The 57,671-nt window shown below is 69.9% G+C and carries 43 protein-coding genes (2 of these 43 only partly in view); 16 read left to right on the top strand and 27 right to left on the bottom strand.

Features of this window, described 5'->3' with window-relative positions; all coding sequences use genetic code 11:
• Positions 1 to 748: the 3' portion of a DNA topoisomerase IB gene (locus ABNQ39_RS18510; RefSeq protein WP_376962485.1), read on the top strand. 401 nt of this gene lie to the left of the window's left edge; the window shows 748 of its 1,149 coding nt (coding positions 402–1,149); its start codon lies off the left edge, out of view; the stop codon is at positions 746 to 748.
• Between the two features lie 55 nt (positions 749 to 803).
• Here the strand turns inward: ABNQ39_RS18510 and ABNQ39_RS18505 are convergent, their stop codons facing one another.
• On the bottom strand, positions 804 to 2,801 hold the full coding sequence (locus ABNQ39_RS18505; RefSeq protein WP_376962483.1) for a PP2C family protein-serine/threonine phosphatase: 1,998 nt from the start codon (positions 2,799 to 2,801) through the stop codon (positions 804 to 806).
• A 270-nt stretch (positions 2,802 to 3,071) separates the two neighbouring features.
• On the opposite strand from ABNQ39_RS18505, the gene ABNQ39_RS18500 reads away from it, so the two are divergent.
• A complete protein-coding gene (locus ABNQ39_RS18500; protein WP_376962481.1) occupies positions 3,072 to 3,446 on the top strand; it encodes a hypothetical protein in 375 nt (124 codons plus the stop codon).
• Between the two features lie 26 nt (positions 3,447 to 3,472).
• Here the strand turns inward: ABNQ39_RS18500 and ABNQ39_RS18495 are convergent, their stop codons facing one another.
• From ABNQ39_RS18495 to wrbA, 3 genes are all read right to left on the bottom strand, one after another.
• Positions 3,473 to 3,850 carry a hypothetical protein gene (locus tag ABNQ39_RS18495; protein WP_376962479.1) on the bottom strand — a complete coding sequence of 126 codons (378 nt, stop codon included), beginning with the start codon at positions 3,848 to 3,850 and terminating at the stop codon, positions 3,473 to 3,475.
• Positions 3,851 to 3,917: 67 nt separating this feature from the next.
• The gene (locus ABNQ39_RS18490; protein WP_376962477.1) at positions 3,918 to 4,877 is read right to left on the bottom strand and encodes a glutathione S-transferase family protein; all 960 of its coding nucleotides are present in this window, start codon (positions 4,875 to 4,877) and stop codon (positions 3,918 to 3,920) included.
• A gap of 33 nt (positions 4,878 to 4,910) precedes the next feature.
• Positions 4,911 to 5,513, bottom strand: coding sequence for an NAD(P)H:quinone oxidoreductase (wrbA, locus tag ABNQ39_RS18485; RefSeq protein WP_109095677.1), 603 nt, complete (start codon positions 5,511 to 5,513; stop codon positions 4,911 to 4,913).
• Positions 5,514 to 5,671: 158 nt separating this feature from the next.
• Between wrbA and ABNQ39_RS18480 the strand changes: the two genes are divergently transcribed.
• Positions 5,672 to 6,616 carry a LysR family transcriptional regulator gene (locus tag ABNQ39_RS18480; RefSeq protein WP_376962475.1) on the top strand — a complete coding sequence of 315 codons (945 nt, stop codon included), beginning with the start codon at positions 5,672 to 5,674 and terminating at the stop codon, positions 6,614 to 6,616.
• Between the two features lie 28 nt (positions 6,617 to 6,644).
• On the opposite strand, the gene ABNQ39_RS18475 is transcribed toward ABNQ39_RS18480, so the two are convergent.
• The 4 genes from ABNQ39_RS18475 to ABNQ39_RS18460 form a co-directional block, all read right to left on the bottom strand.
• Positions 6,645 to 7,037 (bottom strand): hypothetical protein, encoded by a 393-nt coding sequence (locus tag ABNQ39_RS18475; RefSeq protein ID WP_376962473.1) that lies wholly within the window; start codon positions 7,035 to 7,037, stop codon positions 6,645 to 6,647.
• Positions 7,038 to 7,185: 148 nt separating this feature from the next.
• Positions 7,186 to 8,028 (bottom strand): DUF4384 domain-containing protein, encoded by an 843-nt coding sequence (locus tag ABNQ39_RS18470; protein ID WP_376962472.1) that lies wholly within the window; start codon positions 8,026 to 8,028, stop codon positions 7,186 to 7,188.
• 39 nt (positions 8,029 to 8,067) lie between these two features.
• Entirely contained in the window at positions 8,068 to 11,439 is a 3,372-nt protein-coding gene (locus ABNQ39_RS18465; RefSeq protein ID WP_376962471.1) for a caspase family protein, read from the bottom strand.
• A gap of 112 nt (positions 11,440 to 11,551) precedes the next feature.
• Complete coding sequence (locus ABNQ39_RS18460; protein WP_376962469.1) at positions 11,552 to 12,367, bottom strand: YMGG-like glycine zipper-containing protein; 816 nt, start codon at positions 12,365 to 12,367, stop codon at positions 11,552 to 11,554.
• Between the two features lie 244 nt (positions 12,368 to 12,611).
• Between ABNQ39_RS18460 and ABNQ39_RS18455 the strand changes: the two genes are divergently transcribed.
• Positions 12,612 to 14,213, top strand: a complete 1,602-nt coding sequence (locus tag ABNQ39_RS18455; protein ID WP_376962467.1) for a caspase family protein — start codon at positions 12,612 to 12,614, stop codon at positions 14,211 to 14,213.
• Positions 14,214 to 14,261: 48 nt separating this feature from the next.
• Here ABNQ39_RS18455 and ABNQ39_RS18450 read toward each other — a convergent pair whose 3' ends face one another.
• From ABNQ39_RS18450 to clpB, 5 genes are all read right to left on the bottom strand, one after another.
• Entirely contained in the window at positions 14,262 to 14,705 is a 444-nt protein-coding gene (locus ABNQ39_RS18450; protein ID WP_376962465.1) for a GyrI-like domain-containing protein, read from the bottom strand.
• 24 nt (positions 14,706 to 14,729) lie between these two features.
• On the bottom strand, positions 14,730 to 15,536 hold the full coding sequence (locus ABNQ39_RS18445) for an aminotransferase class IV (RefSeq protein ID WP_376962464.1): 807 nt from the start codon (positions 15,534 to 15,536) through the stop codon (positions 14,730 to 14,732).
• Complete coding sequence (gene pabB / locus ABNQ39_RS18440) at positions 15,533 to 16,900, bottom strand: aminodeoxychorismate synthase component I (RefSeq protein ID WP_376962462.1); 1,368 nt, start codon at positions 16,898 to 16,900, stop codon at positions 15,533 to 15,535. Before pabB ends, ABNQ39_RS18445 begins: the two co-directional genes overlap by 4 nt.
• Positions 16,901 to 16,923: 23 nt before the next feature.
• Positions 16,924 to 17,718, bottom strand: coding sequence for an SDR family oxidoreductase (locus tag ABNQ39_RS18435; protein ID WP_376962460.1), 795 nt, complete (start codon positions 17,716 to 17,718; stop codon positions 16,924 to 16,926).
• Positions 17,719 to 17,843: 125 nt separating this feature from the next.
• On the bottom strand, positions 17,844 to 20,528 hold the full coding sequence (gene clpB, locus ABNQ39_RS18430; RefSeq protein ID WP_376962458.1) for an ATP-dependent chaperone ClpB: 2,685 nt from the start codon (positions 20,526 to 20,528) through the stop codon (positions 17,844 to 17,846).
• 324 nt (positions 20,529 to 20,852) lie between these two features.
• On the opposite strand from clpB, the gene ABNQ39_RS18425 reads away from it, so the two are divergent.
• The 5 genes from ABNQ39_RS18425 (at position 20,853) to ABNQ39_RS18405 (ending at position 26,393) form a co-directional block, all read left to right on the top strand.
• Entirely contained in the window at positions 20,853 to 21,122 is a 270-nt protein-coding gene (locus tag ABNQ39_RS18425; RefSeq protein WP_376962456.1) for a hypothetical protein, read from the top strand.
• Positions 21,123 to 21,131: 9 nt separating this feature from the next.
• Positions 21,132 to 21,755, top strand: a complete 624-nt coding sequence (locus tag ABNQ39_RS18420) for a hypothetical protein (protein WP_376962454.1) — start codon at positions 21,132 to 21,134, stop codon at positions 21,753 to 21,755.
• 137 nt (positions 21,756 to 21,892) lie between these two features.
• Complete coding sequence (locus ABNQ39_RS18415; RefSeq protein WP_376962452.1) at positions 21,893 to 22,807, top strand: LysR family transcriptional regulator; 915 nt, start codon at positions 21,893 to 21,895, stop codon at positions 22,805 to 22,807.
• Positions 22,808 to 22,908: 101 nt separating this feature from the next.
• Entirely contained in the window at positions 22,909 to 25,488 is a 2,580-nt protein-coding gene (locus ABNQ39_RS18410; protein ID WP_376962450.1) for a cation:proton antiporter, read from the top strand.
• A gap of 23 nt (positions 25,489 to 25,511) precedes the next feature.
• Positions 25,512 to 26,393, top strand: coding sequence for a DMT family transporter (locus tag ABNQ39_RS18405; RefSeq protein WP_376962448.1), 882 nt, complete (start codon positions 25,512 to 25,514; stop codon positions 26,391 to 26,393).
• Positions 26,394 to 26,421: 28 nt separating this feature from the next.
• On the opposite strand, the gene ABNQ39_RS18400 is transcribed toward ABNQ39_RS18405, so the two are convergent.
• Both ABNQ39_RS18400 and ABNQ39_RS18395 read right to left on the bottom strand, forming a co-directional pair.
• The gene (locus ABNQ39_RS18400) at positions 26,422 to 27,345 is read right to left on the bottom strand and encodes an MBL fold metallo-hydrolase (RefSeq protein ID WP_376962446.1); all 924 of its coding nucleotides are present in this window, start codon (positions 27,343 to 27,345) and stop codon (positions 26,422 to 26,424) included.
• A gap of 41 nt (positions 27,346 to 27,386) precedes the next feature.
• Complete coding sequence (locus ABNQ39_RS18395) at positions 27,387 to 28,043, bottom strand: DsbA family protein (protein WP_376962444.1); 657 nt, start codon at positions 28,041 to 28,043, stop codon at positions 27,387 to 27,389.
• A gap of 122 nt (positions 28,044 to 28,165) precedes the next feature.
• On the opposite strand from ABNQ39_RS18395, the gene ABNQ39_RS18390 reads away from it, so the two are divergent.
• From ABNQ39_RS18390 to ABNQ39_RS18380, 3 genes are all read left to right on the top strand, one after another.
• Complete coding sequence (locus tag ABNQ39_RS18390) at positions 28,166 to 29,086, top strand: LysR family transcriptional regulator (protein ID WP_376962442.1); 921 nt, start codon at positions 28,166 to 28,168, stop codon at positions 29,084 to 29,086.
• Positions 29,087 to 29,223: 137 nt separating this feature from the next.
• Positions 29,224 to 30,861: a GMC family oxidoreductase gene (locus ABNQ39_RS18385; protein ID WP_376962618.1), complete on the top strand. Its 1,638-nt coding sequence runs from the start codon at positions 29,224 to 29,226 to the stop codon at positions 30,859 to 30,861.
• 171 nt (positions 30,862 to 31,032) lie between these two features.
• Complete coding sequence (locus tag ABNQ39_RS18380) at positions 31,033 to 34,524, top strand: indolepyruvate ferredoxin oxidoreductase family protein (RefSeq protein ID WP_376962440.1); 3,492 nt, start codon at positions 31,033 to 31,035, stop codon at positions 34,522 to 34,524.
• Positions 34,525 to 34,644: 120 nt separating this feature from the next.
• Here ABNQ39_RS18380 and bcsN read toward each other — a convergent pair whose 3' ends face one another.
• From bcsN to ABNQ39_RS18350, 6 genes are all read right to left on the bottom strand, one after another.
• Positions 34,645 to 35,313 (bottom strand): cellulose biosynthesis protein BcsN, encoded by a 669-nt coding sequence (gene bcsN, locus ABNQ39_RS18375; protein WP_376962438.1) that lies wholly within the window; start codon positions 35,311 to 35,313, stop codon positions 34,645 to 34,647.
• A gap of 40 nt (positions 35,314 to 35,353) precedes the next feature.
• Positions 35,354 to 37,180: a hypothetical protein gene (locus ABNQ39_RS18370; protein ID WP_376962436.1), complete on the bottom strand. Its 1,827-nt coding sequence runs from the start codon at positions 37,178 to 37,180 to the stop codon at positions 35,354 to 35,356.
• Complete coding sequence (locus ABNQ39_RS18365; protein WP_376962434.1) at positions 37,177 to 38,235, bottom strand: glycosyl hydrolase family 8; 1,059 nt, start codon at positions 38,233 to 38,235, stop codon at positions 37,177 to 37,179. Before ABNQ39_RS18365 ends, ABNQ39_RS18370 begins: the two co-directional genes overlap by 4 nt.
• Positions 38,232 to 40,796 carry a cellulose biosynthesis cyclic di-GMP-binding regulatory protein BcsB gene (locus tag ABNQ39_RS18360; protein WP_376962432.1) on the bottom strand — a complete coding sequence of 855 codons (2,565 nt, stop codon included), beginning with the start codon at positions 40,794 to 40,796 and terminating at the stop codon, positions 38,232 to 38,234. Before ABNQ39_RS18360 ends, ABNQ39_RS18365 begins: the two co-directional genes overlap by 4 nt.
• Before the next feature lie 5 nt (positions 40,797 to 40,801).
• Positions 40,802 to 42,958 (bottom strand): UDP-forming cellulose synthase catalytic subunit, encoded by a 2,157-nt coding sequence (gene bcsA, locus ABNQ39_RS18355; RefSeq protein ID WP_376962430.1) that lies wholly within the window; start codon positions 42,956 to 42,958, stop codon positions 40,802 to 40,804.
• Between the two features lie 343 nt (positions 42,959 to 43,301).
• Positions 43,302 to 43,928 (bottom strand): flavodoxin family protein, encoded by a 627-nt coding sequence (locus ABNQ39_RS18350; RefSeq protein ID WP_376962428.1) that lies wholly within the window; start codon positions 43,926 to 43,928, stop codon positions 43,302 to 43,304.
• A gap of 179 nt (positions 43,929 to 44,107) precedes the next feature.
• Between ABNQ39_RS18350 and ABNQ39_RS18345 the strand changes: the two genes are divergently transcribed.
• From ABNQ39_RS18345 to ABNQ39_RS18335, 3 genes are read left to right on the top strand one after another with little or no spacing between them, the layout of a single operon-like run.
• On the top strand, positions 44,108 to 45,058 hold the full coding sequence (locus ABNQ39_RS18345; RefSeq protein ID WP_376962426.1) for an AEC family transporter: 951 nt from the start codon (positions 44,108 to 44,110) through the stop codon (positions 45,056 to 45,058).
• Positions 45,059 to 45,072: 14 nt separating this feature from the next.
• Entirely contained in the window at positions 45,073 to 45,582 is a 510-nt protein-coding gene (locus tag ABNQ39_RS18340) for an OsmC family protein (RefSeq protein WP_376962424.1), read from the top strand.
• Positions 45,572 to 46,273 (top strand): nitroreductase, encoded by a 702-nt coding sequence (locus ABNQ39_RS18335; protein WP_376962422.1) that lies wholly within the window; start codon positions 45,572 to 45,574, stop codon positions 46,271 to 46,273. Before ABNQ39_RS18340 ends, ABNQ39_RS18335 begins: the two co-directional genes overlap by 11 nt.
• A gap of 11 nt (positions 46,274 to 46,284) precedes the next feature.
• Here ABNQ39_RS18335 and ABNQ39_RS18330 read toward each other — a convergent pair whose 3' ends face one another.
• The 4 genes from ABNQ39_RS18330 to ABNQ39_RS18315 all read right to left on the bottom strand — a co-directional run bounded on the left by ABNQ39_RS18330 (position 46,285) and on the right by ABNQ39_RS18315 (position 53,845).
• Positions 46,285 to 46,683, bottom strand: coding sequence for a response regulator (locus tag ABNQ39_RS18330; protein WP_109049567.1), 399 nt, complete (start codon positions 46,681 to 46,683; stop codon positions 46,285 to 46,287).
• 37 nt (positions 46,684 to 46,720) lie between these two features.
• Entirely contained in the window at positions 46,721 to 48,043 is a 1,323-nt protein-coding gene (locus ABNQ39_RS18325) for a sensor histidine kinase (RefSeq protein ID WP_376962419.1), read from the bottom strand.
• 142 nt (positions 48,044 to 48,185) lie between these two features.
• Positions 48,186 to 50,825: a PAS domain S-box protein gene (locus tag ABNQ39_RS18320; protein ID WP_376962417.1), complete on the bottom strand. Its 2,640-nt coding sequence runs from the start codon at positions 50,823 to 50,825 to the stop codon at positions 48,186 to 48,188.
• Entirely contained in the window at positions 50,822 to 53,845 is a 3,024-nt protein-coding gene (locus ABNQ39_RS18315) for a chemotaxis protein CheB (RefSeq protein WP_376962415.1), read from the bottom strand. The genes ABNQ39_RS18320 and ABNQ39_RS18315 overlap by 4 nt, the downstream gene beginning before the upstream one ends.
• Before the next feature lie 367 nt (positions 53,846 to 54,212).
• On the opposite strand from ABNQ39_RS18315, the gene ABNQ39_RS18310 reads away from it, so the two are divergent.
• Entirely contained in the window at positions 54,213 to 56,258 is a 2,046-nt protein-coding gene (locus ABNQ39_RS18310; protein WP_376962413.1) for an NAD(+) synthase, read from the top strand.
• A 64-nt stretch (positions 56,259 to 56,322) separates the two neighbouring features.
• On the opposite strand, the gene ABNQ39_RS18305 is transcribed toward ABNQ39_RS18310, so the two are convergent.
• Complete coding sequence (locus ABNQ39_RS18305; protein ID WP_376962411.1) at positions 56,323 to 56,865, bottom strand: flagellar biosynthesis regulator FlaF; 543 nt, start codon at positions 56,863 to 56,865, stop codon at positions 56,323 to 56,325.
• Between the two features lie 88 nt (positions 56,866 to 56,953).
• Positions 56,954 to 57,671 carry the 3' portion of a glycosyltransferase family 9 protein gene (locus ABNQ39_RS18300; RefSeq protein ID WP_376962409.1) on the bottom strand. Its footprint extends 293 nt past the window's final position, so 718 of the gene's 1,011 nt are visible here — the last part of the coding sequence; the start codon falls outside the window, past its right edge; its stop codon occupies positions 56,954 to 56,956.

Genomic DNA, 57,671 nt, shown 5'->3' with positions numbered 1-57,671 from the left:
GCGCGAGCGGGTGAACGCCGATCTCGGCCGGCGCGGCCTGCCGCGGGAGAAGGTGCTGGCGGCGGTGGTGCGGCTGCTGGAAACCACGCTGATCCGCGTCGGCAACGAGGCCTATGCCCGCGAGAACCGCAGCTATGGCCTGACCACCCTGCGCGACGACCATGCCGAGATCGAAGGGACCGAGGTCCGCTTCTCCTTCAAGGGCAAGTCGGGCAAGGAGTGGAACGTCGCCTTGAAGGACCGCCGGTTGGCCCGCGTCGTCGCCGCCTGCCGCGATGTGGCCGGCGATGAGCTGTTCCAGTATCTCGACCGCGACGGCCAGCGCCACGCCGTGACCTCGGGCGACGTGAACGCCTATCTGCGCGAGGCGACCGGCGCCGACTTCACCGCCAAGGATTTCCGCACCTGGGCCGGCACCGTGCTGGCCGCCATGGCCTTGCGGGAATTCGAGAGCTTCGACAGCGCCAGCGCCGCCAAGCGCAACGTCACCCGCGCCATCGAACAGGTCGCCACCCGGCTGGGCAACACCCCCAGCGTCTGCCGCAAGAGCTACGTCCACCCCGAGGTTCTGGACGCCTATCTGGAGGGCGGCCTGCTGGCCTCGCTCAAGCAGGAGGTGGAGGCGGAACTGCGCGACGATCTGGCCGGCCTGAGCGGCGAGGAGGCCGCGGTGCTGGCCTTCCTGCGCGAAAGGCTGGAGCGCGAGACGGCGGCGCGGGCGCGGGAAGGCGCGCGGCGGAAGAAATAGAGGGCGGGGGTGGGAGCGTCGCCGGCCGACGCTCCCTCTCAGACTGCCCCGGTTTTCAGACCGCCTCGGCCGTCTCGGTCACCGGCAGCAGGCGGCGCATGACCAGACAGACCAGATCGCCGGCAAGAATCCCGTCGGCGCCGACATGCGCCTGCACGGTGCGCAGAACCATCTCGGTGCGGTCGCGGGCGGACATGCCGCGGCTGTGGGCGAGGGCCGCGGCAAGGCGGGCCTCGCCGAAGGGCTCGCGATGGCCGTCGACGGACTGGAGCACGCCGTCGGTGCACAGGAACAGCGTCTCGTCCTGGGTCAGCAACGCCGTCGCTTCGCTGTAGGGGGCGCCGCGGCGCACGCCCAGCGGCGGACCGCCGGCCTCGGACAGATACTGCACCGCGCCGTCGGTCGCGACGCGGGCGGCGCCGCGATGGCCGGCGGAGGCATGCACCAGCGTGCCGGTGACGCGGTCATAGACGGCGACGAAGGCGGTGGCGAAGCCGTTGAAGGGGCTTTCGCCACACAGGCGCTCGTTGGCATGGGTCAGGATGGCGGCCGGGCCGGTGCCGGACCGGGCCGCCTCGCGGATGGCGCCGCGCACCATCAGCATCAGGAAGGCGGCGGGCACGCCGCCGCCCGACACGCCGGCGGCGACCAGCAGGCTGTGCCGCTCGTCCAGCTCGACCACGTCGTAGAAGTCGCCGCTGACCGCGTGGCCGGGCACCAAGATGCCGTAGAACTGGCTGTCGCGGCCGACCGGAAGCTGGCGCGGCAGCAGGTTGGCCTGCACGTCGCGGGCGGCGCGCTGCTCCTCCTCGATCAGCTGTTCGGCGGCGGCCAGCTTCTCGCTCTTGGTCTCAAGCTCCGCGCCGCGCATGACCAGCTGGGCGTCGAGGGTCTCCTCGCGCGCGTTCGCCTCCATCGCCATGCGGCGGAAAACGCGCGACAGGCGGCCGAACTCGTCGTCACGGCCGGCGGCCTCGTTCAGGGTCAAGGGGTTGAAGCGCCCGGCCTCCATCGCCTTGACCGCCTCGCCCAGCCGCTCCACCGGGGCCATCTGGTCGCGGGCGAAGCGCATGCAGGCATAGACGCCCAGCGCCAGCACGAAGATGCCGACCAGCCCGCCGATCTTCAGCTGGCGGCTCAGCATCGCGCCCGGCTCGGTATAGGCCACCCGCACCGCGGCGACCGCCGGCACGCCGGCCCCGGAAGAGGACGCGGCGGCGGGGGGGGTGGGACCGGCATATTTGACCGGCGCCAGCGCCAGCAGGCTGTTGCCCGACACGCGGACGGTCACGTCGCCGCCGGGCGTCACCGCCTTGGCAGCGGCGGTGTCGGCGTCGGACAGCGACGTGCCGTCGGCCACCACCGCGCCGCGGGCCAGCACCCGGCCGTCGCGGTCGAGCAGCCACGCCGCCTCCACGGCGCGGGTGGCGATCAGACCGTCGACCAGCCCGTCGGCCCCCGATTTGCGCAGCAGGTCGCCCAGCCGCCGCAGGTCGGCGCCGACCTGCACGATGCGCGGCTTGTCGACGCCGGCCACCCCGGCGAACTTCATCAGCTTGCCGTTCTCCATCGCCGGTTCGGAGACCACCGACGCCGGGGAGCGGTTCAGCAGGCCGGCATAGGCGCCATGGCGCGGGCCGCCCTTGGCATCCTGGCCGAACAGCGGATCGGGGCCGGGCAGGTTGTGCAGATAGGCCCGGCCGCGGTTGTCGGTGATCCACATCTCGTCGGGACCGCCGGCATCGGCGATCTGCTTTAGCCGGTCGTTGATGGCGCGCGGCGCCATCTTCGCCGTTTCGGCCAGCGCCACCAGATGCGCGGTCAGCGTCGCTTCCGACAGCAGGCGTTCCGACAGCAGGGCGTCGACGTCCTGCGGGATGTCGCGCGACTGGGCAGCACCGCGGGCGAGCAGGCCGGCGGCCAGCCGCGCCTCCGTCTCGATCCGTTCGGTCAGGGCGGCGCGCGTCGTCCAGGCCATCGTCGTGGTGACCGCCGCAACCGCCAGCAGCACCAGACCGGTGACCAGCAGGATCAAACGCTGTTGGAACGTCATGGGATTGCGCCCGCCCCCTGTCGCTGAAGAAATGGCCGATGCCACCGCTTCTACCGGTCCGGGGCGCGCAAGTCCAGGCACCGGGGCGCTTCACCCGCCATGTCACGGCGACGGATGGCCGCAGCGGCCCGGCGGCCGCCCCGAAGCCGTCTTCGCACCGGAGCGGCAGGCGGTCCACGCAAGATTCGACCGCGGGCGCGACATTATCTCTTTCGTAACCAGATGGCCGGTAAGACGAAAAACCCGCCGCCTTCCTGCTGGTGCACGACGATGCCGATGAATGTCCTGGAAATCGCCATCTATGCGATGGTCCTCACCGCCGGCCAGCCGCAATCCTTCGAATGCGTCGCGGTCAAGCCGGAGGGGGTGAACTGCACCAACGGCCTGTCGGCGAAGCCCGACGGCCCGAACCTGCTGTTCAGCACCGGCATCCAGGTGATCAAGGACCGTCAGGGCCGGGTGCAGCTGAGCAACGGGGTGCAGACGCGCTTCGACAGCTCCGCCTGGGTGGAATTCCAGGATGCCGGGAAGAAGCCGGTGGTCAGCGTCCGCAAGACCGGCCCGCTGCGCTTCCGCTTCTCCAACGGCTTCCAGTGCGAGGCGATGGGCAACCCGGAAGACATGGCCCGCTGCTATAAGCCCTGACGGCCGGCCTTTTTTAGCGGCCTTTTTCAGCGGTTGATGCCGCGGCGCTCCATCTCGTCCTCGATGGCGCGGCGGTTCTGCCGGAGCTGGCGCTGCTCCTCGCCCAGCCGGTCATACTGGCTGCGCAGGTCGCGGTCGGAATAGTCGCTGTAGGCGTTGCCGCGGCGGTTGCCCGACGAGCCTTCATAGCGGCGCCCGTCCCGGTTCGCATCGCGGTTCACGTCGCGCTCATCCGCCGCGCGCCCGTCGCGGTCCTGTGGATAGGCGTTGGGGTTGACGGCGCGGTTCAGCTGGTCGAGCGCGCCGCCCCATCCACCCTGGCCGTTCTGGGATTGCCCGCTCTGGGCCAGGGCCGGCGACGACAGGGCCAGGACGGCGGCGGCAGCGAGGATGACTGTACGCATTGGACGAACTCCCCTGAGCGATTGTCGTTTCCATCTGACAACCGCCGGGGAGCCGATCCGTCACGCGTCACACCGGATCGGGCCCGAGGCCGCTACGCCCATGCGGCGCGTCGAGGTCGAGCTTCGGCCCCTTCGGCACGATGCCGGTCGGGTTGATGGTGGCGTGGCTGCCGTAGTAATGGCGCTTGATGTGGTCGAAATTCACCGTCTCGGCCACGCCCGGCACCTGATAGAGGTCGCGCAGATAGCCGGACAGGTGCGGATAGTCGGCGATCCGCCGCTGGTTGCACTTGAAATGCCCGACATAGACCGCGTCGAAGCGCACCAGCGTGGTGAACAGCCGCCAATCCGCCTCGGTCAGGCGGTTGCCGACCAGCCAGCGCTGCGTCGCCAGCTTGGCGTCGATGCCGTCCAATGCTGCGAACAGCGCGTCGAAGGCGGCCTCGTACTTGTCCTGGGAGGTGGCGAAGCCGGCCTTGTAGACGCCGTTGTTGACGGCGTCATAGACGTGGGCGTTGACGCGGTCGATCTCCTCCGCCAAGTCCGCCGGGTAGAAATCGGTGCGGACGTCGGTGAAGGCGTCGAACGCGCGGTTGAGCATGCGGATGATCTCCGCCGACTCGTTGTTCACGATGCTGCCGGTCTTCCTGTCCCACAGAACCGGGACGGTCACCCGGCCGCTGTAGCCGGGCTTGGCCTTCAGATAGACCTCGTAGAGCCGCCGGGCGCCGGTGACCGGCTCCGGCTCGGCGAAGGTCCAGCCGTCGGCCAGCATCAGCGGGTCGACGATGCTGACGCCGATCACATCGTCCAGCCGCTTCAGCTTGCGGAAGATCAGCGTGCGGTGCGCCCAGGGGCAGGCCAGCGACACCATCAGGTGATAGCGCCCGGCCTCCGCCGGATAGGGGGTGGAGCCGTCGGCCGACACCCGGTCGCGGAACTGCGCCTCCGTCCGGACGAACGCGCCGCCGGTCTTCTTGGTGTCGTACCACTGGTCTTGCCACTGTCCATCGATCAGCAGGCCCACGGCTCCCTCCCCTTCTTCACTGTAGACCGGACATCAACCGTGCAGCTTGGTCGTGATCTCGGCGACATGGCGGCCCTGGTAGCGGGCGCCGTCCAGCTCGACCGCGCTCGGGCGGCGCGAGCCGTCGCCGTCGGCGATGGTGCTGGCACCGTAGGGCGAGTTGCCCATCACTTCCGAAACGCCCATCTGGCCCTGGAAGGAATAGGGCAGCCCGACGATCACCAGACCCAGATGCAGCAGGACGGTGTGGGTGCTGAGGATGGTGCTCTCCTGCCCGCCATGCTGGGTGGCGGTGGAGGTGAAGACGCTGCCGACCTTGCCGACGAGCGCGCCCTTGGCCCACAGCCCGCCGGTCTGGTCGAGGAAGTTCTTCATCTGCGAGGCCATGTTGCCGTAGCGCGTCGGCGTGCCGATGACGATGGCATCGTACTGGGCCAGCTCGTCGACCGTGGCGACGGGGATGTTGCTCTCGTCCTTGTAGTGGGCGGACTGGCGGACGGCTTCCGGCACCAGCTCGGGCACGCGCTTCACCGCCACCTCGGTCCCGGCGACGGAGCGGGCGCCTTCGGCCACCGCCTGCGCCATCTCCGACACATGGCCCCAGCTGCTGTAATAGAGGACCAGAACCTTCGCCATCGCCGTCACTCCCTGTTGGTTTGCGTGAATGGGTCGTCGATCTTCCGGCCGCCGCGGCCGGTGCCGGCCGTGGCGGTGACACCAGAAATAGGGCGCGGCGGCGTTTCCGGTAATCCCGGATCTTGGCACCTCATTGTTTCCGGGTGTACAACAATGCCATGGATCGCCTCGACGACATGCTCGCCTTCATCAAGGTGGTGGACACCAAGAGCTTCACCGCCGCCGCCGACCGGCTCAATCTGTCGAAGTCGGTGGTCTCCCGCCGCATCGGCGAGCTGGAGAACAGGCTCGGCGCGCGGCTCTTGAACCGCACCACCCGCAAGCTCAGCCTGACCGAGGTGGGCCAGGCCTATTACGAGCGCTGCACCCGCATCCTCGCCGATCTGGAGGAGGCGGAGCAGGCGGTGGCCGACTTGCATGCCGCCCCGCGCGGCCGGCTGCGGCTGAACGCACCGGTCAGTTTCGGCATCATGCATCTGGCCCCGGCGGTGGCGGAGTTCCTGGAGCGTTATCCGGCCATCGAGATCGACATGGACCTGAACGACCGCACGGTCGATCTGGTCGACGAGGGGTACGATCTGGCGGTGCGCATCGGCCGGCTGCGCGACAGCTCGCTGATCGCCCGGCGGCTGGCCCCGGCGCGGATGGCGCTGTGCGCCAGCCCGGCCTATCTGCAAAAACATGGCGTGCCGCAGACGCCGGACGAGCTGAGCGGCCACGCCTGCCTGATCTACACCAACGTGCCGACCCCCGACCTCTGGCCGTTCATTGTGGACGGGGAGATGCGCAGCGTCCGGGTGTCAGGCCCGATCCGCAGCAACAACGGCGACCTGCTGCGCGAGGCGGCGGCGTCCGGCGTCGGCTTCATCATGTCGCCGACCTTCCTGTGCGGGCAGGCGCTGGCGCGCGGCGAGCTGGTCAGCGTGCTGCACCGCCACGTCCCGTCGGAAGTCAGCGTCAATGCGGTCTATCCGCAGAACCGCCATTTGTCGCCGAAGGTGCGGGTGTTCGTGGATTTCCTGGTGCAGCGCTTCGGCCCGCGCCCCTATTGGGACTGCGCGCTGCACGATGCCTTTCCGGAGGAATACGGGCCGCAGGATTAGGGTGCTGCAGCAGTCCGGCCGGACGAAATCAGGACGGCTGGTTCGGCCGGCGGCGGGAGCGCAGGTTCAGCGCGGTGATGAAGTTGGGCTGCTGGCCGACGACCTGACCCGGGGGAACCGGCTTCTTCGGGGCGGTGGACAGGAAGCCGCCGACCCGGCCGCGCAGCTCGACCGAATGATGGGCCGCCTCATCCGCGGTTTGCGCCACCTGGCGGCGGACCGACGGTTCCAGCGTGTTGAAGGCGCGGGAGGCGAATTCGAAGGCCGGCTGCGATTTGGTGGCGATCACCTGACGCAGCGCCTTGGACACCAGCACCGTGTCGAGACCGCCCGGCCCCTCGACGCCATCCAGCACGTCGGCAAGGATGCCGATGGCCTGGAGCGTGCGGTTGTCGTCCAGCGAAAGGTCGTGAGCGTCCATACGGGTCTTCCGATCGTCTCAAGCGGTACGGGTCTCGCCCCTGAGGACACCCGGCTTCTACCGCTTGAATCATAGTGTTTGCACCGGCATCTGGCAATGGACGGCAGCGCGGGCCGGCAGTTGAATCGTTAAGACCGTGGCGGCCACGCTACTCGGCGACGGTGGTGAGGACGGCGGAGCGGACGGCCGCGGCGCCCCTGGCGTCGGCCGGCAGCGCCGCCAGCGCGGCGCGCAGGCCCGCCAGATAAGGGCCAGCGGGCTCGACCTCCTCCCGGTCGGCGGGGAACAGCGGTTCGCGGGTCACCAGCGCCAGGATCATCGCCGGGCCGAAGGGCGGGGCAATGGTGTAGATGCGGTCGGCCGACGACTTCGCGACGCCGAACGTCACCGGCCGCCCGGCCTCCACACGGTCGTCGCGGCGCAGGCGCATCGGCACCATGTGGATGACGCTGCCGTCGCCGTCGATGTAGTCGACGGTCAGATGGCCCGGCATGCCGGCGGTGACCGTGATCTCCAGCGTCTCGCCCTTGCGGTAGACCAGTGACGGCCTGTTGAAGCCGAGCGTCGGGGCGTCGGCCCCCTGCTCCGCCGGTTTCCCCTCCGGCCCGCCCGCCAGCCCGGCGATGCCCAGCGCCTCGCACAGCGGCCAGGGCCGCACGGCCACCCGCGCATCGAGATCGACGCCGGGCGGCAGCGCGGTGAGCACCGCCTTCAGGCCGCCGGCATCCTCGTCGCTGCCGACATAGCCGGAGATGCGCAGCCCCTTGGCGGTCTCGGCCGTCCTGACACCGGCGCAGGTCAGGCGGCCGACGGCGGCGTCCACCTGCTCGCGGGCCTCGGCGGCGGTCGGGCGCGGGGTCTCCACAGCGGTCGCCGCCGGCGGGGACTGGGCCTGCGACACCCCGGCCATCAGCAAACCGGCGACGCCGGCCGCCAGGGGAAGCCGTCCCCGCCTTCGCGGGGACGACGGATCGGAAAGGAATCGGATCATGATGGGCGCACTCAAAACAGGCACACTCGAAACAGGCGCTCAGGGCTTCGCCGGCTCCGGCGCCGCCAGCGGGAAGGGGTTCAGCTCGTTGCCGCCGGTCTTGAAAATGGCGGACTGGTGCCAGCGCTTCTCCCGCGCCAGACGCGGCACGGCGCGGTTCACATACTGGCCGAGCGTCAGGTTGTAGATCGCCTCGTCGCCCGGCAGCAGGGCCTTGCCCTTCAGCCCTTCCAGCACCGCATGGGCGAAGATGCCGTTGCGGCCGTCATAGCTGTCGAGCGCCTCCTCCTGCTCCGACGAGGCGGCCAGCAGATAGCGCTGGCCCATGTCCTGGTACAGCTTGTCGACCGTGCCGGCGGACACCGCGCCCGAATGGCAGGTGTCGAGCAGGACCAGCACATTGCGGGCGGCGATGGCGCTGACCAGCCGGTTCAGATCCTTTTCCGACAGGCCCTGCCGGGTGATCGCCTCGGGCGTGGTGGCGGCCACGTCCTGGGTGATGAAATGGTACAGCTTGACCGACGGGTCCTTCGGCGACGGCACGATCACGCCATGGCCGGCAAGGTAGAGCACGACCGTGTCCTGCTCCCGCGCGTTGGCGGCCAGCGCCTCCAGCCCGGACACGACGGCGTCGCGGCTCGCCTCCTCGTCATAGAGCGTCCGCGACAGCGCCAGCGACTGCTCCCGGTCGTAGGTCGCGGGAATGCGGCCGCGCACCGCCTCGGCGAAGGAGGTGGCGTCGGCACGGGCGAAGCGCAGCTGCGAGCCCGCCGGCCGGTATTTGTCGATGCCGACGACGAAGGTGATCAGCCGCGGCCGGTCCGGCACGTCCCGCGCCTTGCCGTCCTCCGCCGCCGCGACCGGCGCCGGCAGAACGAAATCGACCAGGGCCGAGCGCTCGTAGATGGCGTCGGACCCGCTGTAGGCACGGATCTGCACGCGGTTGCTGCCGGGATCGAGCCGGACGGTGCTGACCCGCTCCTCCGCCACCGGCGCCCCCTGGTCCTTGGCGGCGTCGCCGGCAGGCGGCGGCGGGGACGGCGGCGGGGAAAGCTGCTGGGATGGCGGCGGGGCCGGCTGCGGCGAGGGGTCCTTGGCGCGGGCGAAGGCGCGGGACTTGTCCTGGCCGCTGACGTTGCGGCCATTGCGGAACAGATCGACCGACCCGATGCCGCCGCCGGTATCGGCGATGCGGTAGCGCAGGCGCACCGCACCGATCCCCTCCGGCAGCGCCACGGTCAGGCGGGGCGTGTCGGCCGTGCCGTCGGGATCGGCCCCTTGTGCCGTCCCTTGTGCCGCCGCCTGGGCCGCCCCTTGCGGCGGCGTCTTGGCGGCTGCCGCCGCCGGTGCGGGAACAGGTGCGGGAGCCGGCTCCTTGGCGCGCGCGAAGGCGCGGCTGACCGGCGTCATGTCCAGCGGATGGCAGGTTTCGGCGACCGCCGTCACCGCCGGGGCCGGGGTTGGGGCCGTGGCCGGGGCGGGGGTCTCAACCGCACCGGTGCCTAGCGCCAGACCGCGGGCGGTGGCGGGCACGGTGCAGTAGTCCAGCAGGGTCACCTGCGGACGGCGCTGGGTCAGCAGGCGGATGTCGCCGATGGCGGACAGGCGTGCCGCGATCTCCGCCTGCCCGGTCTGGCGCAGCTTGGCGCGCACCAGTTCGGGGGCGTCGAACACGCGGTAGACCTGCTTGAACTCCACCCATTGCAGCCCCTTCTTGTTGGGGTCGTTCAGGTGGAAGCCGACCAGAGTCTCGCCGCCGCTTTCGGAATGGTCGAAGAAGGCCTCCGGCGTCCACAGCACCCAGCGGCGGCCGTCGCGGTGCGGGAACAGCGCCGCCAGCTCCTCCAGCGGGCGGGCACCGCCGGACAGGGCATACCAGCGCAGTGTGCCGTCGCCCAGCGCCGCCACGGCGACCCGGCCGTCGGCGGAGGCGACGACGCCCCACACGGCGGCCGGCACCTCGGCGCGGGCAAGCTCGGCCCCGGCGGAATCGAGCAGGCGCAGGCTGAACTCGCCGCCCAGCAGGACGCGGCGCTGCGCGCCCAGCACGGTGACGCTGCGCGCCCACTCGCCGCTGTCCAGCTTCACCGGCTGGCCGTTGACCTTGGCCGCCCGGCTGTTGCGCCAGTCGGAGACGCCGATGCCCGGCCCCTCGGCCGACGGGCGGTTCAGGCCGGGCAGCGCCTCGGGTGCCGGCGTCAGGCTGCGGGCCAGCACGTCGAAGCGCATCGGCCGCCGGCCGCCCTGCTCCATGCCGAATTCCAGCACCAGCCCGTCGTCCGACAGGCCGAAACGGCCGAGATGGATGTCGCGGTAATCGGCGATGTCGCCGATGCGGGCGAACAGCAGGCGGCCGGCCGGATCGAGCACGCCCCATCCGGGATCGGCGGCGGCGAAGGCCACCCCGCCGCCGGGCAGGGCCAGCAGGTGGGTCACCGAATCGCGCGCCACGGGGGTGTCGGCGAAGGCGCCCTTGCCGCCGTCGGCCCAGCGGCGCACCACGTTGCGGGCGCCGTCCTGCGTCGCGGTGCCGGCGGCGACCAGCGCCGTGCCGTCCCAGGCGACGGCGGCGAAGCTGCCGCCGGTGATGCCGGTGGTCTTGGGCGACAGGCGCGCCTTCAGGTCGCCGCCGGACAGCACGTCGACCCGCGTCTGGTCGGCATAGCCGACGGCCAGCAGCGATCCGTCGGACGAGAAGGCCACCGAGTAGGGCATGCCGCTGCCCGGCTTGCGCTTGGCCTTCTGCTTGAAGTTGGAATCATAGAGGCGGATGTTGCCGTCGAAGGACGCGGTGGCGAGCCGGCCGTCGGGCGAAAAGGCCAGCGCCGAAACCCGCGCGCCGTAGCCGGCATCCTCGGCGACCAGCTTGAAGCCGGCGCTGTCCCAGACGCGGATGCCGGCGGTGCCGCCGAAGGCCCCGGCGACGAACCGCCCGTCGGGCGAAAAGGCCAGATCGTTCAGCACCTGCGGCTGGCCGGCAAGGCGGGCCTTCAGCCGCTGGGCCTTCACGTCGAACAGATAGAGCGTGACGCCGTCGCCCCAGCTCGTGCCGGTGTTGCCGGCCGCAACGGCCAGCGACCCGTCGGCGGACAGGGCGACGGCATAGAGCGCCCCTTCGTCCCCCGCCTCCATCGGCACGCGCAGCACGCCCAGCGGCTCGCCGTCGCGGCTCCACAGCCGCAGGGACTTGTCGTTGGACACGGTGGCGATCAGCCGGCCCTGCGCATCGCTGGCCAGCCGGTTGACGCGGGCGGTGTGGCCGCCGGTCTCGATGCGCAGGAATGCGCCCGTCGATGCGTCGCCCGCCAGCGCGCTTCCCATCGCGAGCCAGCCCAGCAGAAGGCCGAGGAGGGCGGCAAGGAGAGCGCCGGAGCGCCAGAGCGCGATTCTTTGAGGGAGACAGCCGGCCATCATCGGTTCCGCTTGCACTGAATATCGAAGACCGCCCGGCCGCAGCACCCCTGGGGATGCTGCGGCCGGAACGGATCCTATCGGACTATCGGAGCGCGCCCCAGACCGCGCCTCAGACCGCGTCCAGGGTGGCTTCCTTCTGGGCCATCTGCTGGATGGCGTTGGTCGAGGCGTTGATGCGCTCCGACGTTTCGAAGGCGGTGTTGGTGCGCTGGACCACCTGCGACGGCGAGGCGGCACTGGCGGTCGTGGTCTGCTTGGCCGGCTTCTTCTTGGTCTGCGCCTTGGCCGCGCTCTTGGTGCGGATCTTCTCGGCGGCGCCCGGCTCGATGTTGTCGGCGGCGATCAGATACTCGTCGCGGCGCTTGACGATGTTCTGGTTGATGGCGCTGGCAATGGCGTAGTCCTTGTCCAGCTGGCCGCGGATCAGGGCGAGGCGCTGCTCGGCCTCCGGCTTGCCGATGCGGTTCGCCTTGTAGTCGGCCTTGACCCGCGCGATCTCGGCGCGGCGGCAGTTGACCAGCTGGTCGAGCGCGACCTGGGTGCGGTCCAGATTCTGGTTCTCGGTGTCGAGATCGTTCGCCACGCCCAGGATCGCCTGGTCGCGGCCCTGCTGCATCCTGGAATTCCAGTAGCCGCCGAGCGTGCCGACCGCGGCACCGGCCGCGGCGCCGATCAGGGCGCTCTTGAGGTTGCCGCCGGCCAGCGCACCGGTCAGAGCCCCGGCGCCCGCACCGATGGCCGCACCCTTCAGCATGTCCTCGGCATAGTAGTTGCCGGTCGAATCGAGGGCGACCCGGTACTGGTAGCAGGCATCGGACCCGTCATTGGCGCCGATGCGGTCCTGCTGCGTGGTTACGCAGCCGCTGAGCGCCATGGCGACGATGGTGACGGAGAGGAGGCTTGCCCTGACACGGTTGCTTCGCATGAGCTGAATTCCCGTTTGCTTTTCTGTTTAAGTTAGCATTCGTTCCAGTCCAGAATTCCCGACGACCCGCACCACCCCCACAGTGGATGCGGCCCCCCGCCGATCAGGACCGGCTGCAAAGCTGCCACAGCAACAACTGTAACGGAAGGGGGCATTACTGCGGATTCGCGCTGTCTTTTATGTACTTTCGTTCATATCTAGCCTTGGTCATACGCTATACTTGGGGACTATGATGTTCGGTAAGATGCGTTTCTGGGTGATGGCGATCCTGGCGGGTTTCGCCGCCGGCATGGGCCTGACGGCGGCGCCGGGTCTTGCACGGGCGGAAATCGCCGCGCTGGTGATCGGGATCGACCGGTACAGCCGGATCAATCCGTTGCAGGGGGCGGTCAACGACGCCCGCGACATCGCGGACGCGCTGAAGGGGCTGGGCGTGCGGAAACTGCGCCTGTTCGTCGATGGCGAGGCCGAGCGCAGCCGGATCATCGCCGCATGGCGGCAGCTGATCGCCGAAACCTCCCCCGACTCGACGCTGGTGCTGACCTTCGCCGGCCATGGCGCGCAGCAACCCGAACGTGTGCCCGGCAGCGAGGCCGACGGGCTGGACGAATTCCTGGTGCTGGCCGATTTCGCCCCGCGCGGCCCCGGCACGGCCCAGCGCCTGACCGACGACGAGATCGCCGTCCTGTTCAAGGAGGCGGCGCCGCGCCGGGTGATCTTCGTCTCCGATTCCTGCCATTCCGGAACGATGACCCGCGCCTTCGACGACCGCGCCGGCAAGCTCGGCACGCGGGCGGCGACCATCGACGGCGTGCCGGTCGACCATATCGAGGACGACGCCCTGCCCCTGCCCACCCGCGCCGCGCTCCAGGCCGAGGCGGAAGAGCAGCCGAACGTCACCTTCTTCGCCGCGGTGGCCGACGACGAGCTGGCGCCGGAGGTGCTGATCGACCGCAAGCCGCGCGGCGCGCTGAGCTGGGCCTTCGCCAACGCGCTGCGCGGGCAGGCCGACCGCAACGGCGACGGCGTCGTCACCAAGGGGGAGCTGGAGGCGCACATCCGCGACGCCGTGCGCATGGCGCTGGAAGGGCGGCAGCATCCGCAGGTCCAGCCGCGCGGCAGGGGCGAGGTCCCGCTGATCGACCCGGTCGCCAGCCGCCCGAAGCCGCCCTCCCTGCTGCCGGCGGCAGGCGCCATCCCGCTGCGCATCCTGGGCAAGCCGGCGGCGGTGAAGACGCTGGCGGCCGGCTTCACCGGGGTCGAGCCGGCGGGCAAGGACGACCCCGCCCTGGTCTGGGACAGCGCCGCCGGCGAGGTGGTCAGTTCGACGGGCGACGTGCTGGCCAGCATTCCCGGCGATCCGGCGGCACCGGAGACCCGGCGGCGGGTGCAGGGGGTGATCGACAAATGGTCGCTGGTGCTGCGGGTAAAGGCGGCGGCGCAGGACCGCTCGCTCGCGCTGGCCGTCGAGCCGGGCGACCGCGATTACCGCAAGGGGGAGACGGTCTCGCTCGACATCGGCGGCAACAGCGGCACCTACTTCACCCTGATCAACCTCGCCGCCGACGGCACGGTGAACTACCTCTACCCGCTGGCGGACCGCAAGGACCCGCCACAGATCCCGCGCGGCGGCCCCTACCGGCTGGCGCTGACGGTGGAGCCGCCCTTCGGCGCCGATCACTTCCTCGCCATCGCCTCGCCCAAGCCGATGGCGGCGCTGCAACGCGACCTCGCCGCCCTCGACGGCAAGCCGGCCGCCGCCGAGGTCGCCACCCTGCTGAACCGCCATCTGGCCGGGCAGCCGGTGGAGTTCGGCATCCATGGCGTCTACAGCACGGCGCGCTGAAGCAGGGGGCGCTGAAGCAGGGGGCGTTGACCTGCCCGCTTCGAGATGTCAGCCGAGCGCCGGAAGTTGCGGGGCGAGCGCCAGATGCAGTTCGTGGCGCCCTTCCCGCTGGCCGGGCCGCTGGCCGAAATCCAGCGCGATGCCCGACAGTTTCAGCCCGTTCGCCTCGGCATGGGCGTGAAGCCGGGCGAAGCCGCCGGCCATCGCCGCCTGCGGGCCGTCCTGTACGGTGCGCAGGTAGCGGCCGGCGTCGAGGTCGAGGCGGACCATGCCGTCCGGGATCTCGCTGGCCTTGGCCGCCATGAAGCCGACCAGCCGGCGGTGCAGCCCGCTCTCGTCCGGCAGCGACACCGCGGCGTAGGCCGCCGTTCCGACATCGGCGGCGAAGACGCGCTCCCACGCAGCGGCGACGGCGGCGGGCAGCTCGTCGCCGCCCGCCTCCACCATGCAGCCGATGATGGTCAGTTCGGGAAAGCTCACGGTTTCGATCATCACGGTCCCTTGGATGGCGACGGATTACAGGTCGGGATCGGCCAGCAGGCGGGCCAGAACCGGTCCCGCCGCCCCACTGCCGACCGGGCGGCCATCGACCGCCACCAGCGGGCGCAGGCCCAGGCTGTTGGTCAAGATGGCCTCGTCGGCGCAGGCGAGGTCTTCCGGGGTGAGCGGCGCCTCCTCGGCGCCATGGCGCTCCAGGATCAGGGCGCGGCGGATGCCGGGAAGGGCGCCGTCGGCCAGCGGCGGGGTCAGCAGCCGGCCGGCGATGGACAGGAACAGGGTGGCGACGCTCGATTCCGCCAGCCGGCCGGCGGCGTTCAGCAGCAGCGCCTCGTCGGCGCCGCGCTCCGCCGCCTCCTGCCTAGCCAGGATGGAATCGAGGTAGTTCAAAGACTTCAGACGCGACAACGGCGAATGCTCGTTGCGGCGGGTGCTGCGGGCGACGATGGCGGCCACCGGCGCAGTCATGTGGGCGGCGGGCGCCACGGTCATCAGCAGGGTCGGCCGGGCGTCGGCCGGCGGCAGCACCCCGCGCGCGCCGGTGCCGCGCGACAGGGTCAGGCGCAGCACGCCGTCGGCGACGCCGGTCGCCCCGATCAGCGCCGCCATCGCTCCGGTCAGCTCCGTGGTGTCGTAAGGCAGCGGCAGGCGGAGCAGTTCAGCGCCCGCGGCCAGCCGGTCGAGATGGCGCGGCAGGTGGCGCGGCAGGCCGTCCTTAATCCGGATCGTCTCGAACAGCCCGTCGCCGAGCGTGAAGCCGCGGTCGGCCGGGTCGATCCGCGCCTCCGCCGCCGGCATCAGCCGCCCGTTCAGCCAGATCGTCATGGCGTTCCCTCCCCCACCAGTTCCCCCACCGCGCGCAACTGGGCGCGGGCCTTGACCAGCATTTCCTCATGCTCGTCGGCCGGATCGGAATCGGCGACAATGCCGCCGCCGGCCTGGGCGATCACCGCGTCCGGCGTCACCGACAGGGTGCGGATGACGATGTTGCTGTCCATCGCGCCGTCGAAGCCGATCCAGGCCACCGAGCCGCAATAGGCGCCGCGGCGCGCCACCTCCAACTCGTCGATGATCTGCATGGCGCGGATCTTCGGCGCGCCGGTGATCGACCCGCCGGGACAGGCGGCGCGCAGCAGATCGACCGGCCCCAGCCCCGGCAGCAGGCGGGCAGTGACGACGGACACGAGGTGATGGACGGTGGCGAAGCTCTCCAGCCCGAACAGCACCGGCACCCTGACGCTGCCGATCTCCGACACGCGCGCCAGATCGTTGCGCAGCAGGTCGGTGATCATCAGGTTTTCCGCCCGGTCCTTGATGCTGGCCGACAGTTCCGCCGCAGCCCGCGCATCTGCCGCCGGATCGGCGTGACGCGGGCGGGTGCCCTTGATCGGCCGCGTCTCGATATTGCGGTCGGCGCCCAGCCGGATGAAGCGCTCCGGCGATGCCCCGGCGAGCCGCAGCTTCGGCCCGCAGTTGAGGAAGGCGGCGAAGGGGGCCGGGCTCAAGGCGCGCAGGCGTTCGTAAAGCGCATAGGCATCGATGCCCCCGCCGGTATCGGCGAGGAAGCGCTGGGTGAAGTTGGCCTGATAGATGTCGCCAGCCCGGATATACTCCAGCACCCGCCCGACACGGTCGAGATAGTCGGGGCGCGACAGCTCCGACCGCCAGCGCAGCGGCGCCGGCCCAACCGATTGTTCCGGAGGCGGAACGGACAGCCGCTCCGCCATGCGGCGGGCGCGGTCCTCCGCCTCCGGCCGGGCGGCGATGACCCAGGCGCGGTGCTCCTGCCGGTCGAAGGCGGCGACGACATCGTAAAGCCCGAAGGCGAAGTCCGGCTGGTCGCCCGGATTGCCATGGCGGGAGATCAGGCCCTCCAAAGCCGTTCCGGCTTCGTAACCGATGAAGCCCACCGCCCCTCCAGTGAAGGGAACCGGACCGGCGGAGGGGAGCGGATGTGCTGCCAGCGCCCGCTCCAGCGCATCGAAGGGGCTGCCGCCGACCGGCCGGCCGTCGACCAGGGTCTGCCCGCCGGTGGCCTCCACGGTTTGGAACGGCTCCGCAACGATGTAGGAATACCGACCGTTCTGCGGGTGAGGGGCGGCGCTGTCGAGCAGCATCGCCCAGGGCTCGGCGCTCCAGGGGCGGAACAGGGCGGCGGGATCGCCGCAGGAGATCGGGATCGTCAGCATGGCGGTGGGAGTCGGCCGGCGGCTTACATCAAGATGGTGGCGCCGCCATCGACGACCAAGACGTGACCGTTGACATAGGACGCCGCGGCCGAGGCCAGGAACACCGCCGCCCCGGCGATCTCCTCCGGCCGGCCCCAGCGCCGCATCGGCGTGCGGTTGGTGAAATAGGCCCCGCGCTCAGGATCGTTCACAATCGCCGCATTCGTTTCGGTTGCGAAAAAGCCGGGGGCGATGGCGTTGCTGGTCAGCCCCTGCGGGCCGTATTCGGCGGCCAGCGCCCGCACCATGCCGTTCAGCCCGGCCTTGGCGGCGGCATAGACGCTGTCGTTGGCCCGCGAAATCTGCCCGGCGACGGAGGTGACGGCGATCAGCCGGCCGCGCCCGCGCGGCAACATCAGCCGCGCCGCCTCCCGCGCCAGGATCAGGCCGGAGGCCAGATCGACGTCGAGGAGGGTGACGATCTCGTCGTCGGTCAGCTCGGCCAGCGGCTTGCGGTTGCGCTGCCCGACATTCTGGACCAGCACGTCGAGCCGGCCATGCTCGCGGTCGATCCGCGCGAAGGCGTCACGCACCGCCGCCCGGTCCGACACGTCGAAAGCCAGCGCCGACGCGCTGCCGCCGGCCGCCCGGATTTCCGCTATGCGCGGTTCCAGCGTGGCGGCGTCGCGGCCGTTCAGCAGCACATGCGCCCCCGACCCGGCCAGCGCCCGCGCGATCTCCAGCCCCAGCCCGCGCCCCGAGCCGGTGACCAGCGCCACCTGACCGGCCAGCGAGAAGTTCGACAAATAGGCCAAATTGGAAGGAGTCGTCGCGGTCATGTCTGCCCCCTGTCCGATGCGGCGTTATGCCGGTCATTTAGCAGACGCAGCGGCGCAAGGGCAGCCCCGGAAATGGAAAAGGGGGCGCAAAGCCTGCGCCCCCTCCCCCATCACACGTCACCCGGTCAGTGGACCGAGGCCTCACGGCTAGCGGCGGAACTCGCCACCGGCGGCAGGGCGAAGCCGAGCGGCGGACGTTCCGGCGCCTTGAAGCCGTGCGCCCGCTCCTCCTCGACCACCACGCCGTCCAGCGCCAACCGGCCGTCGACCACCGACAGGGTCATGGTGGTCTTGCCTTCCACCTCCTCGTCGAGCAGACGCTCAGCGATGGGGTCCTCGACAAGGCCCTGGATGGCCCGCTTCAGCGGACGGGCGCCGAAGGCCGGATCCCAGCCCAGATCGCCCAGCCGCCGCTTGGCCGCCGCGTCCGCCGCCAGGGTGACGCCGCGCTCGGCCAGCCGCTCGTTGACGCGGGACAGCTGAATGTCGACGATCCGCGACATCTGGTCCCGGCCCAGCCGGCGGAAGATCAGAACATCGTCCAGCCGGTTGAGGAACTCGGGCCGGAAGGCCTTGCGCACCGCGTCCATCACCTCCACCGTCACGCCGGCCATGTCCTCGTCGTCGCCGAGCGCGCTCAGCGCCTCGGCCCCCAGATTGGAGGTCATGATGAGGATGGCGTGGCGGAAGTCGGCGGTGCGGCCCTGCCCGTCGGTCAGCCGCCCGTCGTCGAGCGCCTGCAACAGGACGTTCAGCACATCGGGATGCGCCTTCTCCACCTCGTCCAGCAGCACGACCTGATAGGGCCGGCGACGGATGCGTTCGGCCAGCGAGCCGCCATCGTCATAGCCGACATAGCCCGGCGGCGAGCCGATCATCCGGCTGACCGCGTGTTTCTCCATATACTCCGACATGTCGAGCCGGGTGATCGCCGTCTCGTCATCGAACAGGAAGGAGGCCAGCGCCTTGGCCAGCTCGGTCTTGCCGACGCCGGTGGGGCCCAGGAACAGGAAGGAGCCGGTCGGGCGGCTGGGGTCCTTCAGCCCGGCCCGGGCACGCCGCACTGCCTTGGATACTGCACGCACCGCCTCCTTCTGGCCGACGACGCGCTCGGCCAGCTTGTCCTCCATGCCCTTCAACCGCTGGCGCTCGCCCTCCAGCATCCGCTCGACCGGGATGCCGGTCCAGCGGGTGACGACGGCGCCGATGTCCTTGGCCGTCACCTCGTCACGCTCGGCACTGGCCCGCGATTCGGCCTCGGCCAGACGCTTCTCCAGGTCGGGCACCACGCCATAGGCAAGCTCGCCGGCCTTGGCCCAGTCGCCGTCGCGCTGGGCGCGCTCCAGCTTTGTACGAGCCTGGTCCAGTTCCTCCTTCAGGCGGCGGCCCTCGGTGCGGCGGGACTGCGAGGCGCGCCACTCCTCCTCCATCGAGGTCTGGCGGGCTTCCGCTTCGACCAGTTCGCCTTCGAGGATGTGCAAGCGTTCCTGCGAGGCGGCGTCCGGCTCAGCCTTCAGCGCCTCGCGCTCGATCTTCAACTGGGCGACGCGGCGGTCGACGGCGTCGAGCGCCTCCGGCTTGCTGTCGATAGCCATGCGCAGGCGGCTTGCCGCCTCGTCGACGAGGTCGATGGCCTTGTCGGGCAGGCGGCGGTCGCCGATGTAGCGTGCCGACAGGCTCACCGCCGCGACCACCGCCGCATCGGCGATGCGCACGCCGTGATGCACCTCGTACTTGCCCTTGATGCCGCGCAGGATCGACACGGCGTCGTCGGCCGACGGCTCGTCCACCGTCACCGGCTGGAAGCGGCGGGCCAGAGCCGCGTCCTTCTCGATGTATTTGCGGTACTCGTCGGGCGTGGTGGCGCCGACGCAACGCAGCTCGCCTCTGGCCAGCGCGGGCTTCAGCATGTTGGCGGCGTCCATCGCCCCGTCGGTGCGGCCGGCGCCGATCAGCGTGTGCAGCTCGTCGATGAACAGGATGATGCGGCCGTTGGCCTCCTGCACTTCGCTCAGCACAGACTTCAGCCGTTCCTCGAACTCGCCGCGGAACTTGGCGCCGGCCAGCAGGGCTGTGAGGTCGAGCGACAGGACGCGGCGGTCCTTCAGCCCTTCCGGTACGTCGCCGGAGGCCAGACGCTGGGCCAGCCCCTCGACCACGGCGGTCTTGCCGACGCCGGGCTCGCCGATCAGGACGGGGTTGTTCTTGGTGCGGCGGGCCAGAACCTGGATGGTGCGGCGGATCTCGTCGTCACGGCCGATGACCGGGTCGAGCCGGCCCTGCCGCGCCTCTTCGGTCAGGTCGCGGGTGTAGCGGGCCAGCGCCTCGCCGGACGTCGTCTCGGTCTCCGCGTCGGCGGGATGGTCCTTGCGCTGGGCATCGGCGGCGGCGGCCAGCGCGTCGGCATCGACGCCGGCGCGGCGGAACAGCGCGCGCAGCGGGCCGCTCTGGCGGGCGAGGCTCTCCAGCAGCCGTTCGGCGGTGACGAAGCGGTCGCCGCCGGTGCGCGCCGAGGCGACGGCGCCCTGCAACACGGCGGCCAGCGCCGGCGACATGTAGAGCGGCTGCGGACCGTCGTTGGCGCCGGCCTGGACCGGTGCGCGGGACAGCTGCTCCTCGGTCGCGGACTTCAGCAGATCGGGGTCGCCGCCGGTGTCGCGCACCAGACGCGCCGCCACGCCGCTGCCCTCGTCGATCAGGGCCTTCAGCAGATGTTCGGGGAGAAGCTGTTGATGCCGCTCGGCAAGGGCGGCGATCTGCGCGGCCTGAATGACGCTGCGCGCACGATCGGTGAATTGACCGAAGTCCATCCGGCACTCCGTTTCCATGGTCTTCCGCCCAGTCATCCGGCGCGGAACGGCGCCCCTGACAATCCGCGAATGCGCGACCGTCCGGTGCCTGATGGGTAAATGGTTAACGGAATTGCGGCGATCAAGAGGGGGGCGGCCTCAGGGCGCCGGCCAGAACGTCCGCCATCGCTCGACGTGATTATCTTGCCCGCCACACAGCCGTGCGTTGAGCTTGCAAATGTCCCTCCCTTGACCGATTCTCGGTCGCAAGAGCCGACTCCGGCACGCTTGAAGCGTACGAAGATTATCGTATATTGTTGGAGGGTGCCGGTGGGGTGGTCGACGGTGAAGCCCAAGGTCATCAAGGCTTTGAAGGAGGGGACGTTTCAGCACGAAGCCCGAACTGCGATCGACACGAAGAACCTGCTCCAGATGGGTGCGGTTACCGCCGAGCACGTCATTCAGGTCTTGAAAAGCGCCAGGGGCAACGATCACAGCCTCAGCCCCCACCACAGGGACCCAAGCATCGAGGTCAACATCGTCAGACATCGGAGCTGGTACATCAAGTTCTACTTCGTGGATCCCGACACGGTCTTTATCAGCGTCCATCAATGAGGTGCCGTCGTGAAGATCTACCGTGAAGGCGACAAGAGCAAAGCCGTTTGCGAAACGGACGGGCTGACGACGACCACCTTCGCCTTGCGCGACGTTCCGTTCGACAACGGCAAGGGCGTGGCGCAGAACATCCTCGTCGCCGTCTGCGACAGGTGCGGTGCGGTCGTCGCCACTCCGCCGCAGTCGACCCCGGCGATCAAGGCCGCCTATGACAGGGCCACGATTTCCATAGAGGCCAACCTGCCGTCGGTTTACACCGACGCTCTCGATCTCGCCGCCTATCGCATCGATCCGGGCCTGACGACCGAGTTCCGCAAGCCGCTTTTGATGTATTACATCAACCGCTACGCCGCCGACCGGACACTGTCTCGCCAGCTTGCCGACAGCCTCGACGAAACCAGGGCGTTCTTCGAGGGTGCACCGAAGACCGGACGCGGTTCGGCGAGGCGGCGGCTGTCGATGAAGATCACCCCGACCATGTCGCGCGAACTGGAAACGGTCGTGGAAGCCACGGCACTCAACAAGACGGACGTCATCAAGTCCGTGATCGGCTGCATCCACAAGGACATCGTCGCACCCGACAAGCCGAAGGGGTTGAAGACGCTCCGGATGCTGGCCGCCGTCGCCTCCTGAACGACAGGGGCGGGCGACCGCGGGCCGCGGCATTGCACGGAACGCGACTTTGTCGGCACAGGGCGCCCCATATTGACACACGATCCCTGCCGCCCCTTTCATAGCGCCACGGTATGGACGGCAGGGGTTCCGGCGGGATGGATGTGCGGCAGCTTCGCTATTTCCTGGGCATCGTCGAGCATGGCTCGATCTCCCGCGCGGCGGATGTGCTGCGGGTGGCGCAGCCGGCGCTCAGCCTGCATCTGAAGCGGCTGGAGGAGGATTTCGGCTGCCAGCTGGTGCTGCGCACGGCGCGTGGCGTGGTGCCGACGGAAAGCGGGCGGCGGCTGGCGCAGCGGGCGGCGGCGCTGATCGGCCAGATGGACGGGCTGCGCGACGAGGTGAGGGCGGTGGAGGCGGTGCCGGCAGGTCCGGCGACCGTCGGCATCCCGACCTCGCTGGGGCCGGTGCTGACCGTGCCGCTGGCGCTGGCGGTGCGGCGCACCCACCCGCAAATCCGCCTGCGGGTGGTCGAGGGGCTGTCCGGCCACATGCTGGAATGGGTGCTGTCGGGGCAGCTCGACCTCGCGCTGGTGTTCGGCACCAAGGAGATGGGCGGGCTGGAGACCCAACTGGTGGCGCGAGAGAAACTGCATCTGGTCGGGCCGGCCGACGACCCGCTGCTGCGTGGCCGCAGCGCCATCCCCTTCGCCGAGGCGCTCTCCCTGCCGCTGATCCTGCCCGGCCGGCCGCACGGCGTGCGCGAGGAGGTGGAGCATGCCGCCCTGCTGGCGCGGGCAAGCGTCACCGTGGCGCTGGAGATCGACGCGCTGGAGCAGATCAAGGCGCTGGTGGCGGAAGGCTGCGGCTATACCGTGCTGTCGGACCGGGTGGCGCGCCACGGCGTGGCGGCGGAGCGGCTGACCGGCCTGCCCATCGCCGACCCGCAGATCGACCGCAGCATCCTGCTGGCCCATGCCGCCGGACGGCCGATGTCGGCCGCCGCCCGCGCCACCCACGCCATCCTGTCGGACATCCTGTCCGGCCTGACGAAGGACGGCGGCTGGCGGTGAGCGCCGGATAACGGGAGGGGGAATACGTCGGAGCGGGATGACCCCCTGCTCGCGGCCGGCGCATCGCTGCGGACCATTTTTGCCGCAGGAATCTGCGGCCCATGGCCTTGCCCCCGCCACAGTGCGGCGATACCGTGCAGCCCACGCCGCAGCCGTTCCGTGGAACCATGCACGACATCGTCATTCAAGTCCTCGGCGTTGCCGGGCTTCTCGCCCTCGTCAGTTTCCTGCCGCCTCTCGCCGCCCGCTTCCAGATGCCCTACACGGTGCTGCTGGCCGGCGTCGGCGTGGCGCTGGGGGCCGTGATCCAGACCTTCGCCGGACCGGGCAAGGATCCGCTGCACGATTTCCTGAATTCGCTGGCCGAACTGGACGTCTCGTCGGACGTGCTTCTGCACGTCTTCCTGCCGATCCTGCTGTTCGAGACGGCGCTGGCGGTCGATGTGCGGCGGCTGTTCGAGGATCTGGGGCCGATCCTGCTGATGGCGGTGGTGGCGGTCTTCGTCTGCACCTTCGCCGTCGGCTATGCCGTCAACCTGTTCACCCCGCTGCCGCTGGTCGCCTGCCTGCTGCTGGGCGCCATCGTCGCCTCCACCGACCCGGCGGCGGTGATCGGCATCTTCCGCGACCTCGGTGCACCAAGGCGGCTGACCACGCTGGTCGAGGGTGAAGCCCTGCTGAACGACGCCGCGGCCATCGCGCTCTTCACCCTGCTGCTGGAAATGCTGACCCGCACCTCCCACGGCGGGGCGGCGGCGGCGGCGGTGGATTTCCTGCGCGACTTCTCCGGCGGCGTCGTCACCGGCTATGTCTGCGGCCGCATCGTCTGCATGCTGGTGGAGCCGGTGCGCAACCAGCCGATGGCGGAGATCACGCTGACGGTGGCGCTGGCCTACCTGTCCTATGTGCTGGCCGACCATTATGTCGGCGCGTCGGGCGTGGTCGCGACGGTGACCTCGGCGCTGGTCATCGGCTCGGTCGGGCGCACCCGCATCTCCCCCGCCACCTGGGGCGCCATGGAGCATGTCTGGCAGCAGCTGGGCTTCTGGGCCAACTCCATGATCTTCCTGCTGACCGCCATCCTGGTGCCGCGCCTGCTGGCCGACGCCGGCTGGGCGGAGGTCGGGCTGGTGGTGGTCGTGGTGCTGGCGGCCTTCGCCGCGCGGGCGGTGGTGCTGTTCGGGCTGCTGCCGGTGCTGTCCTGGGCCGGGCTGGCGCAGAAGGTCAGCAATTCCTACAAGTCGGTGATGCTGTGGGGCGGCATGCGCGGGGCGGTGTCGCTGACGCTGGCCCTGGCGGTGACCGAGAATTTCCGGGTGCCCGACAAGCTCCAGAGCTTCATCGCCGTGATGGTCACCGGCTTCGTCTTCGTCACGCTGTTCGTCAACGGCACCACGCTGCGCTGGCTGATCAGCCTGTTGAAGCTGGACGAGCTGACGCCGGTGGAGCGCGCCATGCGCAACCGGGCGCTGGCGCTGTCCACCGACAGCATCCGCGACCGCGTCTCCGCCGTCGCCCAGACCTATGAGGTGGATGGCGCGGTCAAGGACGTGATGATCGCCCGCTACGAGGAGCGGCTGAAGAAGATCGACCGCGACAGCCAGGAGGAGGCCAAGCTGACCGACGAGGACCGCGTCACCATCGGCCTCGTCATCCTGGTGAACCGCGAGGAAGAACTTTATTACGCCCACTTCTCCGAAGGGGTGGTGTCGCGCGCGGTGATGGAGATGCTGGCCGGCCGCAGCGGGCGCCTGCTCGACGCGGTCAAGAGCCAGGGCCGCAACGGCTATCGCGCCTTCGAGGAGCCGTTCATCGCCTTCTCGCCCTGGATGCGGACCGCCAGCTGGCTGCAACGCCGCTTCGGCATCCACGGCCCGCTGGCCCGACGCCTGTCGATGCGGTTCGAGGTGCTGGTCGCCGTGCGCACGGTGCTGCGCGAGCTGCTGGCCTTTACCCGCGACCGGCTGGCCCGCGTGCTGGGCCAGGAGGTGGCGTTCGTGCTGGAGGGCATGCTGGTCGGCCGGCTGGGCATCGTCGAGCAGGCGCTGTCGGCCCTGAAGCTGCAATATCCCGACTATGCGGTGGTGCTGCAAAGCCGCTATGTCGGCCGGGCCGCGCTGCGGCTGGAGCATGCCGAATACCGCGCCATGCACGCCGAATCGATCATCAGCCAGGAGGTGCTGACCGACCTGGAGCGCGATCTGGAACAACGCCGCCGGGCGCTGGAACGGCTGCCGAAGCTGGATGTCCGCTTCGACGTGGCGGAGCTGGTGCGCCGGGTGCCGCTGTTCGCCGAACTGCCGGCGGAGCGGGTGGCGACCATCGCCACGCTGCTGCGCGCCCAGCTGGCGCTGCCGGGCGAGACCATCGTGCGCAGGGGCGACCGCGGCGACGCCATGTTTTTCATCGCATCGGGGGCGGTCGAGGTGCTGGTGCCGATGCTGGCGGAGCCGGTGAAACTCGGCACCGGCGACTTCTTCGGCGAGATGGCGCTCCTGTCCCGCCAGCGGCGCAATGCAGACGTGCGGGCGCTGGGCTATTGCCAATTGCTCGTGTTGGATGAGAAGGATTTCCGCCGGCTGGTGCAGAAGGACGCGGATTTGCAGTCCCACATCCAGGCGGTCGCCGAAGCGCGCCGCCAGCCGACCCAGTCGTCTCCGGCCGTTCCGGCGGTGAGCTGACCGGACGGGGAAGGATTTTGGAGATGGGCGGGACCGCGACGGGCGGCCAGAGCTGGCTGCGCCTGATGCCGGGCCTTTTCGTGCTGCTGTGGAGCACCGGCTTCATCGGCGCGAAATACGGCCTGCCTTATGTGGAGCCGCTGACCTTCCTGCTGATCCGGCTGGGGCTGGTCGCCGTGGTGCTGGCGCTGGTGGCGCTGGCGAGCCGGGCACCCTGGCCCAAGGACTGGGCGACCGCCGGGCGGATCGCGCTGGCCGGGCTGCTGGTGCACGGCGTCTACCTCAGCGGCGTCTTCCTTGCCATCGCCCATGGGCTGCCGGCCGGCGTCACCGCGCTGATCGTCGGTATCCAGCCGCTGCTGACCGCCGCCCTGTCCGGCCCGCTGCTGGGCGAACGGGTCAGCGGCCGGCAATGGGTCGGCCTGCTGCTTGGCCTTGCCGGCGTCGGTCTTGTGGTGCGCGAGAAGCTGTCGGTCGACACCGAGCACCTGATCGGCATCGGCTATGCCATGGCGGCGCTGGTCGGGATCACGCTCGGCACGCTGTACCAGAAGCGCCATGGCGGCGGCATGGACCTGCGCAGCGGCACCGCCATCCAGTATGCCGCCACCGCTGTCGTGCTGGCGGTGGTTGCCCCGCTGACCGAGACGATGCAGGTGCAGTGGACGGGCGAGTTCATCTTCGCCCTGTTGTGGCTGTGCTTCGTGCTGTCGGTCGGCGCCATCTTCCTGCTGTTCGCCCTGATCCGCCGCGGTGCGGCGGCCAAGGTCGCCAGCCTGTTCTACCTGACCCCGCCGGTGACGGCCCTGGTCGCCTGGGTGCTGTTCGGCGAGAAGCTGGGCGTCGCCGCATTGGCCGGCATGGCCGTGGCGGTCTGCGGCGTGGCGCTGGTGAACCGGAAGTGAAAGCGGGGTGGCAGGAGACGGTGGGGCGTCAGCCCCACTTCATCTCGCCGATCGCCACCTTGGCACCGATTTCGAGCGAGATTGCCTTTTCGGCGCTGGGGTAGCGCCGCTTCATGGCGGCGATCAGATCGGCGCTCGTCTTCGCTTTGGCAAGCTCCTCCTCGAAGGCCAGGAGATAGGCCTTGGTGTAGGCGATGGCGGTCGCATCGGGTGCGGCACCTGGCGCGGCATGGCCAGCGACCACCACGGCCGGATCGCGGGCGGCCATGGCGTCCAGCGCCTTCACCCAGGCGGCCCGCGCCTCCGCCGTCGGGGTGTCGGCGGTCCAGACATGCAATCCCGACGTCACCAGCACGCCGCCGAAGACGGCGCGCAGCGACGGCACCCACAGGTACCGGCGGTTCGCCATCCCCTGGACATCGACGATTTCGATGGTCTGGCCTTCCAGTGTCAGCGCGGCAGCGTCGAAGGGTTGCGGCATCACCACATCGGCCAGGGTCTGCGGGCCGTTCTCCTTCAAGGACGGTCCCCAGACCGCCAGCTTCTTTTCGACATTGCCCTTGATCGCCTCGACGGTGGCCGGGGCGGCGACGATGCGGGCATCGGGGAAGGCCCCCCGCACGGGACCCAGGCTGAAATAGTAGTCGGGATCGCTCTGGCTGACATAGACGGTCGTCAGCGTCTTGCCGGTCGCCTTGATGCCTTCGGCCAGCGCCTTGCCGTCGGACAGGGTGAAGCCGCCGTCGATCAGGATCGCTTCGCGGCTGCCGGACAGCAGGACCGGAGCGCGGAAGAAGCCGCTGTCACCGGCCGGAAATGCCTGCCAGCCCAGCGGAGCGGCCGACGGCGTCGCCGTGGCGGCAAGCGCGCCGGCCGGAGCCAGGAGGGTTACGGCCCCCGCCAGCGTCAGGCCATGCGCAGTGGTGGCAAGGAGGTCCCTGCGTGTGATCATCGTCGATGTCCTCGAGGTCGGTGCGGGTTCGGTGTTCGCCGTCAGCCGGCGCTGAGAATGGCGGCCAGCCGGCCGGGCTTGGAGAAGAGGATTTCGGAATCGAGCTTGCGCCGGTGCGACCCGTCGTCGAACAGCAGGGTCGGCACGCCGCTGGCGCGGTAGGCGGCCATCAGCTGCCGGCCGCGCTCCACCCGCGCGGCGTCGGCGACCGTCAGCTCGCCCATCCCCTCAGCCGCCCCCTCGGCGAAGAGCGACGCGGCGGCATCGAGGCCCAGGCCGGTCAGGATGTCGGTCAGCGTCGCCGCCGCGGTGATGTCGAGCCCGTCGGCATAGCGCGCCGACTGGATGGCGGCCAGCGCCGCGAACTCGCGGTCGGGCGCGGTCAGCGCCACCGCCGTCAGGGCCAGCGTCGCCGGACCGCTGTCGATCCGCTGGCTCCGGTCGCCCAGGACATCGGTGCGGTAGCGCTCGCTGAAGACCTGCCCGGTCAGGGCGTGGATGCGCTGGTCGTAGGCCCAGGCATGGGCGGCGAAGCCGTCGTCCAGGGGCCGGGCGCCCGCGCCGGAAAACAGGCCGGTCGGCAGCAGTTCCAGTACGAGATCTTCGACATCCGACAGCGTCGCGATTGCCGGCGAAGCGCCGTAGCACCAGCCGCAGAGCGGGTCGAACAGATAGGTGACGGTCCTGGTCCGGCTCATGAAAAGCATCCGTGGCTGGCGGTGGGGCGATGGGGATGACCTTAACCCCGGCCGATTGTGCTGGGTAGCCGGCACAAAACCGACATATCGTATGCCATCGGCAAACAATCGTCAGGCGTCCGATGAGCGACCCCAGGCATCTGAACCGCATCGCCTATTTCGCCGCGGTGGTGGAGACCGGTTCCTTCACCGCGGCGGCGGCGCGGCTGGGCATCACCAAGGCGGTGGTCAGCCAGCAGGTGGCGAAGCTGGAGGAGGAGGTCGGCGCCAGCCTGCTGGTCCGCACCACCCGCAAGGTGCGGCCAACCGAGGCCGGCATGGCCTTCCACCGCCGCTGTGTCGTGATCCTGCGCGAGGCCGAGGATGCCTTCGGCGAGCTGGCGGAGACCGCGGCCGCGCCGTCCGGGCTGCTGCGGCTGACCGCGCCGTTCGATTACGGGGTCGCGGTGGTCGTTCCGGCCATCGCCGCCTTCGTCGCCGCCCACCCTGCCTGCAAGGCCGACATGGCCCTGTCCGACCAGTCGCTCGACCTCGTCGGCGGCACCTTCGATCTCGCCATCCGCGTCGGCTGGCTGGCCGACACCAGCCTCCAGGCCCGCCAGTTCGGCAGCTTCCGCCAGCTTCTGGTCGGCACCCCGGCCCTGGGCGCCCGGATCGGCGAGGGAGTTGGCAAGGACGCCGGGCCGGACGACATCGCCGCCCTGCCCTTCGTCGCCAACACGGTGCTGCGCAACCCGCTGAGCTGGCAGTTCACCGCCGCGACCGGCGAGGTGCGCACGGTGTCGCCGCGGGCATCCATCGCGCTGGACGCCACCTTCGCCGTGCGCGAGGCGGTGCGCGAGGGGGCCGGGCTGTCGGTCCTGCCGGACTATTGCGTGGCCGACGATCTGGCGTCCGGCCGGCTCGTCCGCATCCTGCCGGGCTGGAGCCTGCCACCGGGCGGCATCCACGCCGTCTTCCCGGCCGCCCGTTTCCGCCCGACCAAGGTGCGGGCCTTCGTCGATCTGCTGACGGAGCGCGAGCGGCGGCGGATGGCCGAGTAAGAGGGCGGAGTGAGCGGGGAGTCCGCGGCGACGGATCCCGCTGCGGCGAAATTTCGCTGGATCGTCCGCCCGGTCAGCAATCTAATATGCCTGACAAATCAACAGATCCCTCGGGAGGGACGCGGATGGCGGACGGGATGGCAGGCGTGCTCGACTTCGGCAGCTTCGATTACATCATCGCCGGGGGCGGCACGGCCGGCTGCGTGCTGGCCAACCGGCTGTCGGCCGATCCCGACGTCTCGGTGCTGCTGCTGGAGGCCGGCGGCAAGGACAGCTGGATCTGGCTGCACATCCCCGCCGGCTACCTGTTCTGCATCGGCAACCCGCGCACCGACTGGTGTTTCAAGACGGAGGCCGAGCCGGGGCTGAACGGCCGCAGCATCCATTACGCCCGCGGCAAGGTGCTGGGCGGCTGCTCGTCGATCAACGGCATGATCGCCATGCGCGGGCAGGCGCGCGACTACGACGAATGGGCCGCTCTCACCGGCGACAGCCGCTGGAGCTGGAAGGAGGTGCTGCCGGTCTTCAAGGGCAGCGAGGATTACTGGCGCGGCGCCGACGAGATGCATGGCAGCGGCGGCGAATGGCGGGTGGAGCGGCAGCGGCTGCGCTGGGACCTCCTCGACCGCTTCGCCGAGGCGGCCCGGCAGGTCGGCATTCCCCGCAACGACGATTTCAACCGCGGCGACAATCTGGGCGTCGGCAGTTTCGAGGTGAACCAGAAGGGCGGCATCCGCTGGAGCGCCGCCAAGGCCTTCCTGCGCCCTGCCCTCGACCGCCCGAACCTGAAGCTCGCCATCGATGCGGCCATCGACCGGGTGGAGATCGCCGACGGCCGCGCCACCGGCATCCGCTTCACCGTGAACGGACAGCCGGCGCGGGCGACCTCCAGGATCGAGACGGTGCTGGCCGCCGGGTCCATCGGCAGCCCGGCGATCCTCCAGCGCTCCGGCATCGGCCCGGCGGCGCATCTGACGTCGCTCGGCATTCCGGTGGTGCTGGACGCGCCGGACGTCGGCGCCAATTTGCAGGACCATCTGCAACTGCGCATGATCTACAAGGTCGACGGCATCGTCACGCTGAACAAGCGGGCGGGCAACCTGTTCGGCAAGGCGATGATGGGGCTGGAATATGCGCTGTTCCGCAAGGGGCCGTTGACCATGGCGCCCAGCCAGCTCGGCGTCTTCGCCAAATCGTCGCCGGAGGTCGAAAGCGCCGACCTGGAATATCATGTGCAGCCGCTGTCGCTGGAGAAGTTCGGCGATCCGCTGCACGGCTTCCCCGCCTTCACCGCCAGCGTCTGCGACCTGCGCCCGGCGTCGCGCGGCTGGACCCGCATCACCAGCGCCGATCACCGCGCCAACCCGGCCATCGCCCCCTGCTACCTGTCCGATCCGGCCGACCGGGCGAAGGCGGCCAAGGCGCTGGCGCTGACCCGGCGCATCGTCTCGCAGCCGGCGCTGGCCCCCTACCACCCGCAGGAATACAAGCCCGGCCCCAGTTACCAGAGCGAGGAGGAACTGGCACGGGCCGCCGGCGACATCGGTACCACCATCTTCCACCCGGTCGGCACCTGCCGGATGGGTGGCGCGGACGATGCCACCGCTGTCACCGATGCCGAGATGCGGGTGCGCGGCGTGCGCGGCCTCCGGGTGATCGACGCCTCGGTGATGCCGACGCTGACCTCCGGCAATACCAACACGCCGACGGTGATGATCGCCGAACGCGGGGCCGCCCTGATGCGGGCCGACCGCCGCGCCGCCCTGCGGGGGTAGCCCCGCCCGGACGCGCCGGTGCCGCGCAAAAATTTCGCTGAGTCCACCAATAATCCGCAACAGGATTTTCCGAACACCCCCGATCCCCGGCCAACCCGCAAAATCATTTGCCTGCGAAAGGCGCAGACTTGTCCCCAGAAAAGAAATCCGAGGGGACGAGAGATGGACGGCATGCCGAAAGGTCTGCGGCCGGAGCAGGGGACGGCGGAGCGGGCGGAGATCGACCGGAGCTATCGCCTGGACGACCGATATGGCCGGGCCGAGGGTCAAGTCTATCTCTCCGGCACCCAGGCGCTGGTCCGCCTGCTGCTGCTCCAGGCGGAGAGCGACCGACGGGCGGGGCTGAACACCGCCGGCTTCGTCAGCGGCTATCGCGGCTCGCCGCTGGGCGGGCTGGATCAGGCGCTGTGGCAGGCTAGAGGGCATCTCGATGCCAACGCCATCACCTTTGTCCCCGGCGTGAACGAGGATCTGGGCGCCACCGCCGTCATGGGCACCCAGCAGGTCGAATCCTCCGGCGAGGCCACCGTCGATGGCGTGTTCGGGATGTGGTACGGCAAGGGGCCGGGGGTGGACCGCTCCGGCGACGTGCTGAAGCATGCCAACGCCTATGGCAGCTCGCCGCGCGGCGGGGTGCTGGCGGTGGCCGGCGACGACCATGGCTGCGTGTCCTCCAGCATGCCGCACCAGAGCGACCTTGCGATGATCGCGTGGTCGATGCCGGTGCTGAACCCGTCGGGCGTGCGCGAGTATCTCGATTTCGGCCTCTATGGTTACGCCCTGTCGCGCTTTTCCGGGGCGTGGGTCGGCTTCAAGGCGATCTCGGAATCGGTGGAAAGCTCGGCCACCGTCCGGCTGCCGTCGCTGGAGCGCGGCTTCCTGCCGGTGGCGTTCGATCCGCCGCCGGGAGGCTTGCATTACCGCTGGCCCGACCTGCCCAGCCTCGCCATCGAGGAGCGGCTGGCCGCCAAAATCGCGGCGGTGAAGGCCTTCGCCCGCGTCAACCGGATCGACCGCACTGTCCTAGGGGCTGCGGGCTGGCTGCGCATCGTCACCACCGGCAAGGCGCATCTCGACCTGATGGAGGCGTTGCGCCTGCTGGGCATCGGCCCGGCGGAGGCGGCGGAGATCGGGCTGTCGGTCCACAAGATCGGCCTGTCCTGGCCGCTGGAACCCGACTTCGCCCTGACCGTTGCCCGCAGCTCGGAAGAGATTCTGGTGGTCGAGGAGAAGGCGCCGGTCGTCGAGGGCCAGTTGAAGGACCTGCTGTTCCATTTGCCGGCCGGCGAGCGGCCGCGCGCCGTCGTCGGCAAGACCGACGAGTTCGGCGCCCATCTCCTGCCCGCCACCGGCGAACTGCGGCCCTGGATCGTCGCCAAAGCGCTGGTGGAGCGCATCCGCCACCGTTTCCCGGAACGCGACTTTTCCGCCCGGCTGGCGGATCTGCTGCCGGGCGAAGCACCCACCGCCCCCGCCCTGCCGCGCACGCCCTATTTTTGCTCCGGCTGTCCGCACAACAGCTCGACCAAGGTGCCGGAGGGCAGCAAGGCGATGGCCGGCATCGGCTGCCATTTCATGGCGTCGTGGATGGACCGCGACACGGTGGGCCTCAGCCAGATGGGCGGCGAGGGCGTCAGCTGGATCGGGCAGGCGCCCTTCAGCAAGCGCCCGCACATCTTCCAGAATCTGGGCGAGGGCACTTATTTTCATTCCGGCCTGCTGGCGATCCGGCAGGCGGTGGCCGCCAAAATCAACATCACCTACAAGATCCTGTTCAACGACGCCGTCGCCATGACAGGCGGCCAGCCGGTGGACGGCCCGATCTCCGTCGACGCCATCACCCGCCAGCTGGCGGCGGAAGGCATCACCCGCATCGCCGTGGTCAGCGACGCGCCGGAGAAGTACGACAGCCGCAGCGGCCTTGCGCCCTTCACCACCGTGCATCACCGCGAGGATCTCGACGCCGTCCAGCGCGAGATGCGCGAGATTCCCGGCGTCACCGCCATCGTCTATGAACAGACCTGCGCCGCCGAGAAGCGCCGCCGGCGCAAGCGCGGCACCATGGCCGACCCGGCGCGCCGCATGGTGATCAACGATCTGGTCTGCGAAGGCTGCGGCGATTGCGGCAAGAAGTCGAACTGCCTGTCGGTACAGCCGAAGCAGACCGAATTCGGCGTGAAGCGGCAGATCGACCAGTCCAGCTGCAACAAGGACTATTCCTGCGCCGACGGTTTCTGCCCCAGCTTCGTCTCGGTGGTCGGCGGAACCTTGCGCAAGCCGAACCCCGACAGCGTCGCCGCCCGCTTCGCCGACGATCTGGCGGCGCTGCCGCTGCCGCATTTTTCCAGCACAGACGACCCGGCGGAAATCCTCATCGTCGGCGTCGGCGGCACCGGCGTCGTCACCATCGGCGCGGTGCTGGCGATGGCGGCGCATCTGGAGGGCAAGGCGTCCTCGGTGCTCGACTTCATGGGATTCGCGCAGAAGGGCGGTGCGGTCTACAGCTATCTGCGGGTGGCAGGTGACGCGGCACGGCTCAATCAGGCGCGGATCGACCCGAAACAGGCGCAGCTGGTGCTGGCCTGCGACACGGTGGTCGCGGCCTCGCCCGACGCGCTGAAGACGGTGCGGCTGGGCCGCACGCGGGTGGTGGCGAACGCCCATGTCGCCCCGACCGGCGCCTTCACCCGTGACGGCAGCAAACTGCCCGATGCCGGATCGCTGCTGCGCAGCTTGCGCCGTGCCGCCGGACCCGAGCGGGTCGAGGTGGTGGACGCCAACCGGGTGGTCACCGCGCTGTTCGGCGACAGCATCCTCGCCAACGTCTTCCTGATGGGCGTCGCCTTCCAGAAGGGGCTGCTGCCGGTCGGGCTGGAGGCGCTGACCCGCGCCATCGAGCTGAACGGCACCGGCGTGCCCGCCAATTTGCGCGCCTTCGCCTTCGGCCGCCTCGCCGCTCACCGGCCGGAGCTGCTGGCGACGCTGGGTGCGGAGGAGGAAGCGCCCGCCACCGATCTGGCCAGCATCGTCGAGCGGCGGGCGGCGTTCCTGGCCGACTATCAGGACCGCGCCTATGCCGACCGCTACCGCGCGCTGGTGGAGCGGGGGCGGCAGGCGGAGACCCGCGTCGCCCCCGGATCGACCGCGCTGGCGGAAGCGGTGGCGCGCAGCGCCTTCACGCTGATGGCCTACAAGGACGAGTATGAGGTCGCCCGCCTGCACAGCGATCCGGCCTTTGCCAAAAGCCTGAAGGAGCGGTTCGAGGGCGATTGGAAGCCGGTCTTCCACCTCGCCCCTCCCCTGCTGTCGCGCGACACCAACGGCTATGGCGAGCCGCGCAAGATGGCGCTCGGCGCCTGGATCCTGCCGGTATTCCGTGGGCTGGCGGCGATGAAACGTCTGCGCGGCACGGCGCTCGACCCGTTCGGCTATACGGCGGAGCGGAAGATGGAGCGCGCCCTAGTCGCCCGCTATGAGGCGACGGTGGCGGAGATCGCCGAGCGGCTGTCTGCCGACCGGCTCGCCACCGCGGTGGAGCTGGCGGTCTTGCCGCAGGAAATTCGCGGCTTCGGCCCGGTCAAGCAGCGCGCGCTGGAGGCGGTCGAGCCGCGCTGGCGGGCGCTGGAGCAGCGGTTGCGGGAGCGGACGGCGCAGGCGGCGTGAGGACGCCTCACTTTTCGAGGAAGTGCAGGAAGGGGAAGCGGATGGTCGTGGGTGCGCCAGGGGGCAGCACGATCCAGCCCCGCTGATCCCGACCAGCGAAACCCGCGACCGCCACCGGGGCTACAGCCCCCCCAGATCCTGCGCTTCCAGGATCGTCTCCGGCAGGGTCAGGGTCAGTCCGTCGAAGGGGGCCAGCAGGGCGCGGATGTCGGAGCCGACGCCGCAGACCCGGTATTCCAGCCGCACCGCCTCGATCCGTTCCGGCAGCATCCGCTTGTGGTCGGTGATCAGCTGCCAGGCGAGCACGCAGCTGTTCACCGCGTCCTGGGCGGTGGCGTAGTCGTAGTCGCCGTAGCGGTTGCGGCGGGCGCCGTCGGCGACCTTCACCTTCATGTCGGGAAACTCGCGACGGGTCGTCACCGTCAGCGTTTCCATGGTGTAGAGCGGCACCGGGAAGACGCGCGGCGGCTGGACCAGGGCCCCGAACAGGCTGTCCGGCAGGGTCTGCACGTCCACGGTCAGGCGGTTCTCCCCGGCCAGCGAGGTCGGGTTGCCCAGCGCCACGTTGTAGGTCTTGTAGACCGTGCCGGTGTCGCGCATGCGGGCGGCGACGATGGGAAAGTCGCGGCTGTCCGGCAGGGTCACCGGCAGCGCCGCCGGCTGGATGCGGCGCCAGGGGGTGGCCGATTGGGTCAGGTTGTCGCGGACCCAGCCGGCGCAGCCGGAGGTCAGCAGCGTGGCCGCCGCCAGCGCCGTCCACAGCGCGGCGCGCCCTGCGGTCCGGCGCATGGGAGTCGGGGCCATCCGCATAACGGCCATCGGGGCTTCCTTACCAGTCATGGTAGATCGTCTTCCAGGCGGTGGAGAGGCCTTCGCGCGATTCCTCGGTACTGAGCCGGTCGTCGATGGACTTGAACTGCACATAGGCCTCGTCATAGCGCATCAGGTTGTACAGCGCCCAGCCGCGCACGATGCCGAGGTTACGCGGCTCCGGCTCCAGCTCCTTGCGGGCGTCGAGCAGGCGCAGCACGTCGTTGTAGCGCTTGTCCTCCAGCGCCCGGCCGGCCTCCGTCGCCATCAGCGAGGCGCGGATTTCCGCCCGCTGCGTCGGGGTCAGGTTGGCGCGCGGCAGGTCGCGGGTCAGGCCGGTCACGTCGCCGGTCGCCAGCCGCGCGATGGCCTGCCCGTAGGCGTTCTCCTGGGCCGGCGTCGCCGTCTGCGGCAGGCCCGATGCGGCGGGGCTGCGGCTGCCCGCCTTTCCGGCCGCTGCTCCGGTCGCCGAAGCCCCGCCTTTTGCCGGTTCGCGGGCGGCCAGCGTCTGCGCCTCGGCGAAGGCGGCCTCGGCCTCCGACGGGCGCTTCAGCTCCAGCAGGCACCAGCCACGCTGCTGCAACAGAGCGGCGGTCGGGCCGCTTCTGGCGATGGTGCCGCGGATGATGCTGATGCACGCGGCGAAGTCGTGGCGGGCCAGGGCGCGGTCAAGCTCGCTCGGGCCCTGCGGTGCGGTGCGCCCGCCACCGGGGCCGGCGGGGCCGCGCGGCGGATCCACCGCCTTCAGCGCCTGGTCGATGCGGCTCGACTTGCCCTTCCAGGGGGCAGCGGCGGCACGGGCCTGCGCCTTGTCGCCCAACCCGTTGTAAGCCAGCACCAGCCCTTCCGCCGCCTTGTCCGACGGCGTCCACTCGTTGGCCTGGGTGAACCAGCTCTGCGCTTCTGCGAAATTCTTCTGCTTCTGGAAATACCAGCCGAGCGCGATGGCGCCGTCGGCGTCCTGCTTGTCGCGGACGATGCCCTGGACGCGCGACAGGTCGCCCGCCGACAGGGCGCCGGGCTTGGCGTTCCCCAAGCGCTCCAGCAGGCGGCCGGTCTCCAGCTCCGCCTCGGCGCTGCGGACGGCGGAGTAGTCTTCTCCCGTCGCCGGGTTGGCGGTGGCGCCGAGCGCCGACAGCTCGCGCAGCCGCTCCGGGCTGAGATGGCGCGACGCCTTGAAGATGGTGTCGCGCCGCTCCTTCGCCTTGGGGCAGGTGGTGACGATGGTCTTGTAGGTGTCGAAGGCGCGGTCGGTCTGCTTCAGCTCGGCATAGGCCTCCGCCAGACGCCAGGCATTGTCGAGCCGGTTGCAGGCCACCGCCTCCGGCTGGGCGGCGGCGGCATCGACCACCTCCTGCCAGCGCTTGGTGTCGCTGGCCGAGCGGATGCGCCCGGCGCTCTCGGCGAGGTCGAGTTCCTGGAGGAGCTTGTCGGACGGCTGCCAGGACGGCGACTTGCGCCGCTGTTCGGCGATGGCGGCCCGTGCCTCCGCCACCTTGCCGGCCGACACCAAAGTCCAGAACGGCGACTCGTCAACGCCGGCAGCGGTCGGCTGCGGCGCGAACAGGTCCTTGGGCGGTTCCCAGCCGGGGTCGAGCGCGCGCAGGCGGGCGATCTCCGCCTCCATCCGCTCGCCGTCGCCGATGCGGGCGTAATAGCGCAGCGCCGTCTCGTCCACCTTGCCGGCGGTGGGGGCGGAGCCGCTGCCGGGAGCCGGCGCCACCTCCACCTTCACGCCGGGAGCCAGCGCGCGGGCGCCGCCGTTCGACTGCGCCCAGGCATCGGACCCACCTGCCGCGGCGATTCCGGCGAGGAGAAGGGCGGAAAGGAGGAGAGGACGGGTCACGGATCGATCCCCAGGCTTTGCGCCGCCAGCGCGGAAAGATGGGCCAAGGTGGTGGAGTAGTAATCCTCGTCGGGCGCCAGCGGCGGCACCGTCACGGCATCGCCGGCCCCGGCCAGCTTGCAGGCCAGCCGGTAGACCGCCAGCATGCCGACCGACGCCGCCACCTGGGTGGTGGTGCCGCCCGGCAGCGACACGGTGGCGGGAACCGCCGAGCCGCCAAACTTGGTCGCCAGCGTCGCGAAGGGGCGGAAGTAATAGGGATCGCGATAGCCGTCCATCGCCAGATAGAGCGGCACCCGCACGGCGTCGTAGCCATACTGTTTCTTGAAGCCGTCGGCGATGCTAACCGTTCCGGCGGCGTCCAGGGTCATCCAGTCCGGCGGCAGCTGGAAGCCGCCGAAGCGCGCCTTCGACAGCAGAACCAGCCCGGAATCCGACAGCTTGCCCCAGCGCTCGCCCCCCGGCAGAGCGGCGAAGGCGCGGATGGCGGGAAAAATCCAGTAGCTGGGGTTGAGGACCAGCGTCTCGCCCTTGCGGAAGCCGTCGCGTCCGGGCAGCAGCACGGTCAGCCCGGCCTGCTCCACCAGAACCCCGGCGGCCAGCGCCTTGACGATGGCGGCGGCGGCGGTGCGGTAGGCCTCCGCCTGCCAGGTCTCGGCGGCGCGCAGCAGCGCCCAGGCGATCAGCATGTCGCCATCGGATGCGTTGTTGCGGTCGGCGACCCCGCCGTCGGGCGTCCAGCGCCACGCCACCAGCCCGTCGCCGCGCACCATCAGCACGCGCTGGGTCCAGCCCCACAGCCGGTCGAAGGCGGCGCGGTCGCCCCCCGCCACCGCCAGCAGCATGCCGTAGCCCTGCCCTTCGGAATGGCTGATGCCCTTGTTGCCGGTGTCGACGATGCGGCCTTCCGGCAGCAGGAAGCGTTCGGCATAGCGGCGCCACGCCGCCCCGTCATAGGGTGCCGCGCGCGAGGCGCCGGGTACGGCCGCAGCCAACCCGAGGGCGGCCGTCCCGACCAGCATGCCGCGCCGCGATGTTCCGACAGGGGACGTCATGACCCGCTCCGTTCCCGATGCCCGCTCTTCAGCAGAAGGCGCATGCTGACCGTCAGCACCACCGCCGTCCCCAGCAGCAGGGCGAAAAGAAGCTCGATCCGCTGCGACAGGTTGCGGGCCAGAATCAGGATCAGGTTGCCGATGTCAAAGGGATTGAGAATGATCTGGTAGGGACGCGACACCTCCAGCGTGGTGATGGCCGGCGCCGCACTGCTCCACAGCGCCCCGCCGCCGCGCAGCTTGTCCCACAGCCCGGCCTCGCCCAGGCTGCGCATGGCGCGGTCGACGGCGCGCGGATCCGCCGCGGTCAGCAGCGTCCAGGTCAGCGGCTCGGCCCCCGGCGCGCGGTATTGCAGCAGCGCCGCCTCCGGCAGGGTTTCGGCATTCTCCGTCAGCGCGACCACGTCGACCGGCGCCTCCTCCACCGTCCAGCTGTTGATGTAGCGCGCCGCCGCACCCATCAGCCGCCGCGCCCAGTCGGGCACCCAGCCGCGCCCGGCGGCGGCCGGATCCTTGGCGTCGCCCGCCATCCGCTGCCAGCGGTTGGCCGCACCGCCGTCGGCGGTCAGCGCCGAGCCCGCGACGCCCATCGGTTGCCCCATTCCCTGCGGTATCGTCCCCGCCCGCGCCGGTCCCGGACGGGCGGCAGTGCCGGACCAGCCCAGCCGCAGCCGGTCGACCAGGGCGCGGCGGTCGGCCGCCGCCATCGGCTCGCCACGGGCCTTGGCCTGAGCGATCAGGGCGCCGGCCTCCAACAGCCCGGCCAGCCGGTCGGCCGGCAGCGGGGCCGAGGTGAAGACGGCCTGCGGCAGCGCCGCGACCGGGCCGACGATCAGCGCATTGTCGTTCGGCAGCCCGTCCCAGCCGATGTAGGGCACCACCGCCATCAGGTCGCCGGCCCGCTGCGCCAGCTTGGCGGTCAGGCTCCAGGCGGCGCCGAACCAGGCGGGGTCGCGCCCGACGACCACCAGATCGAAGGGCGGCGCCTGCTCGCCCCCGGCGGTGCCGCCATAGGGAAAGGCGGTATTGGCGAAGCCGCCCAGGCTCGGCAGCGTGACCAGACGGGCGAAGCCGGGGATCTCGATGCTGGAGCTGTCCAGCAGGGTGAAGGTCGGGCGCCGCACCGCGAAGACGCAGTCGGTGCCGCCGGCCGGCGGCAGCTCCGCCTCCAGCTCGATCAGGTTGGGGCCGGGACGGAACAGCGCCATCGGCAGCGGCATCTCGCCATTCTCGATGATGCCGCTGGAACGCTTGTCGATCTCCATGGCGCCGGCCGGCTTGCCGTTGACCCGGACGTTCAGCACCGCGCCGGGGCCGAGATTGCCCTCGAACGCGGCGTTGACATGGAACAGGATGGAGCGGTCGCTGACCGGGGCGAAGCCGGCCGGCAGGGTCAGACCGAAGCGCCCGGTGTAGCGGTAGCCGCTGTGCTGCACCGTCTGGAAGCCGAGGTCCGACAGACGGTAGCGCCCCTCCATTTGCACCGGCGGGGCCGGCGGCGCGGCCGGGACCGCGGCGTCGGTGACGATCATCGCGGTCTGGGTCGGCAGCGGCCGGGTCACGTCGGCCAGCCGCATCACCGCCTGATCGACCTCCTGCTGGGTCCGGCCCGAGGCGACGGCAACGAAGCCACCACCGGCGCCGCTTCCCTCCGGGCCGCCCCTGTTGGCCGCATAGGGATAAACGCCGAGGAACGGTCCGGCGATGGCGGCGGCCCGCGCCTCGCCCAGCAGGGGGGCGAGGCGGTCGCGGGTGCCGATGAGGATGTTCTTGCCGCCCGGCAGCGCCAGGCTTTCCAGCGTCGGAGCTGGCGTGCCCGGAGGAGTGCTGGGGGCGTTGCCGGCCGGCTTCACCGGCACCGCCACCACCCGCGGGGTCTGGTCGCCCAGCAGCAGGCCATAGGACTGCGCCACCATGGATCCCCAGCCGAGATGATCGGCGTCGATCTCGCCGCCGGGCTGGACGATGGCCAGCGGCTCCCGCGCGCGGTCGGCGGAGGCCAGGAGCTGGCGCACCATGGCGAGGTCCGGTTCCGGCACGCCGCCGTCGGACATCAGCGTCAGCGACGAGGCGGCGAGGTTGACCCGCGCCCACAGATCGTAGGTGCCGCGGACCGTGCAGATGGCGCGGTGCTGGGCGCTGGTCTGGAAGACGATCTGGTTCTCGCCGGGGCGGATCAGGCTGCCGGGCAGGGTGATGGAGGCGTTGACCGGCCCGCGGAAGGCGGCGAGCGGCAGGTCCGCCACCGGAGAGCCGTTGATGAAGACCGACATCGACCCCTTTTCGGGCAGGATGTCGATGCCGTTCTCGTAGGTCAGCGTCAGCACGGCGCTGGTCAGCCCGATCACCGGCGGCAGGACGGCGCGCAGCGCCACCGTCTCCGTCTCGCCATGCAGCGTGACCTCCGGCTGGCCGTCGCGCAGGTTCGACAGCGGGATCACCCGGCGGTCGGCGGCCAGCGCAGGCGCTGCCCAGCCGGCCCACAGCGACAGCAGCGCAAACAAGGCCAGCGACGCCCGTAACAGCCGGCCTCCGCCGGTATGGTTCCCCAGGACCGCCATCGCCGTTACGGAGCCTGGAAGGTCAGGATGCGGCGCAACGCGCCGGGCAGGGCCAGCAGGACATGGCCAAGCCGCGGAACCACGCGGGTGGCGAAGAACAGCAGACCGCCGAAGAAGGTCGGTGCCGCCACCCGCTTGCGGTCGAGGAAAATGTCCCAGCCGACGCTGTTGCCGAAGACGAAGCGCGCCATCTCGACGATGTCCTGGCGGTCGCGCGGGGCGAAGCCGGCGCCGACCGCCAGTTCGCCGTTGCGCATCTCGATGCGGAAGAAACGGACGCCGGTGGTGGTCGCCGCCTCCGTCTCCGTCGCGGCGATGGTCAGCACCGGCGTCTGGTCGGGCCGGCTCAGCAGCTCGCGCCATTTCGGGTCGACGATCAGCCCGACGCCGCCGGCCGACACGTCGGCGACCGTCAGGTCGATGCTGGTGCCATCCTCGAACCTCAGAACCGCGGAACGGTCGACGGTGAAGCGTTCCTGCCGGCGGACACGCTTGCGCTCATAGACGACGGCGAGGCCGCCAAGCGCCAGCAGCAGGCTCAGCGAGCACCACACCGCCACCGGAACGATGGCCGCCCGGTGTTCGGGGAAGATGGAATAGCGCCACGCGCAGGCCGCCAGCCCGGCCGCCAGCAGCAGCGTGGTGACGATGAACGGGGTGGCGAGCGGCGAGAAGCCGTCCTCCTCCACCGACTGGCCCTTGGCGGTCACCTTGAACACCGGGTCGCGCGGCCGGATCAGCGTCGCCAGCGCCGCGCGGGAGACGTGGAAGGATTGCAGATACTCGTACAGCTCCGAGAACAGCGGCCAGCGCATCCGCCCATGCAGGAACTGCGACAGGAAGGCGGCGGCGAAGACGTGCGGAATGACAAAGCAGCCGAAATCCGGCAGGTTGATGCGGTAGATCTCCAGCCCGAACAGGGCATAGCACAGCGGCGACAGCAGGAAGATCGGCCGCCAGAACCAGAAGAACCAGTAGAGCATGGTGCTGAGGTAGCACAGCCGCTGCGAGACTGTCAGGCCGCGCTTCAGCAGCGGGTTTTTCAGGAGGAACAGCTGGATCATGCCCTGGGTCCAGCGCGACCGCTGGGCGATGAAGCTGTCGAAGGTCTCCGGCTGCAATCCGGCGATCAGCGGGCGCGGCAGATAGACGCTGCGCCAGCCGCGCGAATGCAGCTCCAGCGCCGTCTCACAATCCTCGGTCACCGTGTCGCCGCTGAAGCCGCCGACCTCCTCCAGCGCCGCGCGGCGCAGGATGGCGGCGGACCCGCAGAAGAAGGAGCCGTTCCAGCGGTCCAGCCCGGGCTGGATCGAGTAATAGAACATCTCGTTCTCGCTCGGCATCCGCTCGAAGGTGCCGAGGTTGTATTCGACCGGGTCGGGATTGACGAAGAAATGCGGGGTCTGGACCAGGAACAGGCCGGGGTCCTGCTGGAAGAAGCCGACCGTCGCCTTCAGGATGCCCACGGTGGGCACATGGTCGGCGTCCAGGATCAGCAACAGATCGCCGGACGTCTTATGAAAGGCGTGGTTGATGTTGCCGGCCTTGGCATGCTCGTTGCGCGGCCGGGTCATGTAGGTGACCTGCAACCGTTCGCACAGCGCGGTCAGCGTCTCGCGCCGCGCCTTCGCCGCTGCGGCCTGCTCCGGGTCGCTGTGGGCCAGCTTCTGGTCGGTGCCGCCGTCGTCCAGCAGATAGACGTGCAGCTTGTCGCGCGGGTAGTCGATGCAGACCGCGGCGGCCAGCGTCGTCTCCAGCAGCTCCGGCTCCTCGTTGTAGGAGGGGATGTAGACATCGACGCTGGGCCAGAAGGCGGGATCGCCCGTCGGTTCCGACGGCTCGCGGGCGAGCGGGTCGATGATGACGAACAGCGAGGTCAAAAACAGGACGAAGGACAGCGCCTCGGCCGCGAACAGGGTCACGCCGGGAATGAAATTCACCAGATCGTCCACCGGCGGCAGCGTGCCGGTCAGGCGCCAGAAGAAATAGCGGAAGGTGACGAAGGCCAGCAGCAGAACGGTCAGCGTGCGGGCATGCCAGAAGCGCTGGGCGAAGCGCCCGAGCACGAAGGCGGCGGCCACCACGCCGGCCGAGATGGCGGCACTTGCAAATCTTCCAACGGGCAAGGCGGCCAGCGCAAGAAACAAACCCGCCGACAGCAACAATAGAATCCAGAGCAGAACCGAGCGCAGGGAGAATCGGCGACTGTTGAGGTTCGGCTGTCGTTTGGATTGCTGCGCCTTATTGTTCAGGGGCCGAACAACGGTCTTGGCGCCGGGCGAGGTGGTCATGCGGATCCGCAGAATGAGGCCATTGCACCCTAGTGGGTGGCCCCTTATGCCTCAAGCTTCGTTACAAATCGTTACTGACTCGAGACAAAGCTTACTGAAAAACCCTGTTTCGCCAGGGCTGTGTCATCGGGATCGCACCCTGCCCGAGGCCCGAGCCGGCGGCCCCCTGGCGGGTGCGTTGCGACTCGGGGCGGGGCAGAGCGGCCGTTCCCGCTCAGTCCGGCTCGCCGGGATATTGCGCACTCTTCAAAAGGCCGGCCAAGTGGGCGGCATTGCGTGCCAGCATGGCGTTGGCGGTGGCAACCTGTTCCGGCGTCTCCGGCAGGTCGCGATAATCGGTGCTGCCCATTGCCTCGCCCACCCAATAGGTGCCGGCGGTCGCGGGGAGCGTGAAGCCGACGTCATTCAACGCCTGGAACAGCTCGGCGCAGACATGGTGGGCGCCGTCCTCGTTGCCGACGACGCAGACCGCGGCGACCTTGCCGAAGGACACCATCCGGCCGGCGTCGTCGGTCTCGTCCAGAAAGGCGTCCATCCGCTCCAGCACCCGCTTGCAGACGGAGGACGGCTGACCCATCCAGATCGGCGTGCCGAGCAGAAGAATGTCGGCAGCCAGGATGCGGCTGCGCAATGCCGGCCAGTCGTCCCCCTCCCCTTCGTCCGAGGTGACGCCCGGCTTGATGTTCAGCCTGGCGACCCGCACCACCTCGCCGGCCGCGGTAACGCCCTGGCCGGTGAGTTCGGCCAGCACCTGACCCAGCAGTACATCGGTGGAGGACGGCGTGTCCGATGCTTTCAGCGAACAGTTCAGGGCAATGACGGTCAGCGGCGCATTCGCCATGTCGACGATCCTTTTCGGTTGGCTCAGCAGCGACTTGGACCGCAAAGCCGGGTCGGCAAACCATCGCACCGGCGACTACCGCCAATGCACCCGGCGACACGACCGCAATGGCTCCTCCGCGAGGCTGCCCTGCGTCCCGGCTTGGGCTTGGGGGGATGACGGCGGGCGGGAATGCCGCCATGGTGGCTGACAATTCGCCCACCCACCGGTTGCAGCACAGGGTTCCGCCAGCCTCCATGCCGATCTCCGCCCTTCTGTCCGACGCCTTCGCCGTGCTGGCCCCGGTTTTCGTGGTGGCGGCACTCGGCTATGGCTGGACCCGGGGGAAGCTGCCTTACGACAGCGCCTTCATCACCACCTTCGCCATCAACGTGTCGTCGCCCTGCCTGGTCTTCTCCGCCCTGACCCGGCTGCACCTGTCCGCCGACGTGATGGGGGAGATGGCGCTGGCGGCGACGCTGTGCATGGCGCTGACCGCGCTGGCGTCGGTCCCGGTGCTGCTGGGGTCGGGGCTGTCGCTGCGGGTCTATGTGCCGGCGATGGCCTTCCCCAACGCCGGCAATCTGGGCCTGCCGGTCTGCCTGTTCGCCTTCGGCGAGAACGGCCTCAGCCTTGCCGTGCTGTTCTATGCGGTGATGTCGGTCGGACAGTTCACGCTGGGGCCGGCGCTGGCCGCCGGGCGCTTCGATCTGGCGCAGATGGCGCGCACCCCGACGATCTACGCGGTGGCGGCGGCGGTGGCGATCCAACTGGCAGACCTGCCGCTGCCGGTGTGGATCGGCAACACCACCACGCTGCTGGGCAACTGCGCCGTGCCGCTGATGCTGTTCTCGCTGGGGGTGGCGCTGTCGAAGCTGCGCCTCTCCGGCGCGGTGCGGGCCCTGTCGATGTCGGCCTTCCGGCTGGCCGTCGGCTTCGCCATGGGGCTGCTGGTGGCCTGGGCGATGGGGCTGACCGGGGCGGCGCGCGGCGTGGTGCTGGTGCAAAGCTCGATGCCGGTGGCCGTCTTCAACTATCTCTGGGCACTGCGCTACGGCAACGCGCCGGAGGATGTCGCCGGCATGGTGCTGGGGTCCACCGCCATGGCCTTCATCGGCCTGCCGGCGCTATTGATGTTCGTGATGCAGTAGAAGGGAGGAGCTTCATGGCGCACAGGGAACACCGCTATGCCGTCCGGCTCGACTGGACCGGCAATCTCGGCACCGGCACCTCGTCCTACCGGGCCTACAGCCGCGACCACACGCTGAGCGCCGGGACCAAGCCGGCGATCCCCGCCACCTCCGACGCGGCCTTCCGCGGCGATCCGGCACGCTGGAACCCGGAGGAGATGCTGGTCGGCGCCTTGTCCTCCTGCCATCAGCTCTGGTACCTGCATCTCTGCTCGGCCGCCGGGATCGTCGTCACCGGCTACAGCGACGATGCGGACGGGATCATGGAGGAGGAGACCGACGGCGGCGGACAGTTCACCGCCGTCGTCCTGCGCCCGCGGGTGACGCTGGCGCCGGGCTCCGACGCCGGCAAGGCAATGGCCCTGCACCATGAGGCGGCGGAGAAATGCTTCATCGCCCGGTCCGTCAATTTCCCGGTCCGGCACGAACCGGCGGTGGAGGTCGAGGGAGAAGTGGGGGGAGAGGCGGCCGGCGATGAGCGCTGACTCCCTGCCCTTGCAAAACGCCCTGCCCGTGCTGGACGCCGTCGCCGGCCGGCGCAGCATCCGTGCCTTCCTGCCGACGCCGGTGGAGCGGGAGACGGTGCTGCGCATCCTCGACCTCGCCGCCCGCGCGCCGAGCGGCTCCAACATCCAGCCCTGGAAGGTCCATGCCATCGCCGGGGAGGCGCGCGCCGCCCTGTCGGCGGAGCTGCTGGCCGCCCACGAGGCGGGGGAGCCGGAGGTACCGGAATATCCCTATTACCCCGAAACCTGGCGGGAGCCCTATCTGGGCCGCCGGCGGGCGGTGGGCTGGGCGCTCTACGGCTCCATCGGCATCGGCAAGGGCGACCGCGAGCGGATGGCGCGCCAGCATGGCCGCAACTGGCTGTTCTTCGGCGCGCCGGTCGGGCTGTTCTTCACCATCGACCGCGACATGGGCAAGGGAGCGTGGCTCGACCTCGGCATGTTCATGCAGAATGTCATGATCGTCGCCCGCGGCTTCGGGCTGGAGACCTGCCCGCAGGCCGCCTTCTGCTACCGCCACGCCATCACCGCGCGGCATCTGGACCTGCCCGACGGCGAGATCATCGCCAGCGGCATGGCGCTGGGCTTCGCCGACTGGTCGGCACCGGAAAACAACTTCCCGACGGACCGCGAACCGGCCGAAGGCTTCACCCGCTTCACCGGGTTCTGAGGAACGCGTCCTTAGAGCGTGACGAACCCATGGGGCGCCGCCGCGGACGGCGCGCAGGGCGACAGCGTGCCGGCGACGAAGGCGGCGGTCTGGACCAGCACGCGCGGCGAGAAGGGCTTGGCGATGTAGCCCAGCCCGACCCCGCCGGCCTGCGCCCTGTTGGGCGGGTTCCCGGTGGCGAAGACGCAAGCGATCCCCATCGCCTTCAAGGCGCGGGCGACGTCGAGCCCGTTCGAGCCGTTGGCCAGCTTGATGTCGACGAAGGCCATGTCGGGCTTCTCCTGCCCGGCCAGGGCAAGGGCGGTCGGCAGATCCTCGGCGATGCCCGTCACCGCGTGGCCGGCCGACTGCAAAGTCAGCGACACGCCCTCGGCGATCAGGAATTCATCCTCTATGATCAGTATCTTCATTGTTTTTCTTGTATATTTTGTGGATCGGCCGGAAGGATCACGCCTGGGTTGGAGCGGACGGCTTCATTGGGAAAGTTAAAAGGAAACGCGTCCCCGGTGTCAAACGTTCGATCTCCAGACGCCCCCTTAATTGCCGCGTAAGATTGCGGGCCGTGTTCAGGCCGAAGCCGCCGCCGCTGCTGCCCGCGACCTCCTCCGGCAGGCCGATGCCGTCGTCGGCAACATCGATGCGGACCTCGTTCCCAGCCACCGCCATATCCACCGTGACCGTGCCGCGCCGCCCGTCGGGAAAGGCGTGCTTGTAGCTGTTGGTCAGCAGCTCGTTGACGATCAGCGCCACCGGCACCGCGGTGTCGACCGGAGCCGACAGCGGCGCGCCCGTCGCCAGGGTCATTGCCGGTTCGGCCCCGCCGGTGGGCGGAACGGCGTTCTCGGCGATGCTGCGGATCAGGTCGGTCAGCTCGACGGTGTCGTACACCGCCCCTTCGCCATAGAGGCGGCGATGGACCTCGGCAATCGCCAGCACCCGGCTGCTGCTGTCCAGCAGTTCCTGCCGCACCTCCGCACTGCGATGCCGCATCGCCTGGGTCCGCAGCAGGTTGGCGACGATCTGCAAGGAGTTCTTGACCCGGTGATTGACCTCGTCCAGCAGGATCCTGTTTTCCTGCAAGGTCGCCGCCAGCGCCTCCCCTTCGGCCCGCTCGGCCTGGTAATCCCGCTCCAGCCGCCGGACGGTGGAGAAGCAGAGCCAGCCGATGACGGTGACGAAGATGCCCCCATAGGCGATCATCAGCAGCTCAAGGATGGTGGCATGCCGGCTGCGCCGGGCGAGCAGCAGGTCCTCCTCCGCCCGCATGTTGGCGGTCAGGCGCCGGATCGCGGCCATCGTGGTGACGCCCTTCCCCTCGCGGATGGTCGCCAGTGCCTGCTCCAATCCTTCTTTGGTGGCCTGCCGCAGAACCTCGGCTATCTGGTCCAGCCTGTCGGCGGTCAGGGAACGCAGGGCCTTCAACTTGTCCTGCTGCACGGGGTTGTCGGCGGTCAGCGACCCGATGCTGTCCAGCAACCGGTGGCTTCGCTCCCTCCCCTCTTCGTAAGCGGCGAGATGAACGGGGTCCGGCAACAGCAGGTATCCGCGCTGGCCGGATTCGGTGTCGGACAGGGTGGATTGCAGTTCACCGACTGCGGAGATGACCTCGTGCGTGTGGTCGATCCAGTCGATGGCGCGGCGATATTCGATGAAGACGACGACGAGCAACAGGAAGCCGACGAACAGGCCGGCGAGCAGCAGCGCCGATACTCTTGCGGCCCGGGCGCGCACCGTCCGGCGCGTAAGGCTGGCATCCGTGTCGATGGGCATGGGCCGTCCCCGTCCTGCGGCGTCGTTCACCTCTTAAACAGTCCGGACAGCATGGATCTTCACCTGTCCCGGGCATTGACGTGAATCAAAAAAAGTTGCGTCGGCAAACCATCGTGATGCCATCCCATGAAGCGATCGCACCCTAGCCACCCAGCGCCGCTGCCAGCGCATCGTGAAGGCGGCCGGGCTGGATCGGCTTGTGCAGCAACGCGCACTGGGCGCCCGCCGCCTCCCGCAGCCGGTCCGCCGAGGTGTCGCCGGTCAGCAGCACGCCGGGAATGTCGCGCGACAGGCGGCGGCGGACCATGTCCATCACCATCAGCCCGGTCGTCCCCTCCGGCAGGCGGTAATCGGCCAGGATCAGGTCGGGCTCCTCCCCGGACTCGATCAGGTCGCCCAGCAGCTGTTCCGCTTCCGCCCCGCTGCCGGCCTCGGTCACGCGATAGTTCCAGTCCTCCAGCATCAGGACCAGCGCCATGCGGATGACGGCATCGTCCTCCACCAGCATGACCAGCCGCCCGGCCTCGTCGTCGGCCCCGCTGCGGCCGGCGCTGCCGGAGCGGTCGGTCATGTCCGGTCTGGTTTCGGTCAGGGGCAGGCTGACGGTGAAACGGCTGCCTCGGCCCAGCGAGGAGGTCACGTCGATGGTGCCGCCCAGCATGGTGACCAGCCGCTTGGCGATGCTGAGGCCCAGCCCCAGCCCCTCACGCCGGTCGCGGGCGGCGTTGCCGACCTGGTAGAAGTCCTGGAAGATGCGGTCGATATGCTGGTCGGCGATGCCGATGCCGGTGTCCCACACCTCGATCTGCACTTGGTCGCCGCGCTGCCGCGCCCCGATCAGCACCCGCCCGCCGGGGGCGAAATGCAGCGCATTGGCCAGCAGGGCGCGCAGCACCCGCTCCAGCAGCCGCGGGTCGGTGCGCGTCGCGAGAGGCGGCGCCACCAGACGCAGGGCCTGCCCCGCCTTCTCGGCCGCAGGCGCGAATTCCCCATGCAGCCGGGCCAGCAGGGCGGCGATGTCGACCGATTCCGGATTGGGGGCGACCAGCCCCGCCTCCAGCTTGGAGATGTCGAGCATCCCGTCCAGCATGCCGCCCAGCCCGCCGAGCGAGGACTGGATCTGCTCCGCCATCCGCTGGGCGCCGGGGGACAGCGCTTCCTTCATCAGCAGGTCGGAGAGCAGCAGCAGGGCCTGCACCGGCTGGCGCAGATCGTGGCTCGCCGCCGCCAGGAAGCGTTCGCGCGCGTCCAGCGCCACGTTCAGCTCGCGCTCCAGCGCCTTCACCGCGGTGATGTCGGCGACGCTGGACACCACCGCCTCGACCCGGCCGGCCGGATCGGCGACCGGGCGGCTCGACACCCGCAGCCAGCGGGTGGGGGCGGTCGCCTCCTCGCCCTCGACCACGCCGACGATGCGCTCGACCACCGGCTTGCCGCTGCGCACCGCCTCCGCCGCGGGGGGAAGCCCATGCAGCCGGTTGCCGTTGGCATCGATGAAGCGGCGGCCGGCGGTGGTCGGGACCATGATGAACGGGGCGGTGGCCGGAACCAGCTGCCCGTCCGCCCGGCTCTCTGCCTTGCCGTCTGCATCGAAGGCCGACGCCATCGGGTCGAGCAGGGCACGGGCGGGACCGTCCATCAGCCGCTCGGCCATTGCATTGGCCAGCAGGCTGCGGCCATCGACCGCGGTCATAGCCAGCGCGTCGTGCAGCGACTGGACCAGCACCCGGTGCCGCCGCTCGCTGAGGTTCAGCGCCGCTTCCGCGGTCCGCCGCGCGGTGACGTCGCGGAAGGCGACGACGGCGCCCTGGATACGGTCCTCCATCGGGGCGAGGCGCATGCCGGACGCCAGCATGGGGGAGATGGTGATCTCCACCAGCAGCGTCCCGCCATCCTCGCGGCGGAGCTTCTCGCAGGTGACGCTGCGCGGCCGGCCGTCGGTCAGCGACAGGGCCAGCGCCCGGGCCGCCCCGCCCGCCTGGGGTGCCGCCGGATCCGTTCCGCCGCCCGGCAGCCCCGCCCCGGCCTCCGCCGGTCCGGCAAACAGGTCGGAGGGCGGGCGGCCGATCAGGTCGAGGTCGAGATGCCCGGTCATCGCCGTCGCCGCGGCGTTGACGAAGCGGATGCGGCCGTCGGCGTCCACCCCGAGGATGCCGTCACCGACCGACTGGAGGATGTGGTGATAGTCCGCGCGCGCCCGCTCGGCGTCGTCGCGCGCCTGCTGCACCTCGCGAAGCCAGGCGTTGCGTTCGGTCAGGTCGGTGATGGTCAGCAGCACGTCGCCGCGGTCGCTGTCGTCCAGCGTCACCCGGCGGGCGTCGGTCAGACCGTCGATGATCGTGCCCTGGGGCCCGAGATAGCGGAACTCCTGCCGGACCCAGTCGCCATGGTCGCGCAGCCGGCCGAGCGCGGTGAACAGCCTGCCATGGTCGACGCTGTCGAGCAGCAAGGTCAGCGGACGGCCCTTCAGCCGCAGCATCGGCAGGCCGAACTGCCGTTCGGCGGCGGCGTTGGCCTCGCCGACGATGCCGGCGGCGTTCACCGCCAGACAGGCCAGCGGCACCGACTGGAAAAGCTGGAGATATTGCAGCCGGGACGCCTCCAGCGCCTGCTGGGCGCCACGCAGCTCCTCGTTCTGGATCTCAAGCTCGGCCTGATGGACATACAGCTCGTGCAGCAGTTCCTTCATCGAGGTGGCGGTGACGTCCGTCGCCTCGAAATTCCCGCCGTTGAGAATGGTTTCGGCACGGCGCCGCAGTCGGCCGGAGGAATCCTCGCTCATTCCCTGCCTCCGTCGCCCCGGTCGCCTGTACCGGCTCCGTCGAACCGCAATTCCATCAGCTTGCGGTTGGTTATGTTGATGTGGCTGACGACGATGCCGCCGTCATGGTCGTTCAGGCGGGTGGCGTGCATCAGGAACCAGCGCTGTTCATCGGGCGAATGACAGGGATATTCGATGGAGAAATCGTCGGCTTCGCCGTCCAGGATGCGGCGCAGCCCGTCATGCACCGCCCGGGCGATGGCGTCCTTCTTCGCCGCGTCCGGGTTGAGGCAGACGTCGAGATAGTTGGTGCCGACGCCGCAGCGCTCGGTCGCCGGGGCGCCGTTGCGCTGGGCGAAGCCGCGCCAGGCGGCGTTCACCATGACGATCCGGCCGTCCCGGTCGGTCACGGCGATGTGCTCCGGCAGGCTGTCCAGCACCTTCTGCAAGCGCTCCTGCGCCTGCTTGGTCTCCGTCACGTCGACGAAAGTGACCACCACGCCGCCGATCTGGCTCTTGTCGGTCAGGTAGGGCAGGATGCGGGTCAGCACCCAGCGGCCGTCATGGACCCGGACATGGCGTTCGACCGCCTCCTGCCCGTCGAACACCTTGCGGATGTCGGCGAGGAAGTCAGGATAGTCGATGTTGGTCGACAGATGCGCGATGGACCGGCCGAGGTCGCGCGGGATGATGTTGATGAACCGGGCCGCCGCCGGGGTGAAGCGGCGGATGACGAAGTCGCCGTCGAGGAACACCGTGCCGATCTCGGTCGAGCGCAGCAGATTGTCGAGGTCGTTGGTGATCTCGGTCAGCTCCTCCACCTTCGCCTGATATTCGGCGTTGACGGAGTAAAGCTCCTCGTTGACCGACTGAAGCTCCTCGTTGGTGCTCTGCAACTCTTCGTTCGAGGCCAGCAGCTCCTCGTTGGTGGCCTGCAATTCCTCGTTGGCGGTTTCCAGCTCCTCGATGGTCGCCTGGAGATTCTCGCCGCGCGACAGCAGCTCCTGCTCCAGCCCGCGGATGCGCTCGGCGGCGTCGGCGTTCAGGTCGAAGTCGGAATCCGGAACCGACAGCGGCAGCATGTTGGCGCGGTCCAGCACCACCAGGGCGAAGCGGCGCCCGGTCTTGCGCGCGACATAGGGCTGGACCCGCAGGCTGATCGCCGCCACCCCCTCGCGGTCCTTCACCGGGATGTTGGACAGCGCGAACTCCTCGCCGGAGCGGAAGGCGCGGTTCAGCGCGGTGCCCGTCACCATGGCGACCGAGGAGGGCAGCAGCTTCAGCACGTTCAGCGTCGCCTCGCCCGCCGGCACCTTCAGCAGGGACGAGGCGTCGCCGAACACATGCATGATGGTCATCTGTTCGTCGACCAGCAGGCAGGGCGGCACATAGGTCTTCATCAACGCGCCGATGGCCTCGTCGATGACCGCCCCCTCCTCCATGCCATGGCTTCCGGCATCCTCGCCATGGCGGGCGATCGGGGCCGCCACCGTCGGCACCAGCAGGCGCGACAGCCGGAAGGAGCCGGCGCGCAGGCTCTGGAACAGCTTGTTGCGGCTGTCGACGGTGTGGAAATCGGACTGGAGGTCGCCCAGCGTCTCGCTGGTGCCGAGGAACAGGAAGCCGCTCTGGCGCAGGGCGTACTGGAACAGGCTCAGGACCTTCCGCTGCAACGGCTGGTCCATGTAGATCAGCAGGTTGCGGCAGCTCAGCAGGTCGATCTTGGTGAAGGGCGGGTCGCGCATGATGTTGTGGGCGGCGAACACCACCATGCGGCGGATGTCGCGCGACACCGCATAGCCATCGCCGCGCGCGGTGAAGAAGCGGCTGAGCCGGTCCGGCGACACATCCTCGGCAATCGCGCGCGGATACTCGCCGAGGCTTGCGATCTCGATGCTGTCCTGGTCGATGTCGGTGGCGAAGATCTTGACGTCGAAGCTGCGCCCCAGCCGTTCCTGCGCCTCGGCGAACAGGATGGCGATGGAATAGGCCTCCTCCCCGCTGGCGCAGCCGCAGACCCAGACGCGGACCATGTCGGTCGGGCTGCGGTTGGCGAGCAGGCTGGGAATCACCCGGTCGGCCAGGACGCGGAAGGCCGCCTCGTCCCGGAAGAAGCGGGTGACGCCGATCAGCATCTCCTTGTAGAGGTTGACCGTTTCGGCGCTGTTCCGCCGCAGCAGGGCGGCATACTCGTCCATCGACTCCAGGCCGGCGCCCTGCATCCGCCGCTCGATCCGCCGCAGCAGGGTTGCCAGCTTGTAATGCGAGAAATCGACGCCGGTGACGGAGCGGATGACCGCGATGATCTGCGCCAGCGGGTCGTCGCCGTCCTCGCGCCGCTGGCGCGCCGGCATCGGCCGGGCACGGGCCAGGGTCTTGCGCGCATGCTCGATCAGGCGGGCCGGCAGATCCTCCGGCGCCAGGGTGGCGTCGATCTGCCCGGTGGCCAGCGCGCTGCGCGGCATGCCGTCGAACTGCGCGGTTTCCGGCTGCTGGACCACGGTGAAGCCGCCGCCCGACTTGATCGCCATCAGGCCGCGCGTGCCGTCCGATCCGGTCCCCGACAGGATCAGGCCGATGGCGAAGGGCCCCTGGTCGCGGGCGAGTGCGGTGAGGAAGATGTCGATGGGCAGGCTCATGCCGCCGGCGGCATCCTTGGCGGTCAGCCGCAGCCGGCTGTCCTCGATGCTCAGATGCTTGCCCGGCGGCAGCAGATAGACGGTGTTGCGCTGGACCGGCACGCCGTCGGTCGCCTGCACCACATCCATGGCCGTGTGCTTCGCCAGCAGATCGACCATCAGGCTCTTGTGCACCGGCGACAGGTGCTGGACCACGACATAGGCGAGGCCGCTGTCGCCGGGCACCGCGTCGAAGAAGCGCTGCAACGCCTCCAGCCCACCGGCCGAGGCACCGATGCCGACGATGCAGCAGGCCTGTTCCGACGGCGGCGCACCCGTTTCCGCCGGAACACCGCCTGCGTCCGCATTGGGCGATGCGGAGGGCGTCGGGTCAGGATGCGTGGCGGGCGTATCCGTTGGCACGGTGATAAACTGGTCCTTCTGGCGTCGGCCTGCCGGTTCTCTGCGCAAGCGAGTCCCTGCCTATATCCGTCGCATTTGATTTGGTCAACTTGACTGTCGCAGGGCAACGCTCTTCATCATCATCAATTCAACTGGAATGTCCCCATCTTCCCATCGATTTGACTTTGGTTTTATAACGAATGTATCGTGTCTTAAGCATCGCCCCGACAAGCCCCGGCCGTCCCGTCCGAAAGGCCCGGAAGCCCGGGAGCGCGCGGAAGGCAGGCGGGACAGGGGACCTGACGTGCGCGAAATTCCTGCTATGTTTGCTGCCCCCGGGCGTCGCATCCTGGGGCGTCAATGGCATGCAAGGCAGCGGGAACGGGTCATGAGCTTCACCTCGATCTATCGCCACGGCTTCGCGCGGGTTGCCGCCTGCACCACGCGCAGCACTCCCGCCGATCCGGCGGCCAATGCCGCGGCGGTGCTGGAGGCGGCGCGCGCCTGCCACGACAAGTCGGTGGCGGTGGCGCTGTTCCCCGAACTGGCGCTGTCCGGCTATGCCATCGACGATCTGCTGATGCAGGACCCGCTGATCGAGGCGGTGGAGCAGGCGATCCTCGATCTGGTGCAGGCATCGGCCGGGCTGATGCCGCTGCTGCTGGTGGGGGCGCCGCTGCTGTATGACGGACGGCTCTACAACACGGCGGTGGCGATCCATCGCGGCGAATTGCTGGGCGTGGTGCCGAAGCAGCATCTGCCGAACTACCGGGAATTCTACGAGCGGCGTCAGTTCGCGTCGGGCGCCGGCACCGAAGGCGGGACGATCCGCATCGGCGACCTGACCGCGCCCTTCGGCCCCGACCTGCTGTTCTCCGCCGAGGACCAGCCCGGTCTGGTCGTCCATGCCGAGATCTGCGAGGATCTGTGGGTTCCGGCCCCGCCCAGCACCATGGCGGCGCTGGCCGGCGCGACGATCCTCGCCAACCTGTCGGCCAGCAACATCACCATCGGCAAGTCGGACACCCGCCGGCTGCTGGCGAAATCGCAGTCGGCGCGTTGCCTCGCCGCCTATCTCTATTCGTCGGCCGGGACGGGGGAATCGACCACCGACCTCGCCTGGGACGGCCAGACCTCGATCTTCGAGAATGGCGAGAAGCTGGCGGAGACCGACCGCTTCCCCGACGGCGCCCAGATGGCGGTGGCCGACGTCGATCTCGACCTGCTGCGGCAGGAGCGGCTGCGCCAGGGCACCTTCGACGACAACCGCCGCCTGTTCCCCGGTGCCACCGGCGGCTTCCGCACCGTCGCCTTCCGGCTCGACGCGCCGGAGGAGGATGTCGGGCTGCTGCGCGTGGTGCCGCGCCTGCCCTTCGTGCCGGCCGCCGCCGAACGGCTGGAGCAGGATTGTTACGAGGCCTACAACATCCAGGTCGCCGGGCTGGTGCAGCGGCTGCGCGCCACCGGGATCAAGATGGTGGTGATCGGCGTGTCGGGCGGGCTGGACAGCACCCACGCGCTGATCGTCGCCGCCCGCGCCATGGACCGGCTCGGCCTGCCGCGCACCGGCATCCTCGGCTACACCATGCCGGGATTCGGCACCAGCGAGGGCACCAAGTCCAACGCCTGGAAACTGATGACGGCGCTGGGGGTGACGGCCAGGGAACTCGACATCCGGCCGGCAGCCAACCAGATGCTGCGGGACATGGACCACCCCTACGCCCACGGCGAGGCGGTGTACGACATCACCTTCGAGAATGTGCAGGCCGGCCTGCGCACCGATTACCTGTTCCGCCTCGCCAACCAGCACAACGGCATCGTGCTCGGCACCGGCGACCTGTCGGAACTGGCGCTGGGCTGGTGCACCTATGGCGTCGGCGACCAGATGTCCCATTACAACGTCAATGCCGGCGTGCCGAAGACGCTGATCCAGCATCTGATCCGCTGGGTCGGCCGCACCGGCCAGTTCCAGCAGGAGGTGTCGGCGACGCTGGACGCCATTTTGAAGACGGAGATCTCGCCGGAACTGGTGCCGGCCGGCTCCGACAAGGCGCTGCAAAGTTCCGAATCCGTGGTCGGGCCGTACGATCTGCAGGACTTCACCCTGTTCTACGTGCTCCGCTACGGCTTCCGCCCGTCGAAGATCGCCTTCCTGGCCCGCCATGCCTGGTCCGACGCAAGCCAGGGCGACTGGCCGGAGGGCTATCCGCTGGAGAAGCGCCGTGCCTACAGCCCGGCCGAAATCCGCGACTGGCTGCGGGTGTTCCTGCGCCGCTTCTTCGGGTTCAGCCAGTTCAAGCGCTCGGCCATGCCGAACGGCCCGAAGGTGACTGCCGGCGGCTCGCTGTCGCCGCGCGGCGACTGGCGCGCGCCGTCGGACGGCAACGCCCGCATCTGGCTGGAGGAGCTGGACCGCGAGGTTCCGGCAGAGTGAGCAGACAAAAAAGGCCGGCGCCCCATCGGAGCGCCGGCCTTTTTCCTGTCGGTCGCGACAGCGATCAGATCGAGATGCGCAGGGACTCGCGGTTGACCGGGGCGGCGTCCGGGGCGGTCATCGGGCGCGGCGGGACGGCGGGGCGCATGCCGGCCGGGGGTTGGCCCGGCGCCGGAGCAGCCTGCGGCGCCTGCGGAGCGGCCGTCTGCGGCGTGCCCGGATGCGGCTGGGTCGCCTGCTGGGCGGCGATGAACTGGCCCTGGGCGGTCAGGCCGCTGGCGACGTTGCGGTTGATGTTGACCAGCGTGTCGATCTTGCTGAAATCCAGGTCGATCAAACGGTTGGTCGTCTCGCGGTCGACCAGCAGCGACAGCGCGGCGATGTTCGTGCGGACTTCCGGCGGATGGCCGCAATCCTCTTCGGTGATCGCCGCCTGGAAGATCGTCCACAGGCGCTGATTCAGCTGAAGGGCCTCGCGGTAGGCCTTTTCGTCCTTGGCATGGCTGGCGGCGATGATACGGCGCGCCGCTTCCGCCAGGGCCCAAGCCTCGACGTCGCGCGGATTGTCCGAGGTCGGCTTGTTGGCGTAGGTGGGAGTCGGCTTCATTCCAAACCCTCGGGGGAAAACCCATCCGGTGGGGGCGGACCTGCCCCTTTGCTTCGTCCCGGAAGTGTCGGTTATCCGACCGGCTTTGTCAACGCAACGGGGGTAGTTCGGCCGGTGCGGAAGACCCTGACGCAAACTGGTCACAAGTTCTATGCGTTTCGGAGAGGAGTGACGCCGCCGTGTCCGCCACCCGGTCCTCGTCGATGCCGTCCATCAGCCCGCGGGCGTTGGGGTCGGCGGTGACGCGGGCCAGCAGTTCCGGCTGCGGAACGCTGCTGACCACCACCCGTCCGCGCGGCCCCCAGGGGCCGTAGATTGCGGGATAGCCGGGACCGAACAGCCCGACCGTCGGCACGCCCGCCGCCGCCGCGATGTGCATCAGGCCGCTGTCGTTGCCGACATAGAGCGCCGCCCGCTCCAGGCAGGCGGCGGCGGCCATCGGGTCGGTGCGGCCGGTCAGGTCGATGGCCCGCGGCCCCAGCGCCGCCAGCACCGGCTGCGCCCTGTCCCGCTCCGGCCCGGCGGCCAGCACCGCCACCCGGGCGCCGGCCAGCGGCCCGCCCTCCCCGGTCAGGCGCAGGGCCAGCCGGGCGAAGCGCTCCGCCGGCCATTCCTTGCCCAGCCAGTTCGCCGTCGGCCCGATGGCGAGGAACGGCCCGGTCCCGGCGGGGATCAGGGCGTCGGCCTGCCGCCTCGCCTCCGCGTCGATCCACAGGCGCGGGGCCGGCGGCGGCGACAGGCCCAGCACGGCGGCATTCTCCTCCACCTTGTGCATCGGCCGCGCCGCCTTGGCGTGGAAGGCGCGG

Source organism: Azospirillum sp. A26 (assembly GCF_042604635.1).
Classification (GTDB): Bacteria; Pseudomonadota; Alphaproteobacteria; order Azospirillales; family Azospirillaceae; genus Azospirillum; species Azospirillum palustre.
The sequence above is the reverse complement of the archived record's forward strand: the minus strand, read 5'-3'. Positions and strand labels throughout refer to the sequence as shown.

Excerpts from the sequence above, each read along its gene's own strand:
- ABNQ39_RS18505 (WP_376962483.1), bottom strand. The coding sequence starts at position 2,801 with ATGACGTTCCAACAGCGTTTGATCCTGCTGGTCACCGGTCTGGTGCTG.
- ABNQ39_RS18500 (WP_376962481.1), top strand. The coding sequence starts at position 3,072 with ATGCCGATGAATGTCCTGGAAATCGCCATCTATGCGATGGTCCTCACC.
- ABNQ39_RS18495 (WP_376962479.1), bottom strand. The coding sequence starts at position 3,850 with ATGCGTACAGTCATCCTCGCTGCCGCCGCCGTCCTGGCCCTGTCGTCG.
- wrbA (WP_109095677.1), bottom strand. The coding sequence starts at position 5,513 with ATGGCGAAGGTTCTGGTCCTCTATTACAGCAGCTGGGGCCATGTGTCG.
- ABNQ39_RS18480 (WP_376962475.1), top strand. The coding sequence starts at position 5,672 with ATGGATCGCCTCGACGACATGCTCGCCTTCATCAAGGTGGTGGACACC.
- ABNQ39_RS18475 (WP_376962473.1), bottom strand. The coding sequence starts at position 7,037 with ATGGACGCTCACGACCTTTCGCTGGACGACAACCGCACGCTCCAGGCC.
- ABNQ39_RS18470 (WP_376962472.1), bottom strand. The coding sequence starts at position 8,028 with ATGATCCGATTCCTTTCCGATCCGTCGTCCCCGCGAAGGCGGGGACGG.
- ABNQ39_RS18465 (WP_376962471.1), bottom strand. The coding sequence starts at position 11,439 with ATGGCCGGCTGTCTCCCTCAAAGAATCGCGCTCTGGCGCTCCGGCGCT.
- ABNQ39_RS18460 (WP_376962469.1), bottom strand. The coding sequence starts at position 12,367 with ATGCGAAGCAACCGTGTCAGGGCAAGCCTCCTCTCCGTCACCATCGTC.
- ABNQ39_RS18455 (WP_376962467.1), top strand. The coding sequence starts at position 12,612 with ATGCGTTTCTGGGTGATGGCGATCCTGGCGGGTTTCGCCGCCGGCATG.
- ABNQ39_RS18450 (WP_376962465.1), bottom strand. The coding sequence starts at position 14,705 with ATGATCGAAACCGTGAGCTTTCCCGAACTGACCATCATCGGCTGCATG.
- ABNQ39_RS18445 (WP_376962464.1), bottom strand. The coding sequence starts at position 15,536 with ATGACGATCTGGCTGAACGGGCGGCTGATGCCGGCGGCGGAGGCGCGG.
- pabB (WP_376962462.1), bottom strand. The coding sequence starts at position 16,900 with ATGCTGACGATCCCGATCTCCTGCGGCGATCCCGCCGCCCTGTTCCGC.
- ABNQ39_RS18435 (WP_376962460.1), bottom strand. The coding sequence starts at position 17,718 with ATGACCGCGACGACTCCTTCCAATTTGGCCTATTTGTCGAACTTCTCG.
- clpB (WP_376962458.1), bottom strand. The coding sequence starts at position 20,528 with ATGGACTTCGGTCAATTCACCGATCGTGCGCGCAGCGTCATTCAGGCC.
- ABNQ39_RS18415 (WP_376962452.1), top strand. The coding sequence starts at position 21,893 with ATGGATGTGCGGCAGCTTCGCTATTTCCTGGGCATCGTCGAGCATGGC.
- ABNQ39_RS18410 (WP_376962450.1), top strand. The coding sequence starts at position 22,909 with ATGGCCTTGCCCCCGCCACAGTGCGGCGATACCGTGCAGCCCACGCCG.
- ABNQ39_RS18405 (WP_376962448.1), top strand. The coding sequence starts at position 25,512 with ATGGGCGGGACCGCGACGGGCGGCCAGAGCTGGCTGCGCCTGATGCCG.
- ABNQ39_RS18400 (WP_376962446.1), bottom strand. The coding sequence starts at position 27,345 with ATGATCACACGCAGGGACCTCCTTGCCACCACTGCGCATGGCCTGACG.
- ABNQ39_RS18395 (WP_376962444.1), bottom strand. The coding sequence starts at position 28,043 with ATGAGCCGGACCAGGACCGTCACCTATCTGTTCGACCCGCTCTGCGGC.
- ABNQ39_RS18390 (WP_376962442.1), top strand. The coding sequence starts at position 28,166 with ATGAGCGACCCCAGGCATCTGAACCGCATCGCCTATTTCGCCGCGGTG.
- ABNQ39_RS18385 (WP_376962618.1), top strand. The coding sequence starts at position 29,224 with ATGGCAGGCGTGCTCGACTTCGGCAGCTTCGATTACATCATCGCCGGG.
- ABNQ39_RS18380 (WP_376962440.1), top strand. The coding sequence starts at position 31,033 with ATGCCGAAAGGTCTGCGGCCGGAGCAGGGGACGGCGGAGCGGGCGGAG.
- bcsN (WP_376962438.1), bottom strand. The coding sequence starts at position 35,313 with ATGCGCCGGACCGCAGGGCGCGCCGCGCTGTGGACGGCGCTGGCGGCG.
- ABNQ39_RS18365 (WP_376962434.1), bottom strand. The coding sequence starts at position 38,235 with ATGACGTCCCCTGTCGGAACATCGCGGCGCGGCATGCTGGTCGGGACG.
- ABNQ39_RS18360 (WP_376962432.1), bottom strand. The coding sequence starts at position 40,796 with ATGGCGGTCCTGGGGAACCATACCGGCGGAGGCCGGCTGTTACGGGCG.
- ABNQ39_RS18350 (WP_376962428.1), bottom strand. The coding sequence starts at position 43,928 with ATGGCGAATGCGCCGCTGACCGTCATTGCCCTGAACTGTTCGCTGAAA.
- ABNQ39_RS18345 (WP_376962426.1), top strand. The coding sequence starts at position 44,108 with ATGGTGGCTGACAATTCGCCCACCCACCGGTTGCAGCACAGGGTTCCG.
- ABNQ39_RS18340 (WP_376962424.1), top strand. The coding sequence starts at position 45,073 with ATGGCGCACAGGGAACACCGCTATGCCGTCCGGCTCGACTGGACCGGC.
- ABNQ39_RS18335 (WP_376962422.1), top strand. The coding sequence starts at position 45,572 with ATGAGCGCTGACTCCCTGCCCTTGCAAAACGCCCTGCCCGTGCTGGAC.
- ABNQ39_RS18330 (WP_109049567.1), bottom strand. The coding sequence starts at position 46,683 with ATGAAGATACTGATCATAGAGGATGAATTCCTGATCGCCGAGGGCGTG.
- ABNQ39_RS18325 (WP_376962419.1), bottom strand. The coding sequence starts at position 48,043 with ATGCCCATCGACACGGATGCCAGCCTTACGCGCCGGACGGTGCGCGCC.
- ABNQ39_RS18320 (WP_376962417.1), bottom strand. The coding sequence starts at position 50,825 with ATGAGCGAGGATTCCTCCGGCCGACTGCGGCGCCGTGCCGAAACCATT.
- ABNQ39_RS18310 (WP_376962413.1), top strand. The coding sequence starts at position 54,213 with ATGAGCTTCACCTCGATCTATCGCCACGGCTTCGCGCGGGTTGCCGCC.
- ABNQ39_RS18305 (WP_376962411.1), bottom strand. The coding sequence starts at position 56,865 with ATGAAGCCGACTCCCACCTACGCCAACAAGCCGACCTCGGACAATCCG.